We start from the raw sequence: 57,671 nt of genomic DNA, 5'->3' as shown, positions 1-57,671 counted from the left end.
CATGGATTTTCCAGGAAATCCGCCACTATTTGGAAAACGGCACCACAATGCCTGAGCTTCCAATTGAGGAAGTGAAAGACATTATGCTTGGCCATGTTCAAGCACTCCACGAATTTTACGGGGAGTATCTAGGTCCACGCATCGCGCGCAAGCACGTGGGTTGGTACCTTAAAGAGCATGAGCAAGCAAGTGAGTTTCGCCGTACCTTCAACGCGATAGAAGCAGCCCCGCTGCAACTTGAAGCGTTGAACGGTTATTTTGATAACGTTGCATCATAATTAAGAGAAGAGCTAGACCGAATATGTTCGAACAAAATCTGACTTCAGAAGCTTTAACAGTAACTACCGTAACTTCGCAAGACCAGATCACGCAAAAGCCACTACGTGACTCTGTTAAAGCATCTCTTAAAAACTACTTGGCTCAACTAAACGGCCAAGAAGTAACAGAGCTATACGAATTAGTTCTAGCTGAAGTTGAACAGCCACTACTAGATACCATCATGCAGTACACTCGCGGTAACCAAACTCGCGCAGCAACTATGATGGGTATCAACCGCGGTACTCTTCGTAAGAAGCTAAAGAAATATGGCATGAACTAAGGCGAACGCTTTAGACTCATGAAGAGAGAGGGGGATGCAGAAACTGCATCCCCCTCTCTCTTTTGTATATAAAAAACAACCGATTCTTGAAAGCTAGAAACATTTTGTTATCCTTGCGCCCTCTTCCTGACCACTAAAACTGCGAGGAATTACTTGCCGTTTTGCAACTCAAATATTCTTGGTTCCATATGAAACATTCCAAATTATGGGCTGCCCTATCCGTGGTAGCACTACTGAGCGCTTGCTCAAGTGATTCTGACAATAACGACGACGGTGGCACTTCACCTTCTGATTGGCAAATCGCACCAATTGCAACTGACTATGCCCTGACTACCTGCCCGACAACTGCACAGGAAATTGTCCTGCACTCACGCACGTCAGGGAGCACGGCAAACGCTAGCTTTACCGTACTGACTGGCCCAATTGGTTCAAGTGCCTATATCGAGGGTGAGAATCGCCTCTATGTTGATCTACCTGGTGACTACACGATTGAGGCAGTTAATATTGATACTCATGGCCCTGGCAATGGGAAATTTACCGTGACCGTTCACAGCTCATTGCAACGTCTGATCAATGAGGACGAAAACGAGATCATCGGCAAAACCTTCGCACTAAACTGTGACAACCAAGTGCCACATAATGAAGAGCCTTTGCGGATTAAGGGCACCACGCTAGCTGGCTCAGGTAGCATTGAGACCGATCGTGATCTTTACATCAACCGTCTGGTTCAATCTGAAGAGAGTTGGCTAGAGATGCACGCAAACCCTGCATTGGATATTGACCTAAGCCTAGAAAACTACGCAGCGCAGATCAGCGTTTGGGATTTTTACACAGTCTCGCTGCGTAATGCCGTTGATAGTCAGTTTGACAAAGCTCGGCTTAAGAATATTCGCCATCGACTCTCTGTTAACAACAGCCAGCTATCTATCTCCGAGATCAGCCCTATCAACCAGGTAGAGGTCACTAACTCGGACATTAACCACGACGGCTCTCTTACGGCAGAGCAGATTGAGGTGACACATTCGAATCTCTCGCACCAACTCCGTATCGAGCACACAGGGTTTGGAGACGCGCTAGTGCATGAGAACTATTGGGGTACAACTGACCTTGAGAAAATTGAGGCGCGCCTCGAGTCGAATGGGGTCATTCACTACCTACCAATCGCTGAACAAGCGCACGAGTGGGATTAATCCAAGCAAAATCGACAACAAGCCGTAAGCGTTGCAAAGCGCTTACGGCTTTATTACCTCAATAGATTCTGGCTCACAGCTAGAGCGAAAACTCTGCAACTCAGCACCGCCTTGTAGAATAAAGCCATGGTAGCGGGCCTTGATCAACTGATAATCAAGCTCTGGGGCATACCAGAAGGTAATGCGCTCCTCACCCGTTTGCTCTACGGGTATCGCCTCAAGCTCCCCCCACTTATCAAGCTTTAAGGTTTCTATCGCTTGCACTTGATACTGATATGGCTCAGGGCCATCGGTCGCCTGGCGAGTCAGAGTAAACTGCTCAAGCCCATCGATCAAGTGTTGGCGAATTTGCACTGATAAGGTATCAACATCACGCAACGGCTCCCCCTGACTCTCATAGGAGGTCTCTTTTCCATCCAGGTTGACTAGGCTCTCGCTGCCATCTTCAGAAAAGCCCACTTTCATGTCGCGGCTTTTAAAGCCCGACACCACTTGATGGAAAGAGGTCGTCAGCCAGCTATCGCTCTGCTCTGACCAAGTCAGGCGCGCTTGCTGGTCATACTCGGTGCCAATGCCCAAGATGCTCGCCTTACTTTGCGATGTCACCGTGGCGCTCATCCCTTGCCATGACTCGGTACGGCTCATGTAACCAGTGCGGATACCACTTAGGTAGATGTGATAATAGGCTACCTTCTCACACTGCCGCGGCACTGGCTGGCTGTTGGCTTGAGCCGCAATGCTCAAACTCATGACAACCCCACCCCATTTCATCGCCGCGCTGACACTCACAGATATGTTCTCCTAAAATACTTCGTTAACGTTAATGTAGAAAGTGGTCTCATTTTTGCCAAATCCGATATCCGCTCTTAGGTTAACCCTATCCTTAAAGCGAAAGCGAAGACCAGTGCCATATGAGGTTAGCATCTCATCAGCCAACTCATTGACTTCAGGTGCCAGCGTGCCCGCCGCGCCCCAAAATACCATCCCATAGCGCTGCACCACGGGTAGGCGGTACTCCGCTTGACTCATCAGCATGTGATTATCGCGATAACGTCCCTTAATATAGCCGCGCATAACACTAGAGCCGCCAATATCAGCCAGTGCGTACCAAGGCACATCACCATCAGTAAATTGGCCACGCACTTGCCAAGCCAGCACCCCTGGCGCTGGGTTAAGGTTAATGTAATTGGCCAGCTCTAAATCATAGCGGGTGTACGATTTGCTACTGTCAAAGTTCTGATAGAGCCCTGCATCCAATTGAAACAGCCAGCCTTGCGATGGGTTGAGTCGATAGTCGCGCGAGTCATACACGCTCGACAGCACTAAGCCTGCACTGGTACCGCTTGGCAGCCTATAGTCTTGGCTTGGATCCGCATTGCCACTGACGTTGTCTATATCCTCTGCCCGTGCGTAAGTGACATCTGCGCCCACACCTAAGAAGTAGTTGGCTCCAAACTCGCTAAGCCAAGTCGGCTTGAGCGTATACAGCACTTCTCGAAACTCGTGCTTATTGTCATCACGATTGCCCGCATCGATGCCTTGACCGTAAAACACCGATGCTTCTCGGTGCAGCTCAAGGTCCACCATCAAACGCTGCTTACCTTGATTAAACTGCGTCATGTTCTCCACCCAGATCCCATACGATTGGTTGGACGAGAAATACAAGTTGGTAACCAAAGATGATGGCTGAGCAGCCTTATCACTGCTGTCAGTATGATAGAGTCCAACCAATAGCACACCAGCAGAAAACTTCTGCTCGGGGGTATAATACAGTGTTGGCAAATAACTCAAGTCAATCGCCTTATCCTGATCGTAATCAGCATCCGCCCCAAACAGGTCAAACACCTCGTCAACGAAGTTATCCTGCATAAATTCTGGAGTTTCAAACAGTGGCTTCACAGGTGCAGCATAAGATGACAAGCTGGTAAATAACACCAGCGAGCACAAGCAATTAGGGGTAAATGGCAGATTCATCGTCGTCCTTGAAATGATCAATATGGGGAGATAGGTGTCTATTATACAGGCTCATCGCTAAACCAACAGTGACAGCTAAGGCGATGATAATCATTAGCAATAAAGGCTCTATCTCGCCGTTTTACTTGTCGCTAAAGTAGTAAAATTTCAAAATAACTTTCCACTCCCCGATATCAAGCGATAAAAGCGCGACATTATTTGACTAATCACGCTATTTTTCGCTAGATTGTCAGCCTAAAGATAAACATTGGATGTAATTTTTTTACAAGGCAGGACGATTATGAACGAGAAGTACTCCGCGCTAACAAGCAATGTCAGCATGTTGGGGCGATTACTCGGCAACACCATCCGCGACGCGCACGGTGACGCGATACTCGAGAAAGTGGAAACCATTCGTAAGCTTTCTAAGTCTGCTCGTGGTGGCAGCCAAGCGGATCGCGAAAAGCTGATCGATGAGATCAAAAGCCTACCAAATGATCAGCTAACGCCGGTGGCTCGCGCGTTCAATCAGTTCCTTAACCTAACCAATATGGCAGAGCAATATCACACGATTTCACGTCACTGTGATGCCCATGTGTGTGAGCCTGACTCTATCAACACTCTGTTCGCCAAGCTTGCGCAAAACAATGTTAGCAAGCTAGATACCGCTCAAGCCATTCGTGACTTGAATATCGAGCTAGTGTTAACCGCGCACCCAACTGAGATCACTCGTCGCACCATGATCAACAAATTGGTCAAGATCAACGAGTGTCTCTCCGAGCTCGAGCACAGCGATCTCTCAGAGAAAGAGCGTCATAAAACTGAGCGTCGCCTAGAGCAACTGATTGCTCAAAGCTGGCACTCCGATGTGATCCGCAAGCAGCGTCCAACGCCACTTGATGAAGCCAAGTGGGGCTATGCCGTGGTTGAAAACTCGCTATGGGAGGCGGTGCCTGAATTTTTGCGTGAGTTTGATGAGCGCCTTAAAGGCCACCTCGGTGAAGGCTTGCCACTGGATGCGCGCCCCGTTCACTTCTCATCATGGATGGGTGGCGATCGCGATGGTAACCCGTTTGTGACCCACACAGTTACGCGTGAGGTCATGTTGCTATCGCGTTGGAAGGCCGCTGATCTATACCTTAGTGACATCAATGAGCTGGTCACTGAGCTATCAATGACCAAGTGTAATGAGGAAGTACGCGCACTCGCGGGCGAAGAGTCGCACGAACCGTATCGCTGTATTCTCAAGCGTCTGCGCCAACTGCTTGAAGAGACCAAAGAGATCTTGGATGCCAAGATCAACGGCCAAAAACTCGCGGTCAAAGCACCGCTGCAGCATATCGACCAACTTTGGAAGCCGCTGCTCGCGTGTTACCAATCACTGCACGAGTGTGGCATGAGCATCATTGCCGATGGCTCACTGCTAGATACCCTGCGCCGCGTCAAGGCATTTGGCGTACACCTTGTTCGCCTGGACATTCGTCAAGAGAGCACTCGCCACTCTGACGTATTGTCAGAACTAACGCGCTACTTAGGTATCGGTGATTACGACCAATGGAGTGAGCAAGATAAAGTCGCCTTCCTGACTTCTGAGCTGAATTCTAAGCGTCCGCTCTTCCCACTTGACTGGCAACCATCCGAGCCTGTTCAAGAGGTGATCGATACTTGTCGTATTCTCGCAGCGCAGCCACGTGAGGCCTTTGGTGCCTACGTCATCTCAATGGCGCGCACCGCCTCAGATGTGCTGGCTGTGCATCTTATCTTGCAAGAGTCTGGCTGCCCTTACCGCATGGACGTCTGTCCACTGTTTGAAACCCTAGATGACCTGAATAACGCAGAAGCTGTTATCAAGCAACTGATGGGCATCGACCTCTACCGCGGCTTTATCCAAAATCACCAAATGGTGATGATTGGCTATTCAGACTCAGCCAAAGACGCCGGCGCGATGTCAGCAGGCTGGGCACAATACCGAGCCATGGAAGCCCTAGTCAAAGTCGGTGAAGAAGAAGGTATTGACCTGACTCTGTTCCATGGTCGTGGAGGTACCATCGGTCGTGGCGGCGCACCAGCGCACGCAGCCCTACTTTCACAGCCACCAAGCAGCCTGAAAGGCGGCCTGCGCGTCACCGAGCAAGGTGAGATGATCCGCTTTAAGCTTGGTCTGCCTGAGGTGGCGATCAACAGCTTCAATATGTACGCCAGCGCAATCCTCGAAGCGAACCTGCTACCACCGCCAGAGCCAAAACAAGATTGGCGCGATCTGATGGATGTGCTATCTGAGGTGTCGTGTGAGTCTTACCGTAACGTCGTGCGTGGCGAGCCAGATTTCGTGCCTTACTTCCGTCAAGCAACCCCTGAGCTTGAGCTGGGCAAACTGCCACTGGGCTCGCGTCCTGCCAAGCGTAACCCGAAAGGTGGAGTGGAGAGCCTGCGTGCGATTCCATGGATCTTCTCATGGAGTCAAAATCGCTTAGTATTGCCTGCTTGGCTAGGTGCCGGTGAGGCAATTCAGTACTCAATCGATAAGGGCCACCTCGAGCTTTTGGAAGAGATGTGTCGTGAGTGGCCATTCTTCTCAACACGCCTAGGAATGCTCGAGATGGTCTACTCCAAGTGTAATATCGAGATCTCACGTTACTATGACCAACGGTTAGCCCAGCCTGAGCTGCTGCCACTGGGCGATCGCCTGCGTGCACAGCTCCAGAGCGACATCCAAGCAGTATTGAACGTTGAAAATAATGAGAACCTGATGCAAAGCGATCCGTGGGGACAAGAGTCCATTCGTCTGCGCAACATCTATGTAGAGCCATTGAACATGCTACAGGCAGAGCTGCTCTACCGAACCCGTCAATCAGAGCAAAGCGATCCTGAGCTCGAAGAGGCTTTGATGGTGACTATCGCTGGTATTGCAGCAGGCATGCGTAACACTGGATAAAAACAAAGTGTGAGCTAAGTCTCAGTGCAAAAATGAGAATCCCCAACAAAAGTGATCAAACGCAACTTTGTTGGGGATTTATTTTTCCTTCCTAATCATTCACTTAATGACAAAAGTGTCAATCTTGTTCCATTTTGCTTTTGTCTACCTCCACAACTACACTTCGTTTTAGGTATACTATACGGCTTATCAAGAAGCTGCTGCGGACAAAGCGGCTCAATCCTAGGTGAATTCCGGCTTATTTTAAGGTGACAGTACCCGCTGTGTTTAGCGGGCGTGAGTAAGAGCTACTCTCAAGCAAGCACCACTAGAGTGCGCTTGGCTCTCAACTCAGTTGATTGTTTCGTCATTGTATTTTGGATAAAAACATGTCACTACCCCACGTAATACTTACAGTACTTAGCACCCGCGATGCGACGGGATACGATATTACTAAAGAGTTTTCTTCAAGCATTGGTTACTTCTGGAAGGCAAGTCATCAGCAGGTCTACCGTGAGCTAAATAAGATGGCGCAAAGCGGTCAGGTAACCTGTGTGTTAGAGCCACAGGAAGGAAAGCCGGATCGTAAAATCTACTCGATCACCGATGCAGGTCGAACGGCGCTTGGGGAGTGGTTTGTCAAGCCGACCTCTGACGTCACGGTTCGCGATGAGTTTTCTGCTCGTTTAATGGTATGTGCGGTAGAGGACAGTGAGTCGTTTAAAGCGCAAGTTGATAACTTGATAGAGGAAGCGCATAAATTTGTCGCACACTATCAAGAGATTGAGCATGCCTACTATGGCGACCCAAAAGTACTCGACAAACAACGCCGCTTAGAGCGCCTTACCCTGCGCCGCAATACCCTGCTTCGCCAAGCGTGGATCACTTGGGCACAAGAGGTAAGAGCTGAGCTAGACGAGATCTAATCATCGTATCTCGTTACCTACGAGCAGGCTTACCGCCTGCTCCGCCCCCTTCTTGCAAATTATTAACTCCTCCTTCTTCTAGCCCGAAATATTCGACCTCGATCACACTTGGTTGACTGTCAAATTTGTTAATTACATGTAATTTCACATTCACCTCAAGTTAACATAAGATTATCCTATGTCACCGAATTGCATCCCATATAATGGGTTTCGTGATATTTAATCAGGAAAGTGATCTTAGAATTTGACAAGGAGTGACAAATGATATTTCCATCAAAGTGCCCCAAGTGCAATAAAAGACTAAACTTGAACCGTGTCCGAAGGAATTGGCTAGAGCGAAACTTTACCTACAAACATTGCCATAAGTTGCAGTGCCCCGTTTGCAAGGAGATTTCTAAGGTCTCGTACATCAAGTAACTCACAACCACTCGAATTGCCTAGTTAGAAATACTTAAACAGAATGATTCACCATTAAAATATATTTTTACAAAATAGCCTAAAACTTGGGCTTTATTACAGCTCGATTGCATTGCACAATATGGCATATAAAGCGTGACATTAGTCCAAATAAAAACAAGTCAGTTAGGCTAGGTGTAAATATGTTGTATCAAGAAACTTGTCCTCATTGTAATCAAAAGGGAAACCTACTCCGCGTCCGTCGTAATTGGTTGGAGCGCACAATTACCTATAAAAACCACCGCAAACTCAAATGCCCGGAGTGTAAAGAGCTGATCAAATCAGCGTATTTTAAGTAAGTAACCGGCTTCATCATCCGACGAGGATTAAAGGCCTCGTGCCTTGAAGGGCTGTCCCGCACGCATTGAATCAAAAAAGCCCACACTCTGACAAAGAGGTGGGCTTTTTTACATCATGGTGTGAGAAGCGGGCTAGATCCCATCTCCCCCCATAAATCCGTGACTTTTACCATTGAACTGCTGATCCATCTCGAGGGAAGGCTTCGATGTCTTGGGTCGTCCGACTATCTTTGCAGGTACCCCAGCTACTGTGGTATGGGGCGGAACCGCTTGCAACACCACCGAACATGAGCCGATTTTTGCCCCTTCACCGACCTCAATATTACCTAAAATCTTCGCACCAGCGCCAATCATCACCCCTTCACGAATTTTAGGGTGACGGTCTCCGCCCTCTTTACCCGTCCCTCCTAGGGTGACATCTTGCAAGATCGAAACATCATTCTCGACCACCGCCGTTTCACCAATCACAATGCCTGTGGCGTGATCGAGCATAATGCCTTTGCCAATGCGCGCAGCCGGATGGATATCCACTTGGCAGGCAACCGATATTTGATTTTGTAGATAGGTGGCAAGGGCAACACGACCCTGCTTCCACAGCCAATTGGCAACGCGATAGCCTTGCAGGGCGTGGTAGCCTTTTAGATACAGAAGTGGCATGGAGTACATTGATACCGCCGGGTCACGATTAACCGTCGCGCAAATATCGCAGGCGGCAGACTCGCTGATACTCGGATCAGCGGCTAACGCTTCTTCCACCACCTCGCGTACCGCCATTGCTGGCATTGAGGCGGTTTTTAACTTGTTGGCCAAGATATAGCTCAGCGCCGCCGCCAAGCTCTCATGCTTAATGATCGTTGCATGATAAAAGCTGGCCAACATAGGCTCTTGCTCCGCTAACTCGCGTGCCTCATTGACGATACACTGCCAGACTTTCTGTTTTTCACAGCACTTCATTACCACTTCCTAGTCTAAATCTCTGTTACGCTTCAGCCTTTTTATCACGCGCGAGCAAATCTTGGGCTGCCTGACGTGCATCTTTTCCTTGGTAAAGCACTTGGTAAATTTGATCCACGATCGGCATCTCAACCCCCATACGGTTGGCGAGCAGCCACACTTCCTTGGTGTTGCGATATCCCTCAACCACTTGGCCAATCTCCTCCTGAGCAAGATCAACATCTTTGCCTTGGCCTAATGCTAGACCAAAGCGGCGGTTACGCGACTGATTATCGGTACAGGTTAGAACCAAGTCACCAAGACCGGCCATGCCCATAAAGGTCTCAGGCTGGGCACCCAGTGAAGCCCCAAGGCGGCTCATTTCGGCCAGGCCACGGGTGATCAATGCAGTGCGGGCATTGGCACCAAAGCCGATACCATCTGACATACCTGCACCTATCGCAATCACGTTTTTCACCGCACCACCAAGCTGCATGCCAATAAAGTCAGAGTTGGCGTAAACACGGAAGGTTTTACTGCAGTGGATTTTCTCCTGTAGATCGGCGACAAAGTCACTATCTGGAGAGGCTACCGAGATCGCGGTCGGCATCCCCATTGCAAGTTCCTTGGCGAACGTAGGGCCAGAGAGCACCGCCAGCGAATAGTGATCGCCCAATTTATCGTGCGCGACCTCTTTGAGCAGGCGGCCGGTTTCAGGTTCAAGCCCTTTGGTCGCCCAACAAATGCGCGCATCATCACGCAGATACGGCTTCATACTGTCAAGCACGATACCAAACACGTGGCTTGGCACCACAACCAGCACATCTCGACTCGCAGTCAGTGCACGCTCAAGATCCGCCTCAACAATCAGGCTTGATGGAAACTCAATCCCAGGCAAGAACTCTTGGTTAGCGCGATCCGCTTCAAGCTGCGCCATATGCTCAGGCTCATGCCCCCAAATCACCACATTGTCGCCGTTGCGCGCAAGGGAGATGGCCAGTGATGTACCGTACGAGCCGGCACCAATCACCGTCATGCTAATGGGTTTGCCATAAGGAAGCGCTTGAGTCATAGAATCAACCTTTGAATTTATCTCTTGTTAGTCTAGCGCAATCTCGTATTGCCCCAGATGAAATTGAGAGGGAGAGTTAAGTCGCTATTATTAAATAATTAATAGCCTAGTGTGAAACAAAAAATGCACAAGATCTCGCAAGACCTTGTGCATTTTCAATCTTTACCGTTAAAGCAGACGATTACGCGTCAGCTTGTTGGCCTTCTTGCTGAGCTTGCTGCTGTAGGTAGTTCATGAACAGTGCGTCAAAGTTCACTGGCGCTAGGTTCAGTTGTGGGAACGTACCTTTAACCACTAGGCCTGAGATAGTCTCACGCGCGTATGGGAATAGGATGTTCGGGCAGAATGCGCCTAGGCAGTGTGCCAGTTGACCGGCTTCCATCTTCGCTGCAGTGAAGATACCACCTTGCTGGATTTCACATAGGAAAGCTGTCTCTTCAGCATTCTTAACCGTTACTGTGATGCGCAGAACCACTTCGTATACGCCCTCACCTAGTTCGCGGCTTTGCGTGTCTAGGTCCAGTTTCACGTCTGGGTTCCACTCTTTTTGGAACATTACTGGTGAGTTAGGCGCTTCAAAAGAAAGATCTTTTAGGAAGATACGTTGAATTGTGAAGTTTTGCTCTGGCGCTTGTGGTTGTGCTGCTTCAGCCATTTTGATTTCCTTTAAATTTTAATTACTACGCTCGGCTACTGACGAGGTCTTCAATCTGAGCCTAACCGAGCGCGTGAAGAATAACGAGGTCATGTTGCGGTTTCGTGTCGACTCTCACAACTATTGCGTCGAGTTGACTTTGATTTCGCCACCTGAGTTCTGGTCAGTGATTACTTCTTGCCACGAACCAAAGGTAGGTTCGCTTCATTCCAAGCAATTAGACCGTTTTTCAACAGGTACACTTTCTCAAAGCCCGCTTTTGCCAGTTCATTTGCACTGTCTGCAGCAGTTTGACCTGTCTTACATACTACGATAATTGGGTTAGTTTTCTTGTTTTCAAGACTGCCCAGGTTACCCGCCTTGATCTCAGACGGTAAAATGTGAACTGAATCGGTAATATGGCCCTTTTTGTACTCATCCTTAGAGCGAATATCGACCACGATGCCTTCTTCTTTGTTCATCATATGGGTAACGTTCGCTGCGGTTACCTCTTTATAGGCGGCTGTCGCTGATTTGAAGATGTTCATGATCAGTGCGATGAACAAACCCACCCACACCAAAGACATTATTGTGTTCTGTTGGAAAAAATCTAAATACTCTTGCATGTCCGCTGCTCATTTCCTGATAAAGCCGAGTCGACTTTCGTATCGAAAGCCAACTAAAAATTAAGTGGCAAGTATAACCACTCACCTAGATGGCGACCAGAGGCATTTCAAGGTTTGCCGCCATCAAAGACCTCGAAGTGAGATCTCGCCGCCAATATGTCGCTCTAGACCGTGCTCGGTTTCGATCAATACGGCCCCCTGCTCATCGATCCCCTTTTCGATTCCCTTAATTTCTCGCTCACCGATGATCAATTTTATCGGGCGCTCGAGAAAATTATCGACGCGATTCCAACGCTCAACAAACCCTTGCATGCCGAAAAGCTCATAATCGCTCAATGCCTTGTGCCAGGCTTGAATAAACGCACAGCCCAAGCGATTACGATCCACTGAGCCATCCTCGAGCAAAAGTGGGTGGTCCGAGGTTTGTTCAAGGATCTGGGTAAGCGAAACCCAAGGCTGGTCAATCCCTTCGATCACCTCCGGCATCGCTAAGTTGATCCCAGAGCCGATCACCAAGTGCGCCGCGCCGCCGGCCTGACCCGAAAGCTCGACCAAGATGCCCGCCAGCTTTTTATCTTGATAATAGAGATCATTGGGCCATTTGAGCTTCACGCCCTCAACATTAAGCGATTCCAATGCCTCGACCAAGGCCACGCCCACGACAAGGCTGAGCCCCATCGCTGCCGCCATACCCGCTTCCAGGCGCCAATACATCGACAGGTAAAGATTGGCACCAAAAGGCGATACCCACTGACGCCCACGTCGCCCCCTGCCCTGCGACTGATATTCGGCAACACAGGCTGTACCTGGCTGTAGGTCATCAATCCGCTCTAGAAGATACTGATTGGTCGAGTCAATGACGGGGTAAAGTAATACTGGCGCTGTAGACCCTGCCTGCAGCCGCTCTTGATTCAGTAGTGTCATCGGCTGGGCAAGCTGATATCCGCGCCCTTGCAAGGAGAAGAGCTCAACTCCCCACTCTTGAATACCTTTGACGTGTTTGCTGACGGCTGCACGGCTGATCCCAAGCTGGCGACCAATCTCCTCTCCAGAGTGAAAGCCCCCTTGGGCAAGCAAGGCTAAGATATCAAGCTTAGTTTTCGGCACACGCGCACTCATGAGACACGCTCGCAGATCTGCTCAAGACGCGTCTCTTGTGTCGCGCCCATAAAGCGCACTTCGTGCTCTAAGGCAATGGCGTAGGTCTGCCACACGCAGTCACGCACTTTTGCCGCAAGCTCAACCACATCTTGGGCACTGGCATCACCAACATTAACAATCACTAGCGCTTGGTTAGGATGCACTTGGGCGCCGCCGACCTGATGTCCTTTAAGGCTACACTGGTCGATCAGCCACCCCGCAGCAACCTTGACCTGCCCTTGACCTGCTGGGTAGGCAACCATCTCCGGGTGCTGTTTTTTCAGGGTATTGAAATGCGCCTCTGGGATCACCGGGTTTTTAAAGAAGCTGCCAGCATTGCCATTGACACTCGGATCGGGCAGTTTCTCCATTCGCACCTGGCAAACGCGCTCAAAAATCGCCTTGGGCGTGGGCGATTGAAGCTGCTGCAAAGGTCCGTACCCCACATTGGGCTGCCACTCTTTGGCCAGCACTAAACCGACGCCGGTCACAATCGCTTTTTGATACAGCTGGTGCTTAAAGATGGAGTCGCGGTAGCCAAACTGACACTCATCAAGAGTCAATCGCTTGACCTCAAAACTGTCGAGACACAGTATCTCCACATACTCACAAATATCTTTAAATTCGACCCCATAAGCCCCGATATTCTGAATTGGCGCTGAGCCAGCGCAGCCTGGGATCAGGGCAAGATTTTCTAGGCCGGCATAACCATTGTCCACGCACCAAGCCACCAGCTGTGGCCAATCCTCACCACCGGCAATATGCAGATGATACGCCTGAGAGGTCTCCACGACTTGCTTACCCAAAAGCTGATTGATGATCACCACCCCTTGGTAAGGCTCGGTAAACAGCATATTACTGCCCTTACCAAGCAGTAGTTTTGGTAAATCTTGCCACTGAGGTGACTGATAGACAGCAATAAGCTCCTCAAGCGAGGTCACCGTCACTAGGTACTGACAGGTTTGCTCAATACCAAACGTGTGGTAAGGCGCGAGACTGGTGTTGGTTTGTATCTGCATAAGTGCGATTTGCCACTGGGTTGTTGGGTCGATTAAACTGCGGTTATCTTACACCAATTCCCAGCCCTCTTGTTTATTACAATGTTAGATATTGAGCCACTCGACCCAATTAAGCTGCCTCTGATCACGCGTCTCTATAAGCAGCACTACCCATCGGGTAAAGCCAAGCGCGATGAGCTAATTATCGCCGGGTACCTCAAGGGCACCTTAAGCGCCGTGGTTCGTTTTCGCTCGGTTGAATCTTATCGCCTATTGACCGGGATGTTGGTGATACCCGCCGCACAAGGCAAAGGGCATGGTCACCAGTTGCTCGATTACTGTCAGCATCAAGTACTCCAGACCGGTGATTACTGCTTTGCCTATCAGCATTTACACTCATTTTATGCCCAGCATGGGTTTGTTGAGGAGCCCGCTCTACCCGGAGCCCTGGATAACCTCTACCGCCGCTACACCGCGAGTGGAAAAAAGCTCGTCGCGATGCGCTATTTAGCGGAATAATACGTAGGGTTTCATGACGCGCACCGAATGCATTACATCTTTGAAAACACCCAGTTACATTTGATGCCGCCTTCTGTGCGCTATTTCTATACTTATGAAATAGAAATTTGCTAGTATTCCATGTTCGCAATTTTGCATACGAATAGGTAACACTGACACCATGATGGTCACCCGCAATCTACTATCACAACTTCCAACCCTCGCTTTAGAGCCAGAGCACCTCGATGTTTTGCCCTCGGCTAAAGCGTTTAAGACCAAATTGCTTGAGGCAATTGCGGGTGCTACCCAGCGAATCTATCTGGTCGCCCTGTACTTGGAAGATGATGACGCTGGGCGTGAAATCATGGATGCTCTGTACGCCGCTAAGCAGCGTAATCCTGAGTTAGACATTAAGGTGTGCGTCGACTGGCACCGAGCTCAGCGTGGTTTGATTGGCGCTGCTGCCTCTGAAGGCAACGCAGAGATGTACAAGCAGTATGTCAGCCAGCACCCGCACAAGGTGCCAGTGTATGGCATTCCAGTGCGCGGTCGTGAAGTCTTTGGCGTACTGCACCTCAAGGGCTATATCATTGATGACGAGGTGATCTACAGTGGCGCCAGCCTCAACAACATCTACCTTCATCAAGCAGAGCGCTACCGCTACGATCGCTACCATGTGATCAAGCACAGCACCCTTGCCGATAGCATGGTGGAGTTCGTGCAGAAGGTGATGATTGATCACCCGGCTGTTAACGACCTGACTTGCCCGTCTAAGCCGCAGACCAAGCAAATCAAATCGATCATTCGTCAGTTCCGCTCAACTCTGGCACGCGCTGAGTATCGCTTTAAGCCGCAAACCGTGAGTGACCAGCAAGTCGCAATCACGCCAATCGTCGGTCTTGGTAATAAGCGCAATAAGCTCAACAAGACCATTGTCCAGTTGATCGCGGCGGCAAAGAAAGAGGTGTTTATCTGCACCCCTTACTTTAACTTCCCGCGTAGTGTGGCCAAGGAGATCCGTCGTGCTCTCAAGCGTGGTGTTCACGTCACGATTGTCGTGGGCGATAAGACAGCCAACGACTTCTATATCTCGCCAGAGGAAGAGTTCAAAACCATTGGTGGCGTGCCTTACCTTTATGAAATGAATCTGCGCCGCTTTGCCAAGGCGCATGAGTCGCATATCGCCAGTCGCAAATTGTCGATTCGCCTGTGGAAGCATGACAGCAATAGCTACCACCTGAAAGGCATGACCATCGATGAGCGCTACATGCTGATCACGGGCAACAACATCAACCCCCGCGCTTGGAAGCTGGATCTTGAGAACGCCATCTTGATCCAAGACCAACATCATCATCTGCGTGATAAGTTCCAGCAAGAGCAGGAGCAGATCCTTGAGCATACTCAACTGATCTGTACCTACAAGCAAATTGAGAAAGCTGACCAATACCCAGTCCCGGCACAGCGTTTGATCCGCAAAATCAAACGAGTTAGAGCTGACGGGCTACTCAAACAACTTCTCTAATCAATCACAGCCCGCCCAGTGCGGGCTGTTTTTTCTCGCCTGTTTATCATCAACATTCACCACAACTTAACTTGTTCAAATAGCCGCTTGACCCATTAATCAAGCAAATAGCCAGTTTTTTCTAATTATTTTTGCGATGCCAAACGATTGCGCGAGCTTTTTTATCAATTGTTGGTTAGAATACGCGCCATCAAATTTACCCTGACTCAATTTTGAGCAGCCGGTAAAGGTGTTTACCAAAACTGGCCAATCTTGTCTTCGCGCCCTGGGCGTAAAAACAAACAAGTTCATTTTTGGCAAATATCTTTAATGTCAGCTGTTAGTGGCCTGTCGCCACCGATAGCTACAAGTTTAACTCCGTGAATTTGAGGAAGATGGAAGCATGACTAACGCTCGTCCTATTCGCCGCGCTCTGATCAGCGTATCAGACAAAACTGGTATCGTTGAGTTTGCTCAAGCTCTTGCTGAGCGTGGTGTCGATATCCTTTCTACCGGCGGTACTGCACGCCTACTGGCTGAAAAAGGTATCTCTGTAACTGAAGTTTCTGACTACACTGGCTTCCCAGAAATGATGGATGGCCGCGTGAAGACGCTACACCCGAAAGTTCATGGTGGTGTTCTAGGTCGTCGTGGCCAAGATGATGACGTGATGGCAACACACGGTATCAACCCAATCGATATGGTAGTCGTCAACCTTTACCCATTTGCTGCAACGGTAGCAAAAGAAGGCTGCACGCTAGAAGATGCGGTTGAGAACATCGATATCGGTGGTCCAACGATGGTTCGCTCTGCTGCGAAAAACCACAAAGACGTGACTATCGTGGTTAACGCACACGATTACGATCGCGTAATCGCTGAAATGGACGCGAACGAGAAGTCTCTAACTCTAGAAACTCGCTTCGACCTTGCGATTGCCGCATTCGAGCACACTGCCTCTTACGATGGCATGATCGCTAACTACTTCGGCACTATGGTTCCATCGTACGGTGAGAACAAAGAAGGCGACGAGGAATCGAAGTTCCCGCGTACCTTCAACCAGCAGTTCGTGAAAAAGCAAGACATGCGCTACGGTGAGAACAGCCACCAAGATGCGGCGTTCTACGTAGAAGCGAACCCAGAAGAAGCATCAGTGGCAACGGCACGCCAAATCCAAGGTAAAGCGCTGTCTTACAACAACATCGCTGATACTGATGCCGCACTAGAGTGCGTGAAAGAGTTTGACGAGCCAGCATGTGTGATCGTTAAGCACGCTAACCCATGCGGCGTAGCACTGGGCGGCGACATTCTTGAAGCGTACAACCGCGCTTACCAAACCGACCCAACGTCAGCGTTCGGCGGCATCATCGCGTTCAACAAACAGCTGGATGCAGAAACGGCCAAAGCCATCGTTGAGCGTCAATTCGTTGAGGTGATCATCGCACCATCTGTATCTGCAGAGGCTGTTGAAGTGGTAGCAGCGAAGAAGAACGTGCGCCTACTTGAGTGCGGCGAGTGGACAACCAAGACAACCGGTTTTGACGTGAAACGCGTTAACGGTGGTCTGCTGGTTCAAGACCGCGACCAAGGTATGGTTGATGCGTCTGACCTGAAAGTAGTTTCTAAGCGCCAGCCAACAGAAGAAGAGCTAAAAGATGCTCTATTCTGCTGGAAAGTTGCCAAGTACGTGAAATCGAACGCGATCGTTTACTCGAAAGGTGATATGACTATCGGCGTGGGTGCAGGCCAAATGAGCCGCGTTTACTCAGCGAAAATTGCTGGTATCAAAGCGGCGGATGAAGGCCTACAAGTTGAAGGCTGTGTAATGGCCTCTGATGCCTTCTTCCCATTCCGCGACGGCATCGATGCGGCTGCAGAAGCAGGCATCAAGTGTGTTATCCAGCCAGGTGGCTCAATGCGCGATGAAGAAGTGATTCAAGCTGCGGATGAGCACGGCATGGCGATGATCTTCACTGGTATGCGTCACTTCCGTCACTAATACGATTGAAGCAACTGGGGCCTGAGGGCTCCAGTTGAGTTTTCACCCCGATTTTTAAGCCCAACCAGAGAAGCCCTCTGGTTTTGCTCTCAAAGGAAAGAATATGAACGTACTTGTTATTGGCGCTGGCGGCCGCGAACACGCACTAGGCTGGAAAGCGGCTCAAAACCCAAATGTTGAAACCGTCTTCGTTGCTCCAGGTAACGCGGGTACGGCTCTTGAGCCAAAACTAGAAAACGTAAACATCGGTGTCGAAGATATCGACGCTCTTGTTGCCTTTGCTAAAGAAAAAGCGATTGAGCTAACTATCGTTGGCCCAGAAGCGCCACTAGTTATCGGTGTTGTGGATGCGTTCCGCGCCGCAGACCTACCTATCTTTGGCCCTACGGAAGCTGCGGCTCAGCTAGAAGGCTCAAAGGCATTCACTAAAGACTTCCTAGCGCGTCATGCTATCCCAACCGGTGCTTACGCCAACTTCACTGAGATTGAGCCTGCACTGGCTTACGTACGTGAGCAAGGCGCACCGATCGTGGTTAAGGCCGATGGCCTAGCGGCGGGTAAAGGCGTTATCGTAGCGATGACGCTAGAAGAAGCAGAAGACGCCATCAAAGACATGCTAGCGGGCAATGCGTTTGGCGAGGCGGGCAGCCGTGTAGTTATCGAGGAGTTCCTTGATGGCGAAGAGGCTAGCTTTATCGTCATGGTCGATGGCGAAAACGTACTACCAATGGCGACCAGCCAAGACCACAAGCGTGTGGGTGACCAAGATACCGGTCCAAACACGGGTGGTATGGGTGCCTACTCTCCTGCGCCTGTGGTTACTCCTGAGATCCACAATCGCATCATGGATGAGGTTATCTACCCAACGGTACGTGGTATGGCTGCAGAAGGTCACCCATACACAGGTTTCCTTTACGCGGGCCTAATGATCGATAAAGACGGCACACCAAAAGTGATCGAATACAACTGCCGCTTCGGTGACCCTGAGACCCAGCCAATCATGATGCGCATGGAGTCAGACCTGGTTGAGCTATGTCTGGCAGCTATTGACCAGAAGCTAGACCAAGTTGAGTCGAAGTGGGATCCTCGCGCGTCAATCGGCGTAGTACTGGCAGCAGGTAGCTACCCTGCGTCTTACAACAAGGGTGATGTTATCTCTGGCTTGCCAACGACAGATGTTGAAGGTCAGAAGGTCTTTCACGCAGGCACAGCGGCAAAAGACGGCAATGTTGTCACTAACGGTGGCCGCGTTTTGTGTGCGACGGCTCTGGGCAACAGCGTGTCTGAAGCACAAGCGCGTGCTTACGAGCTAACTAAGCAGATCAGCTGGGATGGCATGTTCCATCGCAACGATATCGGCTACCGCGCAATCGCGCGTGAGCAGCAAAAATAATCGACAAGCGATAGATACAACCACGCGATAGATACAACAAGGGAGCTCAATGAGCTCCCTTTTTTTGTGCAGACATCTTGTTGCTAATCTTCAATCAGCTCCGGCCGCTCGATACAATCGCGGCCATCGTCATCCAGCAGCAGTAACTGCTCGACCTCGATACGCGTTGAGCGGGCACGCCCCACTAAAGCGACGTAACTGTCGACGCTGGCCAAGCGATTCATCAACACCTTGGGCATCGGGTAGTTAAACTTCACCTCTGGGAAAGAAGAACCAGAGCAGGAGTTAAACTCCTGACCGTCCCAGTAGCCTTGGAACAAGTCAAAGCCACGTTGGTCTTGATCGCGAGTCACCGCCACAACCCCAGCCGCATCACTTTTCAAATTCGCCAACAGCTGCGAGCTCACTGGGCGCACATTACCGTCTATACGATAGCGCTGGTAGATAGCATTGCCATCTTTATTAAAGCGCACGTGCAAACGAAAAGGCACCAACTCATTGTCGTTCAGTTGCGTCCCTTGTCGAACCAACTCACGCACCACACCGTCTTCCCAGCGATACTCCGTCTGATAGTAACCGTAGTCCCCCATCATCACGTGATCGGAGGCAGAAACCGCTTCTCCGAGGCGATCACTGGACCAATACAGGCTCGTCGCGTCGCCAACAATCTGACCTCCGGTCAAATCGCGGATTTGTTCTATAGCAGGGTTCGGGCCCGATGACGCACATCCAGCCAGAGTCAAAATAGCAAGCGAGGTAAATAGGTGGTTTCTTTTCATGGGTCACAGATAGAAAAACGAGGCGGTATAAACAATTATACTGCCTCGTTTGCAAGATTATTTGATCAGTAAGGGGTTACTGATTACTTAACTGAATCTTTTAGAGCTTTACCTGCTACGAATGCTGGTACGTTAGCTGCTGCGATTTGGATTTCATCGCCAGTCTTTGGGTTGCGGCCAGTACGAGCTGCACGGTGGTTTACTTTGAATGTACCAAAACCAATTAGTTGAACTTGGTCGCCCTCTTTCAGAGCTTCAGTCACACCGCCTAGAGTCGCTTCTAGAGCTGCTTTAGCTTGCGCTTTAGATAGATCAGCTTTTTCTGCGATGAAGTCGATTAATTGGGTCTTGTTCATTAGGTTTCCCTTCTTATAGGTTTGTTTATCTAAAACAACTCTAAATCATTCAGCCCCCATCTGGCAAAGGTTTGTGGCGCCTAAAGGGTGCTTATGCCGGGTTTTTAAGCATAAACTGCGCAATAACTCACAATTTACCTAACTACTTGGTGGCACTGGGAATCTAATTTGCTGTCCAAAGCCCACATTCTGCCTATTTTGTCTGCATTTACTACGCTTAGTATTGCTACGTATTTGTAAGTGGCAATGTTGAACAACTTTTACTTGATTGGGTGAACCATGTTTCTGCTCGCTATTTACATCACGGTTGCGATTGGCGTTTCCTTTGTCTGTTCAGTACTCGAGGCGGTGCTACTCAGTATCACGCCCAGTTATATTGCTCAACTTGGCAAGGATGGGCACCCCGCTGCAGAGCGCCTTGCCAAACTCAAGGCTGATATCGACCGGCCACTGGCATCGATACTGACCCTTAATACCATAGCGCACACCATAGGCGCAGCCGGCGCAGGGGCGCAGGCCGCGGCGGTGTTTGGCAGCCAGTGGCTGGGGGTATTTTCTGCTGTCTTAACTCTGGGTATATTGCTCTTGTCTGAGATTGTACCCAAAACACTCGGGGCCACCTACTGGCGCCAGCTCGCCCCCATGGCGGCCACCCTGCTCAAGTGGATGGTGTGGGCATTGACGCCCTTCGTGTGGTTCTCCGAGCAGATCACCAAGCGCCTGGCCCACGGACACCAAGCGCCTAAAATGCGTGACGAGTTATCAGCAATGGCGATCCTGGCCAAAGAAAGTGGCGAGTTTAATGAGGGGGAGTCGAAGCTGCTAAGTAATCTACTCGACATCCAAGACGTGCCCGTCACTCAAGTCATGACACCAAGAACGGTTTTGTTTCGTGTCGATGCTGAACTGACAATCAATGAATTTCTCACCGAGCACGTCGAAAGTCCCTTTTCTCGACCACTGATCTACAGCCAAAGTAAGGGCAATATTATCGGCTTCGTCCATCGATTAGAGCTGTTTAAGCTGCAACAAAATGGTCAAGGCAGTAAACAGTTGGGGGCGGTGATGCGCCCGATCCATGTGGTGTTGAATAACCTTCCCCTTCCCACGGCCTTTGAGCAACTGATTGCCAAACGACTGCAACTGGCACTCGTCGTGGATGAGTATGGCTCAGTACAGGGCATTATTACCCTCGAGGATATCTTTGAGTACTTACTTGGCGAAGAGATTGTCGATGAGGTCGATAAAACCACCGATATGCAGCAGCTCGCGTTTGAGCGCTGGGAGAAGTGGAAACGAGAGCATGGGGTGATTGAGAGTAAAGACTAGATACAGGAGCGGGCACATCACGATAAGATGTGCCCGCTCCTGTTTAGGTGTCTCTTTATGTAGGCGCCTTTTTAGGTACCTAGCGCTTATAGCGCCGCACCTATGTTACTAACGCCTTCCTCTTTAAGCTCACTGCGCAGATCTTTGATCAGCTCAGCGTCGTGTCGGTCGGCGTCTTTCAGCGGACGGAAGATTGCCCACTGTACGTCCCACTCGCCGCATACGGCTTCGTTCTCTTTCTGGTTATCATCGGTGATCTCGATATCCAACTGCACTTCCTCTAGCTGAGCAACCGTCTTGACCGACTGCTGACTCACCTTGTGCATGTTTTCTAGCAAGTAGTCTCGATCAAGCAACCCATGCAATAGGGTCGATAGGCTCACACAAGCATCAATCGCAGGCAGAACACCGTAGAAATCGTAATCTTCTGAAGAGGGAATGATCTCCTCTAGCTTCTCTAATTGACGCTCGAAGTTCACCTTAGCGGTTTTTACCGTCAAGGTTTCCCACACACTGTCAAGAATGTCACGGTAGATACGCGGCTCGGCATAGTCGGTCGCTTGGCAAAACAGGGCGTAGTTTGGGTACATGCGCTCACACAAACACGCCATAAAAGTAATCTGCTTCCAAGGCTCGAGTTTTTCCAAGCGAAGCTGTAGGGGATTTCGTAACATAATGCTCTAAACAGTAGATATAAGGACTGGGAAAAGTGTAATCCTATCCCTGACTAAGCTCAAGGTAGAACCGAGTGTAATCTCAATAACAACAACTATCTATCCCCGACACATCTTGCCACACGCGCATCTTGGGAGGAGTTGGGTATAATGGACTCAACGGACATAACCTCTCACACAGCGTGTTTAAGAAAAGGAAGTCACCTCTGTTATGCAAGATACCCATCATCAGCTATTTATTCTTACCGACCAAGACGATGCCTATCACTCCCTGATCGAGGCGAAACACCTGCCAGGTCTTTGCATCACAACCGAGCCAGATAAAGCCAATATTGTTCTGGCTGCTCCGCCAATGGCGCGCGAGAGACTTGGTGACCTGCCTAACCTGGAGTGGCTTCAGTCAATTTACGCGGGTGTTGATGCGCTTTGCGCTCCTCCCTTAAGCGACAAAATCTATCAGTTGACCAACGTAAAAGACATTTTTGGCCCGCAGATCACCGAATACGTCCTTGGCTACAGCATTAGCTTCTATCGTCACTTTCGACTCTATCAGGCACAACAAGAGTCACAACTATGGAGCCCGCATCTCTACCAAGGCCTGCAGGGGAAAACCTTGGTCACCCTCGGCACGGGCTCAATTGCTAGTTACCTCGCCCAGGTAGCGAAGGCTTTTGGCCTTGAGGTTATGGGGGTGAATCGCAGTGGGATCCCGCCCAAAGACTCGCCTTTTAGCCAAGTATTTCATGTTGGTGAGTTAAAGGCGGCGCTCGGACAAGCCGACATTGTGGTCAACACCTTGCCTGCCACGCCGGAAACGCGCGGTATCTTGAATCGTGGCAGCTTAGGCCAATGCCATAACGCCCTGCTGTTTAATGTCGGGCGCGGCTCGGCCTTGGTTGAGTCAGACCTTATCTGGGCACTGGACAATCAACACCTTGCCCATGCTTATTTGGATGTGTTTGAACAAGAGCCCATGACAGACGCTGCGCTGTGGTCACACCCCAAAATCACCGTCACGCCCCATATCGCCGCCTTGAGTTTTCCCGAGCAGGTGGTGGAAATTTTCAGTGAAAACTATCGACGCTGGTGCGATGGCTTTGCTCTCAAGTTTATCGTTGATCAGCAAAAGGGTTACTGATGACCCAAAGCTCTGCTATCACCTTACAGCGGGTCCTTACCCAAGCGAGAGCCTGCACAGCATGTGACTCTGAGCTACCTTGTGGTGCACGACCGATCATTCAGGCTAGCCCAGAGGCTGAGCTGTTGATCATCGGTCAGGCCCCAGGAATCAAGGTGCACCAGACCGGGATCCCATGGAATGACCCATCTGGTGATCGCCTGCGCACCTGGCTTGAATTAAGCAAAGATACATTTTACAACCCGAGAAAGGTCGCGATTGTCCCAATGGGTTTTTGCTACCCAGGTAAGGGGCGCAGTGGCGATCTGCCACCGCGTAAGGAGTGTGCTCCGCTGTGGCATCAAGCCTTGCTTAGTCAACTGCCCAATATCAAACTAACCTTGCTGATCGGGCAGTACGCGCAAAACCATTACCTGAGTGATAAGCCAGCCACTCTAACCGAGACGGTGCGCGACGCTACTCGCTGGCTCGAACGTCAGCAATTTCCACTGCCCCACCCCTCTCCACGCAATCAAATTTGGCTCAAACGTAACCCGTGGTTTGAGGAGCGGACGCTGCCTTTACTGCGAGGCCAACTGAAAGTTCTAAATCTGTGAAAACAATGGGAACTCTTGGCGCTTAAACTGGACTAACTGATGAATACTTCCTCAGTTTTATCAGTACTTTCCTTACATAACCCGTGAAAGCTTTCATTATCTTGAAAACTTTTCATATCCATCAGTGCATATTGCGCAAAAAAATGTCTATCTAGCGTGATAAACCCCTGCAATTGTCATGAAAGGAAACCGCTTTCATGACAATTAATAATACAATAATCAGCACAAAACACCTTACTACACCGAGCGTTAGCCGTTCTGGCGACGGTTTTTTGTTATTTCATGACGCATTTCGCTCAAACCACTTGTGACCCCACAAGATATTTTCAAGCCTTTCATTCCTTAATATAACAATCAACGAGGTGCCACACCCCATCTCGACAACAAAAAATAACTATCTACAGGGAAACAATAAGATGAAAAAGTTTAAGGTTTTACCACTTACTGTCGCGGTGGCCTCTACACTTGCTGCCACCTCCGCTTTTGCTGCTACAGATGCTGATATTGCTGCGCTAGAGGCACGTATCGCCGAGTTGGAAACACGCGCTACAACTAATTATGTTGACGACCAACAACAAGCCGTGCTGTCTTCAGAAACAGAAGCGCCACTGGGCATTATTTTCTCTGGTTACGCCCGTTACGGTGCCCACTATCAAGCGGGCGATGAGCGCTACGTACAGGTTGGCTCAACGGGTGCCTCACTAGGTCGTCTTGGTAACGAAGCGAACGGTGGCGAAGTTCAGTTCGCTAAAGTATTCGAGCAAGACAACGGCGCCCTGTGGGATGTGGTCTTCATGGTCGAGGACTGGGGCTCAGATCAGTGGAGCTCGCCAGGCGGTGTGAACCTTAAGAAAATGTACGCTGGTGTGACCAACGTTTTTGACAGCCAGCCGAATCTATACCTTTGGGGTGGCCGTGATTTCCACCAGCGTCCACAACAAGGCCTAAACGACTACTTCTGGATGTCGCACGATGGTCAAGGTGCTGGTTTCAATAACCTAGACCTTGGCGCGGCCAACCTTGACATGGGTTTTGTCGGTCAGGTTGATGGTGGCGAAGCTGGTGCACTGGGTAATGATAACGGCAAATACGCGGTGACGGCTAAGCTGCACGGCATCAATGCGGGTATCGGTAATCTAGACCTGTACGCTAACTACGGCTTCACCTCAGATCAAATTGACAGCGATGATACAGCTTGGTTGGTAGGTGCCACACTAGGACTAGGCAGCTCAAATCGCTTGGTACTTCGCTACGGCGATGGCGCAGATGCCTCGGCGTTTGACCTAATGGAAGACGCACAGATCTTTTACGGTAGCTTCGAGGGTGGCTTCGCCTTCACAGATCAGTTTGTGGTTGACTACCTAGCTTCCTACAAGAAAGTCTCTGGTGATAGCTTCCTTTCTGAAGGTGAAACTGAAGATACTAGCCCAGACGCTGATGACGGAGATATGATCGGAACTGGCTCGTTTATCAATGCAGAACGCGATGAGTACGCAGTGATTGTTCGCCCACAAATGAAGTGGAACGACGTACACTCAACCTGGCTAGAAGCGGGTTACGCGATTGAAGATTACAAGAATGGCGACGAAGTGAAAGGCTGGAAGGTCACACTCTCGCAAAACGTTTCCTTCGGTGGTGGTCCTGGTGACCGTCCAATGCTGCGCTTCTACGCTACCGTAGGTGACGTAGACCGCGATACACAAAAATTTGATGACAACGGTATAGCAGTCTCAGATGCACGCACTGTGGACACCGTGTCTGTCGGCGCAATGTTCGAGGCTTGGTGGTAATCCCAGCCAATAGTTAACCAGCCTATTTTTATTGTCCATATTATCGCTCTGCCACTGTCGGGCTCGGCAGAGCGATTTTCCCCAAGTTCATTATTAACTCTGTTTAGGGCACTTTTGTTTCGGTGCTCTCTTTTTTTAAGATCTGCAGAGGGCGTCAGATGATTTCTTCCATCTCATCAAGAATCTATCTCGGTTTTGCTTTGCTGATCACCCTGATGTTGATCTCAAGCGGTTATGCCGTAGTGACCAACCAGCAAGCCGCACACCGCATGTCGATGATCACCCACCAATCCACCCCATTAATTACCCAGTCGGCTCAGCTTACGATTGATTTTCTCGATATCAATCGCAGCCTATCGCCCTATCTCAATGCCCGTTACTTAGACGAGTTGGCGGCGCCTAAGCTGGCTATAGAAGAGCAGATCCAGGCCTACTTTACCCAACTGCAAAGCTTACAAGAACTCGCTGTGCAGCAACCAAAGCTACAAGCACCACTTAGCCAAGTGGAAGACTTTAGCCATCAAGTGATAGAAAATATTGATGCTCTGCTCAGCACCTATCACGACTATTTGGACACCAGTGACCTAAGCCTCTATCAACAGGTGGAATTTCAAAGCCTGGTCGCTCAACTCAACACCAACTTGACCCAAGCACTTGTCCGTGCTCACTCAGATAGCACGGCGTCCATTGAGGCGGCGATTAACCAACTGAACCTTGCTACCAGCGAGGCACGCGAGTCATTTACCCTGTATGACAGCACCGAGTTGCGCGGCGTACATAGACGCTTAGCCAATCGTCAAGAGCGGCTCGATCACGCCCTCACTCAGCTTGAAAACCGTGCGCCAGCTATATTTCAGTCCAGCGCGCTGGCGATCACACGACTGCATGAGCAGATTTATGCCCCCGAGGGTGCGGTGGAGCGGCACGCCAACGCCGTCGATTTACTTGAACAGCAACAGACACTGCGAGCACAGCTCGAGGAAAAAATTGATCAACAGCTTAGCCACATTGAGCAACTTTCTGATTACGCGACTCAGGCCGCGCACACGCTTGATATCGCATCACAGCAACAATCTCAGTCAACACTGACATTATTGATTATCACTTCCGCAGTATCGATTTTACTCGCTGGCGTGATCGGCAATCATATTGCCCGCACGATTCGCTTGGCCGCCCGCCAGATTAATCAGGCGCTCGACCATGTGGCAGGCAAGGATTTATCCCATCGCGTGACCTATACCCGCAATGATGAATTCGGTCAGCTTGGGCGTAAGATCAATCAGGTCACCGAACACCTATCGCACGTGATAGAGCAGATGGCTCTCTCCTCGGCGACCCTCGATAAGGCCTCTATCGATAACCAATCCACCAGTACTGATCTGCGTGAGGCGATGGGCCATCAAGCCACCCAAACTACCCTAGTCGCCACCGCAATGGAGCAGATTGAATGCTCGGTGGCGGAAATTGCTCAGTCGGCAGAAGAGACCCTCAACACAGTGACGCAAGCGGTAGCACAATCCCAAACCGGACAAAGCATGGTCAACACCAGCGGCGCTTTGTTGACTGAGTTGGCCGATGAGCTCACGCAAGCGACGCACAATATTCAAGCCCTTGAGCGAGAGAGCGGCAGTATCGAGTCCATCTTAGAGGTGATCTCGGGGATCTCTGATCAAACTAACCTATTGGCACTCAATGCGGCGATAGAGGCGGCACGCGCTGGTGAGCAGGGGCGCGGCTTCTCGGTCGTGGCCGACGAGGTGCGCGTGTTGGCGGCAAAAACCACCGACTCGACCCGTGAGATCCAACTCAAAATAGACCAATTGCAGTCCAGCGCACAATCAGCGGTGAGCCAAATCCATACCTGTGCCAGTCGTATGGAGCACTGTGTCACTCAAACCCAGAATATGACCGCGCAACTGCTCGAGCAGCATCAGCGGCTCGATAGCATTGAATCACGCAGCCATCAAATTGCCTCTGCCACCGCAGAGCACCAGAGCGTGGCTGCTGAGGTGACCAGCAGTATCAATCAAATTCATCAGCTCGCCGGAGAAAACGATCAGCGTTCGCAGCGTTTAGCGGCTAATAGTCGCCAGTTAGAGCAGATGGCAGAGAGTCAGCTGAGTTTGGCGCGTGAGTTTCAGCTCAAAACCAACATTGATGAGGAAAATTTCGCCAATAAAAATGTCGATTCGTGACCATGAAAGCCCTTTCATGAAATGGTTTCATGGCATCACACAAAATTCAATCTGACCTCAAGAATTGAATAATTGGCAAATATAGGTCTGATTTGGTGTGAGTTTACTCACGTCTGAGGCCAAGCAAATCGCAGATACTAGCTCCTGAAAGCGGTTTCGTAACAGAGGTGAGTAAAGTGGCAACGATAAAGGACGTATCTGAACAAGCAGGCGTTTCACAAGCGACAGTATCGCGTGTGATCAACGGCACCAGCCGCGTCAGCCACGATAAGAAGCTCAAGGTTGAAAAAGCAATCAAGGATTTGGGCTACCGCCCTAACTCGATTGCTCAAGCGCTCGCATCGAGTCGCAGCGGCAGTATTGGCGTTATCGTACCCGAGCTAGGTGGCCCATTTTACTCAAGCATTCTGCACAACATTGAAGAGAAGCTACGCCAGTTTGGTTATCACGTGATTGTCACTGCCGGTGGCAATACAGAGAAAGAGCAACGTGAATCGGTGGAGTTTTTGTTAAGTCGCCGAGTCGACGCACTGATCATGCATTGTCAGCAGCTGACCGATGACTACTTAATCAACCTTGAAGATCAAGGTGTGGTGTTTGTCTTGGTTAATCGCTTTATCCCGGAGCTAAAACACAGCTGCATCAACATTGATAACGAGTACGGGGCAAAGCTGGCGACTGAGTACCTGCTGAGCATGGGACACCAAAAAATCGCTTGTATTACCGGACCTTTGGATAAGTCCGATGCACGCGGTCGATTACAAGGCTACCGCACCGCGCTAGAGGATGCAGGGGTCGACTACGATGAGTCACTCGTCATCGAGTCAGGATTTACTGAAGAGACCGGCATGAGCGCCACACGCAAGCTGTTCCGCCGTGGTTGTGATTTTTCGGCGCTGTTTGCCTGCAATGACCATATGGCCGTTGCTGCCTCTGAAGTCATGACGGGGATGGGGTATCGGATTCCCCAAGATATTTCTGTGGTGGGCTTTGATGACGTGTTGTTTGCACGTTATGTCACGCCATCGCTGACCACGGTCAATTTTCCAATTGAACAGATGAGCATCGAAGCTGTGCAGCTCACTATTCAAAAGTTACATAAAAACAAGCAGGACGTGAACTTTCGACTCGCACCCAAATTGGTGATTCGAGATTCCGTAACCCTCTTACCAACGACTCTATAATAATTAAGGATTGATCATGAAACTAAAGACTTTATCGCTGTCTGTCGCACTTGGCCTTGGACTGGCTACTGCTGTAAACGCTGACGACCATATTCGTTTCGACGGTTTCCCAGATTTCGATAGCAGCCTCAAGGTTCTTCTCCCAGACTTTGAGAAAGAGAGCGGCATCAAGGTGGATTACCTAATGAATAACCACGGTGACCACCACACCAAGCTAACCACCAACCTAGCGACTGGCTCTGGTGCGGGCGATGTGATTGTCGTTGACGTTGAAAAGATCGGTCCTTTTGTTTCATCTGGCGGCCTAGTCAACCTTTCTGAAACCTACGGTGCTGATAAGTTTGCCGACAGCTTTGCTCCTTATGCTTGGGCACAAGGCAAAGGCGGTGACGGCGCAGTTTATGGTATCCCAGTCGACCTAGGTCCAGGTGTGATGTACTACCGTACCGACGTATTTGAAAAAGCCGGCATCGACATCGAAGAAGCGATCAAAGATTGGGATTCTTACATCGCTGCGGGTGAAAAGTTGAAAGAGAAAAACGTTCAGCTGATCGCATCAGCGGCAGACGTCGCGCAAGCCATCATCTTCACCACCGTACCAGAGGGTGAAGGTCTGTACTTCGATGACAAAGGCAACCCAGTTGTAACCTCTGAGCGCTTTGTTCACGCGTTTGAAGTGGCGAAACAGATCCGCGATAAGGGCCTTGATGGACGTATCCTGGCTTGGTCTAACGAGTGGTACGAAGGCTTCCGTAACGGCACATTTGCAACCCAACTTTCAGGCGCATGGCTACTTGGTCACCTTAACAACTGGATTGCACCAGACACAGCAGGCAGCTGGGGTGTTGAACACCTACCAAACGGCATCTATGGCAGCTGGGGTGGTTCATTCCTATCGATTCCAACGCAATCTAAGAACCCAGACCAAGCTTGGGAGCTGATTGAGTACATGACCACTAAGCGTGATATCCAGCTGAAGCACTTTGAAACTATTGCGGCTTTCCCAGCGAACGTGACCACTTACGATGACCCAATGTTTGCTGAAGAGATTGACTTCCTAGGTGGCCAGCAAGCACGCCTACTGTTTGCTGATGTGGCACAAAACATCAAGCCGGTTGCACCAGCTAAAGGCGACCACGTGGCTCGCTCAATCATTCTTGAGAATGCCCTGATGGAAGTACTGGACGAAGGTAAAGACATCAAAACTGCACTAGCGGATGCTGAGCGTCTAATCAAACGTCGTACACGCAATCTATAAGCATCATTGTTAATTTTCAGAGGCGCAGCTCGCTGCGCCTCTCTTTGGGTAAGAGGTCGTCACAATGAATCAAGCTGCTAGCAAGGTTTTAGACTCTGAGGGTGAGCGCAACAGCCTTTTTTCTTGGCTGAATGTGAAAGCGCTTACACCCTACGGGTTCCTACTGCCGTTTTTAGTCATTTTTTCAGTATTTGGAATCTTTCCACTACTATTTTCAATCTTTCTATCATTCCACGAATGGAACCCTGTTGAGGGCCTTAGCGCAATGGAGTACGTGGGCTTTGAGAACTATCATCTCGCCCTTACCGACCCGTGGCTATGGCGCTCACTGAAAAACACATTCTGGCTCGCCATCACCTCTGGTGTTGCGCAGCACTTAGTCGCACTACCTGTGGCCTACATCTTGGTGTCACTGGGCGATCGCCTGCGCCACTGGCTAACATCGGCTTACTTCCTGCCGTTCATTACCTCGACGGTGGCCGCATCGCTGATCTTCTTCAACATGTACTCACCAAACTCGGGCATCATCAACCAATCTCTGATGGCGCTAGCAGATAGCACCCTGTTTGGCTGGGCATTTGGCTGGGTTAACGACTACCAACCAATCCGTTGGCTAGAAGACTCAACCATGATCAAGCCATCGATCGCCTTTATGGTGTTCTGGAAATACACCGGTTTTAACATCGTCCTTTACACCACAGGCTTGATGACCATTCCTAAAGAAATCTTAGAAGCAGCGCGTATGGATGGTGCGAACGCGGTCCGTCGCTTCTTTAGTATCTCACTGCCAATGATCCGTCCATTTGTGTTCTTTGCTATCACCATGACCATCATCGGCAACCTGCAGTTGTTCGAAGAACCGTTCGTCCTAACTCGCGGTACGGGTGGTACTGGCCAGGCAGGTCTAACCATCTCTATGTACCTATATAAAGTGGGCTGGGAATGGCTAGAGATGGGCACTGCATCGGCTATCTCATGGCTGCTGTTCACCCTAATTGCCGCCTGTACTTCAATCCAATTCTTCTTCTTTGGCAAGAAAGGTCTAGGGGAGCAATAAGATGTCTATTCAAGCACTGAAACCTAGCGATCGCACAATTGAGATCGTAACTAAAATTCTTCTGGTGGCACTGGCGATACTGCTGATCATCTCGGCGATCATCACGGTATTCCCGTTCTTCTGGTCAGCCCTGCTGTCGACTCGTGATCGTAGTGAGATCTTCGGCACTGGCATCAGTCTCGCGATGGGCGATAGCCTGTCGTACAACTACCAGCGCCTATTGGAAATCATGCCGTTTTGGCAGGCGATGTTTAACTCCATCTACGTCGCTTTCCTTGGCACAACTGTCTCACTGCTGTTCTGTAGCATGGGTGGCTATGCCTTTGCCGTATTCAAGTTCAAGGGCAAGAACGTCTTGTTCGGCATGCTTGTGGGCTCGATGATGATCCCGCCAGTACTGAGTCTGATCCCTTACTTTATGATTGTTAAGTTCCTGGGCCTACTCGACAACCACCTTGCTGTGTGGCTGCCGTTCACCACCACGCCATTTGGTATCTTCCTAATGCGCCAACACGTGGTGGCTTCGATTCCAAAGGAGCTACTTGAAGCGGCCAAACTTGATGGTGCGGGCGAGTTCAGAACCTACTGGAGCGTGGTACTGCCACTGATGAAACCTGCGCTGGCCACTCTGGCTATCGTCCAGTTCGTGTTCTTCTGGAACATGTTTATGCAGCCGCTTGTGGTATTGACCTCACCTGAAAACTACGTGATCACTCAGGCGCTGCGCAGTGTGCAGGGCATTCCAAACACGCCTTGGGGCGCAGTTATGCTCGGCACCACTATCTCAATTTTACCACTTGTCACTGCTTATCTGTTTGCGTCTCGCCAGATGATCAGCGGCCTAACGTCCGGTGCGGTTAAGGGTTAATAAGAACATCATGAACAAATATCAACTACCACAAGATTCAAAGCTACGTACCCCTGAGTTTGTCTTCGGTGTCGCGACCTCTTCCTATCAGATTGAAGGGGGTGTGAAGGAAGGCGGTCGCACGCCATCGATTTGGGATACCTTTTGCCAACAACCCGGCAAGGTCAATAACGGCGACAATGGCGATGTAGCCTGTGACCACTACCACCTGTGGAAACAAGACATCGAGATGATCCAAGGCCTGGGCGTAGATGCTTACCGCCTATCGATTGCTTGGCCACGTATCTTGCCACGCAACGGTGAGGTAAACCCTGAGGGTCTGGCGTTTTATGAGCAGATCATCGACGAGTGTCATGCTCGCGGACTCAAAGTGTTTGTCACTCTATACCACTGGGATCTACCCCAATATCTTGAGGATGAGGGCGGCTGGCTTAATCGCGACACGGCCTACAAATTCGCTGAATATGCCGATGTCGTTAGTCGCCACTTTGGCAACAAGATTGAGGTGTACACCACACTCAATGAACCCTTCGTGGCGGCTTTCCTAGGCTACCGCTGGGGTGAGCATGCGCCAGGCATCAAGGGCGAGAAAGAGGGCTTTTTGGCCTCGCATCACCTGATGTTGGCACACGGTTTGGCGATGCCAATCCTGCGCCGCAACGCGCCAAAAGCCAAACACGGCGTGGTGTTCAATGCCTCCCCTTGTTACCCACAGACACCAGCAGACCAAGCGGCCGCAGATTACTGCGATGCTGAGAACTACCACTGGTTTATCGACCCAGTGCTAAAAGGTCAGTACCCAGACGCCGTATGGCAAAAGCGCAATGATGTCATGCCTGAGGTGAAAGACGGTGACCTTGAGATCATCAGCGCCCCAGTCGATTACATTGGTATTAACTACTATACCCGCGGCGTGGCACGTTTCGATGAGAATGGCGAGATTGAAAAGGTCAATCCTGCCGATGTCGAGCGCACCTTTATTGGCTGGGAAATCTACCCGCAGGGCCTGCGCAACCTACTTGTCCGTCTAGACCAGCGCTACGACAACCTGCCTCCAATTTACATCACAGAGAATGGCGCAGCTGGCAATGACCGCGTGGTGCAAAACCAAGTCAAAGACGAGCAGCGCTTGCGCTACTTCCAAGGGCACCTAGAAGCGGTTGATGAGGCCATCAAAGCTGGCGTACGCGTCGATGGCTATTTCGCTTGGAGCCTAATGGACAACTTCGAGTGGGCCTTTGGTTACTGCCAACGCTTTGGCATCGTCCACGTCGATTACAAAACACAACAAAGAACACTAAAACAGAGCGCAATCGCTTACCGCAACATGCTGATGGAGCGCGCTGAGGAGCACAACAATGGCTAAAGTAGAATTCCGTAATATCAAAAAATCTTTCGGCGATGTCCACGTAGTAAAAGAGTTCGATTTCACGGTTCAAGACGGTGAGTTTGTCGTTTTCCTTGGTCCTTCAGGCTGTGGTAAGTCCACGACCCTACGCATGCTAGCGGGTCTTGAGAGCATTACTTCGGGTGAAATCTACGTCGGTGGCAAGCTGATGAACAAGGTTGACGCCAAAGACCGCGACCTTGCGATGGTGTTCCAGAGCTACGCGCTGTATCCACACATGACGGTATACGAAAACATCGCATTTGCCCTCAAACTCAAAGGCATGCCAAAAGAGCAGATCGATACCGAGGTGCGTAAAGCGGCGAAAATGCTTGAGCTTGAGCCACTGCTTAACCGTAAGCCGAAAGAGCTTTCGGGCGGTCAGCGTCAACGTGTAGCGATGGGCCGCGCGATGGTACGTACGCCAAAAGTCTTCCTCTTCGATGAGCCGCTGTCTAACCTTGATGCCAAACTGCGTGGCGTGATGCGTGAAGAGATCAAGCAGCTCCACCGCAAGCTGAAAACCACCACCATCTACGTAACCCACGACCAAATTGAGGCAATGACGTTGGCGGATCGCATCGTGATCCTTAAAGATGGCTATGTCGCTCAGGTTGGCACACCAACTGAGGTGTTCCAGCGCCCAGCGAATAAGTTTGTCGCTCAGTTTATTGGTAACCCATCAATGAATATGCTCAATGCCGAGCTTAATCAGAAAGAGGGGCAATGGCAGGTTGAGGTTGGCGATCTTCATATCCCACTGCCAGCACGTTTTGAGGCGCAAGCAAAACACAATACTGGGCTGTTCTTTGGTGTGCGCCCAACCGATATCCACCTGCGTGCAGAGCAAGTCGATCACGACCGCGTGCTGCCAATTCCAGTCAAGATTAAAGACAAAGAGCTGCTTGGTGCCAGCATCCTGCTCAAGACCGAGATCGCGGGCCAGCCACTGATGATCGAAACGCAAGCGGCGGAGGTCGACAGCGATGAGATCACCTTGTACCTCGACCTGGATGCGATTCACCTATTCGACTCTGAAAGTGAGCAGTCACTAGCAAGCTAACCACCAGCCAGTAATTGATTGATTGATTAGGCTCCTCTAAGCGGAGGGGCCGAGGATTGTAATGATGAAATTTGGATATTTCGACGACAGCAACAAAGAATACGTAGCAACTACACCATGCACGCCAATCAAATGGTGTAACTATGTGGGCACCCTGAATTTTGGTGGTCTGGTTGACAGTAATGGCGGCGTTTTGTTGTGTAAGGGCGACCCTGCGCTAAACCGCATTACTAAGTACATCGCTCAGCTACCAAACTCTGATTTTAAGGGCTCGACAGTTTACCTTAAGGTCAAAGACAGCAGCGGCAAAGAAGAGGTATTTTCACCCTTCTTTACCCCAACCCTAAAACCGCTAGACAAGTTTGAAAACCACACCGGTCTATCGTACACCCGCATCGTCTCTGAAGCATTTGGCGTACGCTGTGAGGTGACCTTCTTTGTACCGAGTGATGAAGAGGTGCTGCTTGAGGATATCAAGATCACCAACATCAGTGGCGGTGAGCTGCATGTCGATGTAGTGCCTGTGTTTGAGTTTACCCATTTCGACGCTCTTAAGCAGTTGTTGAATGCGGACTGGGTGCCGCAAACCATGACACTGAAAGCGCACCAGCATGGCGAGCACACCGTTCTTGAGCAGTACGCATTTATGAAGCGTGACTATGCGGTAAACCTAGTGACCGCTGACCGCCCAGCAACCTCGTTTGAGGGTGATCGTGCTAAGTTCTTGGGTGAATTTGGTTATGGCAGTTGGGCCGCGCCACAAGCGTTAGCCCAAGATGAGCTCAATAACAGCGAGTGCCTGCGTGGCGATAACATCGCAGCCCTGAATCTACGCCTTGGCTGGCTCGCGCCAGAGCAAACCGAGCGCACAGTAGTACAGCTGACTCAGCAAGACAGTGTCGAAGCGGCTAAACCACTACTAGAGAAGTACCGTGACCATGACGCAGTTGACCAAGCCTTCGCTAACCTTGGCAGTTTTTGGGACAACTACCTAGCAACCGTGCAGGTAGAGACGCCAGATCCAGCCATGAACTCGATGCTCAACGTTCACAACCCGCGCCAGTGCCACACCACCAAAAACTGGTCACGCTACCTATCCCTGTACCAGCTCGGATTCGGTGCGCGCGGCATTGGTTTCCGTGACTCATCACAAGATACCCTTGGCGTGATCACCCACATGCCAGAAGAAGCACGTGAGTTTATTGAGCGTCTGCTGTCAGTGCAAAACACCAACGGCTCAGCGATGCACCAGTTCTTCCCATCGACAATGGAAGCCAATGCCGGTGACTCACGCGAAGAGGAAGACCGCCCAGATTACTATGGTGATGATCACCTGTGGATTATCTTTGCCGTCACCCAATACGTGAAAGAGACGGGTAACGCTGACTTCTTAGATAAGGTCATTCCTTACTACCAAAAAGATGCCGCGGGGAATCCAATTGAGCAAGGCAGCGTGTGGGACCACCTATGCCGCTCGATCGACTTTACTCAAAACAACAAGGGTGCGCATGGCCTACCACTGCTCGGCTTTGCTGACTGGAACGACACCGTCAACCTGCCAACGGGCGCGGAGTCGATGATGGTGGCGAGCATGTTTGGTAAAGCACTCAACGATATGCTGGATCTGTGCAAGTTGCGTGGTGATGAGGCTCTCGCTGAGCAATTTACCAACTACTACACCGAGATGCAGCAGACCATGAACGAGTGTGGCTGGGACGGCGAATGGTATGTGCGCTACTTCGATGAGCAAGGTCAGCCTATCGGCTCGCACACCAACGAGCAGGGCCAGATCTACACCAATGGTCAAAGCTGGCCGGTGATCTCTGGTTTTGCAACCCCTGAGCGCGCGACGCAAGCGCTAGACTCAGTGTACAACAAGCTTAATACCGCTAACGGTATCAAGCTCTCGACTCCGGGTTACAACGGTTTTGATCCACAGCTGGGCGGCGTGTCTACCTACCCTCCGGGCGCAAAAGAGAATGGCGGCATTTTCCTTCACTCAAACCCTTGGGTCATGATCGCCGAGACCATCATGGGCAATGGCGATCGCGCTTATGAGTACTATCGTCAAATCAACCCAGCCTCGAAGAACGACAGCCTAGATAACTTTGAATCAGAACCATACTGCTATCCGCAAAATATCTTGGGCGATGAGCACCAACAGTTCGGTCTTGGTCGCAATGCTTGGTTGTCGGGTACCTCATCGTGGACGTATGTCGCGGGTACACAATGGATCTTGGGGGTTCGCCCAGATATCGATGGCCTGATTGTTGACCCATGTATTCCAACCGAGTGGCCGGAATTTAAGGTGCGTCGACAGTTCCGCGGAGCGGTCTACCATATCCACGTACGTAACCCGAACAAGGTCAGCAAGGGTGTGATGGAGATGCGCGTCAATGGTGACCTAATTGAAGGCAACAAGGCACCTGTGTTTACCTCAGGTGAGCATCAGATTGAGGTCGTACTAGGTTAATCAATCGCCCTCCCCACTTCGGGGAGGGCCATAGAGTTAGCCGTGATAGAAGGCCTGACAGTACCACTCAAGGGTTTGTGTTTCACCGGGCTTAAGTACCAGCAAACCAAACCCGTTGTTAAACGCATTGGCGGGACAAGTCATAGGCTCGACCGCGATACTCGACTCACTTGCCGGTGTATAGAGCTGGATAAATGGATAGTGGGCAGCCTGAGCAAAATGCAAATAGGCTTGGCCATCCAGACGCGAGAGCGTCAACTTGGCATCGGATGAGGAGTCAAACTCGAAGCAATGATTCAGCTCATACCCCTCGATTGAGGTCGCTTGAGTGAATTGATCAAAGGGGGATTTATCACCGGTCGGTAGGTCTTGCTCATGCAACCACTCATGACAAGGTGACATGTTGAGTAGCAACTCACTGCGCTCGACCCCGAGATCAAAGTAAGGGTGCCACGCATCGCCAAAGGGCATGTCGGAGGTGCCTGTATTGGTGATACACGTGCGGCAAGTCAGCTTGCCCGCAGTATCAATAACAAACTCAACCTCCAGCGTGAATGGAAACGGGTAGCCCGGATTATCCAACTGACTGGAGACAAAACTTAAGGTCACGCTCGCTTGCTCAACATTTGCGTCTGTGGCCTTGATATGAAAAGGCTGGTTGTAGAGCAGACCATGTACGGCATGCTCTGACCAAGGGAAATTAGCCGCAAGCTGATAAGACTGACCAGCAAACTGATAACGACCAGAAGCGAGGCGATTGGGAAACGGAAATAACTTAGCACTGCGAGAGAAATACGGGTGCATATCGAGCAAATCTTGATGGTCTCGATACCCGGCGATAAAAGAAAATGGGCTATTAGAAACAACAAAGCGATTAATTATCGCACCAAAGCTCGCAATAATATCCAGTTCAATTCCGAACTGGGCATTGGCTATGTTTATTACTTCCATTCCCTCATGGTTGTTAATATTTATTTTAAACATGACTGTTACTCCTCTTTTTAAAGATAGTAACAATAAAAAAAAGAATTTGGCAATCTGGATAGTAATATGAAAAATACAATTCCTTACACAAGCTATTTCGGTGATGCAAAAAGTCTCACCTCAAAAGGAGATGCGGTCGAGTTTATTCAGCCTTGGTACACCCCAATCTCGACAACCCCTGAAAATACCGGCATGGCTATCGGTGGCATCGGCAGTACCTTCACGCTCACCCCCAATGGTGACACGCCTAACTTTAGCTTTATTCCCGGTATTTTTGTTGATATTTCTGATGAACATATTCACTTAAATGACTTTTATGCCTCTGTGGCAAGCCCGATCTCTATCGAACAAATAAAAATCAAGTCTGAGACAGAGCTGCGAGCATATCTAAATTACTACCCTGCGTTATTTTCTGGAATTGAAATACATAACAACACATCAATAGACTTATTATCAGAACTAAAATCCAGTCTATTAAAGGGTATTTTTTATCAAGAAAACCAATCTCGCTTTGCGCGCTGGAATATCGAGTTTAGCTCACGAACCCTCGCCGCTATTGCCGCTGATCCCGTCGGGCTCGATACTCAAGTATTAGTTGCCATGGATTTCTTCAGTGGATTGCTGATTAATGCGTCTGCTTCGGCGATGCAACTGACGGCCAATGGTGACAGTCAAATCCCATCGGTTCCTGCACAAGAGATCGTCTATCGCGCCCTGTACCCAATGGCTGAGTTTCAATACCACAGCTTTGAGCAGGTGAGCATCAAGCGTAAGGTGGTCTCACCAACGGTCAAAGATGACGCTAAGCTATGTAGCCTACCGACACACTGGAACCACTTTGAGCTGACTAACCGCAGCGCTGAGCCAAAAACCGTGACCCTTGTCCAGCCTTTGCTTAACCTGATTGGTTCAACTTATCGCAAAGGCCGTGAGGGCATCCAAGATTCGTTTTGTACCCTTACGCAAAACCCAATCCAGCAACACCACCAGCAACTAAACCTAGAGCAAGGTGAGGAACAATATTGCGGTGTGTTGATGACCAGCCAGTCTCCTTACGGGGCAGACATAGAAGGTGAGGTCAATTTTGGCGTCGTAACCAATCCTGAGCTTATCAAGCAGGGTAAGGTGTGTATTACCACTAAGCCATCGATGTACGCCACTCATATCGAGCGTGAGGTGACCAATGCTCTTCTGACCGGACGCACCAACCAGAGCTTTGACAAAGGTATCTATTCTGGTCGTGAAGCCTTAGCAGGACTGGCTGTGATCAGTGTCGAGCTAGCGCCGCATGAAACGCTAGAGCTTAGGTTTGTTCAAACTATGGATCATGCCAAGATCCACCTGGGGGACTGGCAAAGCAGTAAAGCCTACAGCCGCTTTTTCAGCGGATCACAGCGATCCACGCAGATCACTCAAGCATTGTTGGGTCAATTTGAATCGATCGAGGCTCGCATTGTTGAGCAGCAAACCCAGTTTCTCACTCAAGCGGAGCAGCAATACCGTGACGCCGACAAAGTGCAGCGCTATGCCACCATGGCGATGAATACCCTCTCTTTCCTTGCGGAGTCAACCGTATGGGATAAAGAGAATAAGTTCTTGGTCAAAGAGTGTGTGGATTACCCATTCTTTAACTCTCTCGACGTGTACTTCTATGGCTCGTTTGCCCTGCTCTATCTGCTGCCTGAATTAGATGGCTGTGTAATGGAAGAATTTGCACGTGCTATCTTGGCTGAGGATCCGACCCAGCGCCGCTACTGGGAATACGAAGACAAGCCCTATGCTGAGCTCATCGACCAGAAATACCAGGGCACTCGCGCAGTGCGTGGTGCTGTGATCCATGATCTTGGTAGCCCATTTGACATTCAGCCGGATGCGTATAGCTGGCACAACGTCAAAGAGTGGAAAGATCTGGCGCCAAAATACATCTTGATGGTGCTGCGTCATTTTAAAAAGACCGGTAATCGCCAGGTTGTCGAGAACTGCTGGCCGGCAATCAAGGCAAGCATTGAGTATCTTGAAAACCTCATCGAGCCTGGTGATGTTCTGCCGCTGACTCGCGGTACCGATGATACCTTCGACAACCTCTCTTCTCATGGCATCTCGATCTACTGTGCTAGCTTGTGGTCAGCGGGGTTGCGCGCAGCGTCTGTTATTGCTGAGCTGATGAATGAACCTGAGCTTAGTATGGAGTGGGCGCAGAAATCACACGCTGCCCTTGAAGAACTTGAAGTCAGCCTATGGGATGAACAGCAGGGTTACTACCACTTCTTTGTCACGCCGGTCCAAGCCAAACACTTGACAGGGGAAGGACTTGATGGCTTGCGTCGTCTAGGCATCGAAGCCACTGGCGATCAAATCATCGATAAATCTCTGATCAATCGCTATCTCAACCAGAGAGATAACTTGAACATCAGTAAATGCGAAGAGCGCCTGACCAAGAAACGCAGCTTGAAAGAGGTGGCCGCTGAAGCCTTTACTAGTGAATTCGAGGCCATCGTCGAGCTCGACTCTGACAACAGCTTTGGCGATGCCCTGCTCGCTGATAGCTATCTACAGTTGATTGGTGAGCCTAGCCTACTGCCACAAGACAGAGTCCAGCGCGCACTGGCCTTTATTGAGCGCACCAACTTCAAAATCAACAGCCCCAAGATCGGTGTGGCGAACATGACCTTAGCCAACGGTCTTCCTCATCATGCTTTCCAAGCGCAAGATGTATGGATTGGCGTGCAGTTCAGCGTGGCAACCGCACTGCAACTAGCAGGAATGCGCGACCAAGCAGAGCAACTGATCGACACAACCTATCGCGCGCTCTACCAGTTAGCTCGGATCCCATTTGCCGCCCCAGAGGGTTTTAATGCCTCAGGCGTCGTTAGCACAGAGCTCTTGGTACAGACACTTGATCTAAGCTTCGAGCAGGCTGAGCTATGGATCTCTGCGCTTAAAGAGGACGATTATCTGCTCAGTGATGGCAGGGTCAATCCACATATGAGCCAAAACTTGCCTGATTTCCAAAGTCAGTTTGGCCCTAAGGTCGAGGACACGCTTTCATCCATGCTATTTCAAACCCTCAAGGCAACTGGGCTGAAATACACCGCGGGGCGTTATTTCCGTCCTGGGATGATCTTTGCCTATGGCTATCAAACCGTGTAAGCCACTTACTGAGGCAACGCTTAATTAGCCAACTGGGTCTCATTTTGTACCCCCCAAGCTTGCTTGGGGGTTTTGCGTCCGACACCCTAGAGGTAACGGTCTCCCCCATCTAACTAGAAGACCGAAAACCAGGAGTGAACATAGTGAAAAAGAAAAAAGCTCCGACGGTCTATGACGTCGCCAAACTGGCGGGCGTCTCCCCAAGCACCGTCTCTCGTTACTTAAACCGGACCACTTACGTCAGTGATGAGAAGAGTGAAAAACTCGAGCAAGCGATTAAATCGCTTGGCTACAAACCAAGCCAACCCAGCACCTCTCACCGTCATCGTCGCTCGATGACGATCGGAGTGCTGATCCAACATCCGGACAGTCCCTTCACCAGTCGTATCCTCAACGATATGGAGAAGACACTGATCGCCAAAGGCTACTCGCTAGTCATTGCCACTGGGCACTGGCAAAAAAACCTGGAGAATCACGCCCTCGACTACCTGGCTAAAAGTCATGTCGATGGGGTGATCATTGTCACCGGTGACATCAAAACCGAGCTTATCTGCCAGTTTGCCGAGAATATTCCGGTGGTCGCTGTCGGTTACGACATCAATGCGCGCAATGTCCACAGCATCACCATCGACAATGAGCTCGGTGGCTACATGGCAACGCTGCACCTGCTTCAGCAAGGCCATGTCAATATCGCCCACATTAAGGGGCACAGCTCACAACCCGACTCAGCCGCCCGCTATCACGGTTATCAGCGCGCGCTGGAAGAGGCAGGGATAAAAACCATGCCAAAGTTAGTCAAGCAAGGCGACTTTAGCTGCGAGTTAGGCTATCAAAAAACCGTTGAGCTTATTGAGTCTAAGGCGCACTTTAGCGCACTGTTTGCCGCAAATGATCAAACGGCCTATGGTGCAATAAAGGCGCTGCACGACAATGGCTATCGAGTCCCAGATGATGTTTCTGTGATTGGTTTTGATGATCTCCCTACCTCTCAGTATTTTACCCCAGCTCTGACAACCTTGCGTCAGCCGGTAGAGGAAGTTGGCGTGGTGTGTGCGCACTCCATTCTAAACCTTCTCAATGGTGATGATGCCGAGGCTCGCCTTCCCCCGATTGAGCTGATCGTGCGTCAAAGCACCAAATCAATCTATCGCCCAACAGCGAACCCGACAGCACTGCGCTCCACAGCTCCAACTGACTGAGCACTGCAAAACAAAAAGGGTCAGCAGATAGCTGACCCTTGAGAGTATCGATTCTTGAAATGGGTTATAGCAAAACCAAATACAGCATAAACAACACTGACAGTGCGTAGATCACTGGGTGGACTTGTTTGCCTTTTCCAGCCACCACCATAGAGAAGGCGTAGCTGATAAAGCCCATTGCCATACCGTTTGCTGGCGAGAAGCTCAGAACAGTAAACATAATGGTAAAGAATGCTGCGATGCGTGACTCTTTTTGTTCCCAGCTGATCTGACCTAAACGACCAATCATGTAGATACCCACGACCACCATCGCCGGTGCAACCATTGCTGCAGAGAAGATAGAGAAGATTGGGTAAAGGAACAGAGACACGAGGAATAGACCCGCTACCGTCACCGCGGCTAGACCCGTTTTCGCCCCTTGAGCAGATGCGATACCTGACTCAGAGAATGCCGTAATTGAGGTTGTGCCTAGCACCGAACCGATAACCGTACCACCAGCGTCCGCCACTAACGCAGAGCGTGCATTCGGCACTTTGCCATCTTTATCTATGATGCCCGCATCACGACCCACACCGACAATAGTGCTGAGACCATCAAAGAAGTCGACAATCAGGAAGATCACCACGATAAACAGCAGGTCAAACAGCTTTTCTGCGGTGAACCCTGAGAAATCGAAGATCGCACCAAAGCTTCCCGCCATGCTTGGCGGCACTGTGACTAGAGTCTCTGGCATTGGCGCGTTTGAGGTGCCCATAAAGGCATCAGCAATAACCGTCAGTACAATTGCTGAAATAAACGAGATAAAGGTCGCTAGCTTGATGTCACGGATCATACAGCCCAACGCCACAAAGATACTAATGTAAGCGATGATCACTTGTGGGTCAGAGATGTTGCCCATGCTAACCAAGATAATTGGATTAGAGACGATAATACCTGCATTCTTAAGGCCCAAGAACGCGATGAAAAGACCTAGGGAAACGGTAATTGCAAGCTTAAGATCCTCGGGAATCGACTCAATCATCGCTTTGCGGATCTGCGTCATCGAGAGGATCAGATACAGCACGCCCGAGAGGAAGATACCGAACAAGGCCTCATGCCAAACCAGTGCCACAGAGCCACTGAACAGCATGCCTTTAAAGAAACCGTTCATACTCATGCCCGGTGCCAACATCACAGGGTAGTTACCGAACAAGCCCATAATCAGGGTAGCCAGCGCTGCCGCCAGTGCGGTTGCTGTAAACACGGCACCACGGTCCATACCAGGGATGTCGCCTAAAATGGCCGGATTAACCGCCAGAATGTAGCTCATTGCCAAGAAGGTAATAAAACCGGCGTAGATCTCGGTACCTATGGTTGTCTTACGCTCAGACAGCTTGAATCTGGCATCGAGAAATGAAGATGGAGTGGGCTTTGCAGCAGCTTCGAGACTCACAATAAAACCTATATTATTAAGTTGATGTGGTATCGCGCCCTATATGCCGCCGTGCTGTGCCAGTCGTAGTCACCAGGGTAGGCCTAGTGGTAGAGACGTCAGATCCAACTCATCTGACATATACAACGCGATAGAATTTAGTCGCGAATTTTATCGAGATAGAGTAAAAATTCAACAACTTTTGCAGTTTGATGACAACAAAAAAACACGATAAAAATCAAGTCACTGAAAATTAAGCAAACGTTTGCCGGGCGTTGCTCGTGCTATAACGAACTGGCTGTAAGCCATCGGATCTTCACTTGTGATTCTGCGCCAACCTATGCTACCCTTCGCGTCCATTTTTTAGCCTACGGCTTCAGTCAGTTATCAGGCTGTATGCTATCTTTATCTCAGTAATTTCGGTTGCTGAACACCTTGACTAATCAGAGCGAGAAGACGTCCATGGCCAAAGGTACTCTTTATATTGTTTCTGCACCGAGCGGCGCAGGTAAATCGAGCCTAATTTCAGCGATGCTTGAAACCAACCCAACTTATGCGATGAAGGTATCGGTTTCTCACACGACTCGCGGCATGCGTCCTGGTGAAGAAGATGGCGTGCACTACCACTTCGTACAAAAAGAGCACTTCGAAGAGCTTATCGAGCAGAGTGTGTTCCTAGAATATGCTGAAGTGTTCGGTAACTACTACGGTACATCACGCATCTGGATTGAAGAAAACCTGGATAAAGGCATTGATGTCTTTCTTGATATCGACTGGCAAGGTGCGCGTCAAATCCGCGAACAGATGCCACAAGCGAAAAGCATCTTTATTCTGCCACCATCGAATGGTGAGTTAGAACGCCGTCTCAACACCCGTGGTCAAGACAGTGATGCCGTGATCGCTAAGCGTATGGCTGAAGCGAAATCAGAAATCTCACACTACAATGAATATGATTACGTCATTGTGAACGACGATTTTGATACCGCGTTAATGGACTTTAAAGCCATCATTCGTGCTGAACGCTTGAAGCACGATAAGCAAGCTGCAAAATACAAAGGCATGCTTGACGCGCTATTGGCCGACTAAGTCCATATTTCCTCTAGCAAGATCCTTTTGATGCTTGTATAATTTCTCGTCACACTAAATTTTAGTTAACTATTTTGGAGTTCTCATGGCACGCGTAACTGTTCAAGACGCTGTTGAAAAAGTTGGTAACCGTTTCGACTTAGTTCTTATTGCGGCTCGCCGCGCTCGTCAAATGCAAACTGGTGGTAAAGATGCACTAGTGCCAGAAGAGAATGATAAGACAACGGTTATCGCTCTACGCGAAATCGAAGAGGGTCTTATCACGAAAGAAGTTCTGGATGCACGTGAGCGTCAAGAGCAACAAGAACAAGAAGCAGCAGAACTAGCCGCCGTAAGCAGCATTGCTCACAGCCGTTAATCTGCACTACTGAACCCCTCTTTCAGTAAGAAAAACCAGTCGGGCCCATAATTTGTATCTTTTTGATAGCCTCAAAGACGTTGCCCAAGAATACCTAACAGAGCCTCAAATTGAGGCTCTGCGTCAATCTTATGTGGTAGCGCGTGATGCCCATGAAGGGCAAACCCGCTCAAGCGGTGAACCGTACATCATTCACCCCGTTGCCGTCGCTCGTATCTTGGCCGAAATGCGCCTCGATATCGAGACCTTGCAAGCAGCCCTGCTGCACGACGTTATCGAAGACTGTGATGTCACCAAGGAAGAACTTGAGGCACAATTTGGTAACGCCGTTGCTGAATTGGTTGATGGTGTTTCCAAACTCGATAAGCTCAAATTCCGCGACCGAAAAGAAGCTCAGGCAGAGAACTTTCGTAAGATGGTGCTTGCCATGGTGCAAGACATCCGCGTTATTCTGATCAAGCTGGCTGACCGTACGCACAATATGCGCACGCTAGGTGCTCTGCGCCCAGATAAAAAACGCCGCATCGCGCGTGAAACGCTCGAGATCTACTCTCCTCTGGCCCACCGCCTCGGTATCCACAACATCAAAACTGAGCTTGAAGAGCTGGGTTTTGAAGCGCTTTACCCAAACCGTTATCGGGTACTCAAAGCCGTGGTCAAGACCGCGCGTGGCAACCGCAAAGAGATGATCCAGCGTATCCACAGCGAGATCGAGGGCCGACTGAGTGAATTTGGCGTAACCGCTCATGTCTTTGGTCGAGAAAAAAACCTTTTCTCCATCTACAACAAGATGAAAACCAAAGAGCAGCGCTTTCATACGATTATGGACATCTACGCGTTTCGTGTGGTTGTCACTTCCGCCGACGATTGCTATCGAGTCCTCGGTCAGGTCCATAGCCTGTACAAGCCGCGCCCAAGTAGAATGAAAGACTATATCGCGGTGCCAAAGGCCAATGGCTATCAGTCGCTACATACCTCGATGGTAGGCCCTCATGGGGTGCCTGTTGAGGTACAGATCCGCACCGAAGATATGGATCAGATGGCGGATAAAGGTGTGGCAGCACACTGGTCGTACAAAGACAAAGGCGATCGCTCCGGTACCACGGCTCAAGTCAAAGCCCAGCGCTGGATGCAAAGCCTCCTTGAGCTGCAGCAAAGCGCCGGTAACTCGTTTGAGTTTATTGAAAACGTAAAATCGGATCTGTTCCCAGATGAGATCTACGTCTTCACACCAAAAGGACGCATTGTTGAGCTACCTCTTGGCGCCACTGCCGTCGACTTTGCCTACGCCGTGCATACCGATGTCGGTAACTCCTGTGTGGGTGCGCGCGTTGACCGTCATCCATACCCACTAAGTAAGGCACTGAAAAACGGTCAAACCGTCGAGATCATCAGCGCCCCAGGTGCCAGACCCAACGCTGCTTGGCTCAACTATGTCGTGACTTCACGTGCGCGCACCAAGATCCGTCAGGTTCTTAAAACCATGCGCCGCGAAGAGTCAGTTAGTCTTGGTCGTCGCTTGCTCAATCACGCACTAGGTCGCCACTCCATTGACTCTATCTATCCAGATAATGTTCAAGAAGTGCTTACTGACCTGCGCCTAGAAACCGTGGATGATCTGCTGGCTGCGATTGGTCTTGGTGAGCTAATGAGTATCGTCATTGCCCGTCGCCTACTCGGTGATACCGATGAACTGACGACCACCAGCTCTCTGCCTTCAGATACCAATAAGAAGCTGCCGATACGTGGTGCAGAAGGGATCCTACTGACGTTTGCTAACTGCTGTCACCCAATCCCAGACGATCACATTATCGCACACGTCTCACCTGGACGAGGCTTAGTTGTCCATCGCGAGACCTGTCCAAACGTTCGCGGCTATCAGCGTGAGCCAGATAAGTATATGGCCGTTGATTGGTCTGAAGATTATGACCAAGAGTTTATCTCTGAGCTGCAAATCGATATGCAAAATCGTCAAGGTGCTTTGGCTGAGCTCACTAACGTAATCTCTAAGACAGGTTCAAACATCCACGGTCTCTCAACCGAAGAGCGTGATGGTCGACTCTACACCGTTACTGTTCTGCTCACGACCAAAGATCGCGTGCATCTCGCCAGTATTATGAAACGAATTCGCGTTATGCCTGACGCGCTGAAAGTTCGTCGAAGAAAACACTAACTAAATCAGAGCAGCGGTCACGCTGCTCTGTTGTTTCTCCCCTCGCAACTAATCTGCAAGTATTATGAATCCTGAACGCTATCAAAAAATCCAGCAAGTCTTTAAGCAACGTCAGACCGATCTCACGGTGTGCCTTGAAGAAGTCCATAAGCCCAACAACGTGTCTGCCGTGATCCGTACTGCAGATGCAACTGGCCTGCACAAGGTTCATGCGGTTTGGCCTGATGAGAAAATGCGTACCCTGACTCACACCTCGGCAGGGGCTCGTAACTGGGTAGAAGTTGAGACGCACAACAGCACGGCAGAGGCGATTAAGAGCCTCAAAGAGCAAGGGATGCAGGTATTGGTCACCAACCTGTCTGAGACCGCGGTGGACTTTCGTGAGATTGACTACACCAAGCCAACCGCCATTATTCTCGGTGGTGAGAAATTTGGCGCCTCTGAGCAAGCAAAGCAGCTCGCCGACCAGGATATCATCATTCCTATGGTAGGTATGGTTCAGTCGCTGAATGTTTCTGTCGCCAGCGCGGTCATACTCTATGAAGCGCAGCGTCAACGTGAAGCGGCTGGCATGTATGACAATGAGCACAGCTCAGTACCTGAAGAAACCATTCATCGCACCTTGTTTGAACGCGGCCACCCAGTATTGGCCAAAGTGGCCAAGCGTAAGGGCTTAGCTTACCCACCACTGGATGAAGAAGGCCAGATTGTTGCCGACAAGGCCTGGTGGGCCGAGATGCAAAAAGGCAATTAGATCCAGCCACGTTCGGCAAACGAGGTCACCTCACCATCACCGATAACGAAGTGATCCAGAATACGAATATCAACCAGCAAGAGTGCCTCAACCAAGCGCCTGGTTAAACGCCGGTCTGCTTGACTAGGCTCAGCCACTCCCGATGGATGGTTATGCGCCAAAATCAAAGCAGCGGCATTGTGGTGGAGCGCCCGTTTCACCACCTCTCTAGGATAAACGCTCGCCGCATCAATGGTGCCCTCAAACATCACCTCATCGCAGAGCACTCGGTGCTGATTATCAAGAAACAGCACCACAAACGCTTCTCGCGTTCGGTCGCGCAACAACCCCGACAAATACAGCTTGGTTTGCACTGGGCTGGTTAACGCCTCGCCGCGTTGCAGAGTCTCTGCCAGGTAGCGCTGGGTCATCTCTAGCACCGCCTGCAACTGAACATATTTTGCTTGCCCAAGCCCTTTGTGTTGGCAAAAACTCGGCTCGCTAGCAGCAAATAAGGCCCTTAGAGACCCAAAGTCTTTGAGCACTCTATCGGCGAGCTCGAGCACACCAACACCCGAGGTGCCAGTGCGCAGGAAAATAGCCAGCAGCTCGGCATCGGTAAGCGCGCTAGGCCCATGGGAAAGGAGTTTTTCCCTTGGCATCGACTCTTTAGGTAGAATAGGCAGATCCCCAAGCGCGGTTATCAGTGAGTAAGAGTCTAGTGACTCGGCTGCCAACCGATAAACAATTAAGCGCATTTTATAACTCAGCTCACACAGCCCAGTTTAATCCATTGTTTATTGAGTTAGAGCAAATCCGACTCGCTTCGCTTAACGAACTGCTGACGGAAGCTAGGCACTGCAATGACAAAAGTGCTATCTTAGCGCCCAGAAATTTAAAGGAATTACTCATTATGTCGACACTAGCTGGTAAAAATATCCTGCTTGGCATTAGTGGTGGTATCGCCGCTTATAAATGTGCTGAGCTCACCCGACGCCTCAGCGAGCGAGGCGCCCAAGTTCAAGTTGTGATGACCAACGCGGCCAAAGAGTTTATCACGCCACTGACGCTACAAGCCGTATCAGGCCGACCTGTCTCTGACAGCCTATTTGACCCTGCTGCGGAAGCATCGATGGGACACATTGAGCTGGCCAAGTGGGCTGATCTGGTCCTGCTTGCTCCAGCAACCGCTGATTTGATCGCACGGATGTCGGCAGGCATGGGTAATGACTTACTCACCACACTAGTACTCGCCACAGAAGCGCCTGTTGCGATTGCTCCAGCGATGAATCAACAAATGTATGGCAATGTTGCGACTCAAGAAAACATCGCGACTATGGCCCGACGTGGCGCCATGATTTGGGGACCTGCTGCCGGTGAGCAAGCGTGTGGTGATGTTGGCATGGGCCGTATGCTTGACCCTATGGAGCTTGTCGCTCACTGTGAAGACTTCTTTGCCCCAAAGCTACTTGAGGGTAAATCCGTTACTATCACAGCAGGACCAACCCGTGAAGCAATTGACCCTGTGCGTTATATCTCTAACCACAGCTCAGGTAAGATGGGCTTTGCCTTGGCAAAAGCGGCACGACAGCTTGGCGCTGATGTCACCCTGATCTCAGGTCCTGTCTCCCTGTCTACTCCGGCAGGTGTGCGCCGTATAAATGTTGAAAGCGCTCAGCAAATGTATGATGCGTCACTAGCGCAAGCACCTGAATCTGATATCTTTATTGGCTGTGCAGCGGTTGCAGACTACCGCCCTCAAACCGTTGCCGATAATAAACTAAAGAAAGTCGATGGTCAGGACGATATAGCTATTAGCATGGTGAAAAACCCAGACATCATTGCGAGTGTCGCTCACCTAGAAAACTACCGACCATTTACGGTGGGCTTTGCAGCTGAGACACAAGACGTAGAGTCCTACGCGCAAAGCAAGCTAGAGCGAAAAAACCTCGATATGATTTGTGCCAACGATGTCTCTATCGCAGGCCAGGGCTTTAATAGTGACGACAACGCGATAACCGTATTCTCAAACGAGGGTAAGCAGTCACTAACACTTGCGTCAAAAGAGCGTATTGCGAGCGAGATTTTGACTCTTATCGCTAAAAAACTATAAACCTCATTAAGCAGTAAAAGGAATACTTGCATGGCTGGGACCAAAAAAAGTAACCGTAAAGAAGAAATACTCCAAGCCTTGGCACAAATGCTCGAGTCGGCCGATGGCGCGTCTCGAATCACAACCGCCAAGTTAGCCAAGCAGGTTGGCGTATCGGAAGCGGCGCTTTATCGCCACTTTCCAAGCAAGGCGCGTATGTTTGAGGGCCTGATTGAGTTTATCGAGGAGTCTCTGATGTCGCGCATCAACCGCATCCTTGATGAAGAGAAAGATACCCTGATGCGTATCCGTATGGTAATGCAGCTGATCCTGGTTTTCTCTGAGCGCAATCCTGGCTTAACTCGAATTCTATCCGGCCATGCACTAATGTTTGAAAACGAGCGACTGCGCGATCGTATCAATCAGCTGTTTGAGCGTATCGAGACTTCGTTGCGTCAGATACTGCGTGAGAGAAAGCTGCGAGAGAACAAGTCATTCCCAGTTGATGAGAAGATTTTGGCCGCCCAACTGCTTGGCCAAGTCGAGGGCAGCCTCAATCGCTTCGTGCGCTCAGACTTCAAATATCAGCCAACTGAAAACTTCGAAGAGTATTGGTCGCTGCTTTGCGCCCAAATTAAATAAATCGTATGGAAAAAAGCAAATATCCTGCCCCACAATTTAGCCTTAAGCTTTTGCATCCCAAGAACTGGGGAGTTTGGCTTGGCTTTGGTTCGCTGGCGATTCTGGTGAATATTCTGCCCTACCCTTTGCTGCTAAAGTTAGGTCGCACGGTGGGGCGTATTGGTATGCGTTTTGCTGAAGGGCGCGTCGCTGTTGCTAACCGCAATCTTGAGCTTGCCTTTCCCGATATGCCGCAAACAGAACGCGATGAGCTGGTTCGAGATAACTTCGCCAATACCGGCCTTGCTTTGATTGAAACGGGTGTAACGTGGTTCTGGCCAACTTGGCGTTTTAAGCGCTTGCTGGTAGAGAAAGATATCTCCGTAGTGCGCGATCACGCCCAGAATGGTAGAGGCGTCCTGTTGTGCTGTGTGCATGCTCTTAACCTTGAGATCACTGCTAGGGCATTTGCGGTGCTTGGCGTGCCGGGCTTTGGAGCTTTCCGCCCGCACGACAACCCGGCGTACAACTTTATTCAGTACTGGGGGCGCACGCACAATGGCAATAAGCTCATTGACCGAAAAGACCTTAAGTTTATGATCAGAGTCCTTCGTCAAGGTGGGCGACTCTTCTACTTGCCAGATCATGACTACGGGCGCAACAAATCAGAGTTTGTGCCATTCTTTGCCGTTGAGGATGCCTGCACGACTACTGGCACTAGCATTCTGGCTTATACCAGCCATTGCGCGATTGTCCCTGGCTCAGGCTTTCGTAATGCCTACGGTCAATATGAACTGATTGCCGATCAGTCTATTGAGCAAGATTATCCGCGAAAAGATATGAAGGCGGCAGCAGCCTATATGAACAAGTACGTAGAAATGCTCATCATGCGCGCGCCTTCACAATGGATGTGGCTACACAAGCGCTTTAAAACGATGCCCGATGCCAATACGCGCAAAGGCATTCGTTATCAGTAAGCGACTCAAATAAAAAAGGTATCCAATCGGATACCTTTTTTTTGTTAGCTATTTGAATTCAGCTTAGATGCCGTACTCAGCGCGATAAGCTTTTACAGCCTCAAGGTGCTCTGTATTGTCACCCTTCTCTTCAAGGAAAGTGATCAAATCTGTCAGGCTTACAATCGAGATAACTGCACAACCAAAGTCACGCTCAACCTCTTGGATAGCCGACAACTCGCCCTTACCTTTCTCTTGGCGGTCGATAGCCACAAGTACACCCGCCAGGTCAGCACCATTAGCCTTGATAATCTCCATCGACTCACGGATTGCAGTACCGGCTGTGATCACATCATCAACCAGCATAATGCGACCTTCAAGTGCACTACCGACTAGGTTACCGCCTTCGCCGTGATCTTTGGCTTCTTTACGGTTAAAGCAGTAAGGAGTGTCAGTATCGTGATGGTCTGCTAGTGCAACTGCCGTCGTTGTAGCGATTGGGATGCCTTTGTACGCAGGGCCGAATAGTACATCATAATCAATACCTGAATCCGCCAGTGCCGCTGCGTAGAAGCGACCTAGACGAGCAAGGTCACGACCAGTGTTAAACAAGCCAGCGTTGAAGAAATATGGGCTCTTACGGCCAGATTTCAGCGTAAACTCGCCAAACTTCAAAACTTCTTTCTCTAGTGCAAATTCAATAAACTCACGCTGGTATGCTTTCATTGGTTTCTCTCTAAATAGATCGTTGTTAGTCCGAGGGAGACTAACCGGGTTACAAATCTCTCAAACTGCAGTAAAGACGGCGTTTGAGATAAAAAAATAGCCCCCAGACGGGAGCTATAAGAATTAGTCAGCAAGTGCCGCTTTTTGAGCCGCAACAATCTCAGTAATACCTTTCTTTGCAGAGGCTAATAGGTCCATTAGCTCTTCGTGGCTAAACGGTTCGCCTTCTGCTGTACCCTGGATCTCAATCATCTTGCCTGCTTCAGTCATCACCACATTCATATCGGTATCTGCAGCAGAGTCCTCGACGTACTCTAGGTCACAAAGAACATTTTCACCCAAAATACCAACAGATACTGCGGCAACATGCCCTTTCATCGGGTTAGCTTTAAGCTTGCCACTATCGACTAGGTGTTGGAATGCATCCGCCATTGCGACGCTAGCGCCAGAGATAGATGCCGTACGCGTACCGCCATCGGCTTGAATCACATCACAGTCAACAGTGACCATGATTTCGCCCATTGCTTTTAGATCAACGACCGCTCGCAAGCTGCGCGCGATCAGGCGTTGGATCTCCATCGTGCGACCACCTTGCTTACCACTTGCGGCTTCTCGACGTGTGCGAGAATGGGTAGCGCGAGGTAGCATGCCATATTCAGCAGTAACCCAACCTTTGCCCTGACCTTTTAGCCAACGAGGCACATTTTCCTCAACGGTCGCATTACAAAGTACTTTCGTGTTACCAAATTCAACTAAAACTGAGCCTTCCGCGTAAGCGGTGTAGTTGCGGGTAATCTTAATAGGACGAACTTGATCTTTAGCACGATCGTTTGGACGCATGGACTATTACCTTATCGAGTGAGGTGTGGGTTTGATTGGTGCGGATTATAGCGGAATCACAGCCAATTCGCTAACAGATTGCGGAATATGCAATTGACCTAACACTGTGGTCAACGCTTCTAATCAGGATGTGCTAGTATTGCGCTGTTAATTTTCAAAAGATTAAATAGGAAAATTCGATGATCTTCAGTATGACAGCCTACGCTCGTAAAGAGGTAAAAGGCGATTGGGGTAGCGCGATTTGGGAAATTCGCAGTGTGAATCAACGCTACCTAGAAACCTACTTCCGCATGCCTGAGCAATTCCGCGGCCTTGAGCCGGTATTGCGTGAGCGATTCCGTAAACGTTTGGCGCGCGGTAAAGTGGAATGCGCATTACGTTTTGAGGCAAACCCAGCGGCGAAGGGTGAGCTAACTATCAACGAAACTCTAGCAAAACAGGTCGTTGACGCTGCTAATCAAATTATGGGGATTACCGGTGAATCAACCCGCCTTAACCCATTCCAAGTCATGCAGTGGCCGGGTGTCATGGAAACGCCAGAGCAAGATATGGATGCAATCAATACCAGCCTGCTTAGCGCCTTTGACGAGGCATTAAGTGAGTTCATTGAAGCGCGTGGTCGCGAGGGTGAAAACATGAAGGCACTGATTGATCAGCGCCTAGAGGCAATCACTGCAGAAGTGACCAAAGTCCGCGCACGTATGCCTGAGATTCTAGACTGGCAGCGCGAACGTCTACTCAACAAGTTTGAAGACGCTAAGGTTGAGCTAGAGCCAAGCCGAGTAGAACAAGAGCTTATCTTGTTGGCACAAAAGTCAGACGTTGCAGAAGAATTAGATCGCCTTGATTCACACGTCAAAGAAGCCACAAATATCCTAAAGAAAGGTGGCGCTGTAGGTCGTCGTCTCGACTTTATGATGCAGGAATTCAACCGTGAATCGAACACCCTAGCCTCTAAGTCTATCAGCACTGATATCACGGCATCAGGTGTAGAGCTGAAAGTCCTTATCGAGCAGATGCGAGAGCAGATCCAGAATATTGAATAGTGATCAGGACTCTTAAAGAAACGAATTAATAGACACCAAACCCCTGAAATAAAAAGGGGTTTGGTACTTGTGCTACTCTGCAAATGAAGCTTAGTGTAACAAACTAAATGCATTACTAAACATTGGTGTCAGTATTTTATTACCAAATTCACTCATATGATCACCATCATAATAAATTGGAAGCCCATCTTTTTCTCCGATACATATACCACTTTTACATAGGTATTCATAAGGATCAGCAACCACAGCCCCGCAATCGCTGGCTGCATCAGATATAACTTCTCGAATTTTTGAATTTCTCTCAAAGTATAAATCTTCACTTATAGAAACACTTGTTTCTCGACCAAACATCAAGTTTCTCGACATAGTATCCGGCACATTAACCCTCATTTCAGGAACTGGCTGGGTAATAATGACAGGAGATGCTTCTGTCAGAGTACATAACGTATCAACTAATGCAGCATGAAAATCAACCAAAAGTTCTTCTTCGTTCATAGATATATTTTCACCAAAGTACATAACTGGCCCATTATCATTATTACGAATACGCTTAGGGTTGGACTGACCATATATATAAGAAGGCCAACGAGCAATCAAAACCAAAGGGGTCCCTTTGTACTTATTAAGGTCTTCTAGCCTTAGGTGATTTTCATGGTAGCACCCCTGTATATCACCTTCACGTCTGTCTTTATAATTAAAGATGAAAGGACAAGAAGCTCTGTTTAACGCTATAATTCCTTCTTGATTAAGATCGAGCATAGAGGATATAGATGTTGTCAGCGCGTCAGCATGACTATCTCCAATAATGACAGCCTTAAGATTTTCTGTGTTACCGATATAACAATGGTCTAGACGTGCTTCTCCTCCCTCTCTGCGCTTAATACAGCCATAAGGGTTTCTATTCCTTTTCTCTAAGTTAACAGCTAACACCTCTTCAGCATAATGAAAGTGGAAGCCCTTTGTTTCTTTACATAAAAAACCTACAAGACCTATGAAGAGAAGCATACAAAGAGGCTTAACCTTTAAGATATCACTCCATTTTTCATAAATAGTGAATTTATAACTTTCAATAAGTGTAAAGCTAATAAACCCCATAACAATGGATAGAGGAAGTCCATATAGGAACCAATTAGAAATATCTAAATAATAACCTAGAACAACGATAGGCCAATGCCACAAATAAATTGAGTATGACCACCTACCTATATGCTGAAAAATAACATTATTAGTAATAGCACTAGTTTGCTGGTTAGCTAGTATCACTAAGTACCCCCCTAAAACAGGCAACAAAGCAAAGTGACCTGGCCAAGGAGTATCGCTTGATACAAAGGCAAAAGAGGAAAAAATCAATGATAGCCCAACAAGCTCTATCAATTTTTTCTTTCTACGAGAAATGTTCAAAGGGTAAAGAAACGCTACTCCACCAACCATCATTTCCCATGCCCTTGCTGGTAACAAAAAATAAGATGAAGTAGGCCATTTAATTGTTGCTACAACATTGAACAAAAACCCTAAAACAGTCAACACTACAATAATTTTCTTTAAGTTGTCTAAGGAGAAAAATTTTTTTAGTACAACAATTATTAACGGGTATAAAATATAAAACTGCCATTCAGCAGACAGAGACCATGTGTGCAGAAGCCACTTTTCATATGATGATGAATCAAAGTACCCTGCTTCTCCAAAATAAGTATGATTAGAAATAAAAAGGAGGCTGCTATAAACATGCTTACCTAGTGTTCGATAGTCTAATGGCGCTAGGTAATACCACCCAAAAATAATCAGAACTAAACATAAGAAAACAAGAGCTGGAAATATTCTATTTGCGCGAGCGACATAGAACTTAAATATATTAAATTTACCAGCCTCTAAGGCTCTAAAAGTTATCCCTGTCATCAAGAAACCGGAAATAACAAAAAAAACATCAACACCCGCAAATCCCCCGGGAACCCATTTAGGGTCAAAATGGAAAAGAACGACAGCAATGACAGCTATCGCTCTTATGCCATTTATATCATATCTAAAATTCATTATTAGCACTCAAATTTAAATCTGTGCACATTTTAACTTTAGGTCAAGATAACGCAAAGCATTAAATCACATGAAAAAGTTCGCTTCTGATTCTCTTACTTCTTCACTAAGAGGGAAACTAGTATATTATTCACAACAATAAGCCTAAAGCTATCGACTGTGTAGTCTAAGTAGGTAAAGTGAATTAGTTAATGGCTAAGAAAGATTTACAGCCAGGTCAAACTCTAGCTTGTCACAGAGCAGCATTGCACAAGAAAACACTAGAATATAAAAAAGGTATGAATGCCAGTCACAAAATCTGACTGGCATGATAATTTGACTAGCCAGCATCAATAAACTACCTATCGACAGACATCCCAATAGAGTTCAAGCGGTCTTTAAACTCTTCTAGGCTTTCGCCTTTGTAAGTCGGGTTCCCCATAAAATAACGTGGTTTTTCCGGCAGCATCGCGTTTTTAAGCTCTTTCTCCTGCTCCGGGTTATCATGGTAAACCGTCACACGATGTGGAATTTCTTGCTTAATCTCAGGCATTTCTGACTCCTTGTTTAACAACGTACCAAATAAACCTAGTAGATAAAGACAAAGTTTCCATCGGTAGACGTTTTTGAGCACAAAGGATCAAGGCAAGATCACAAAACAATGAAAGCAAAGAGGTGAAAGTCAAAAACAGAGAAATGAATCAAAGAAAAAGTAGATATTAGGGTTTGAGAAGAAGGGCCATAAAGCAATGGCAGACTAGGGTTTATTCCATACAGAGTCATATCAAAAGAAAAACTACTCGCTCCTCGAAGCGTTAGCGTCCCCGAAGTACAACGTACCCGCCCCCTCGATTCTCGCCTCTCGCAACGCAGTGATCTCGACTCTTAGACGCAAAAAAGCCCAAGTCTTTCGACTTGGGCTTAATATAAGTGGCGGAGTGGACGGGACTCGAACCCGCGACCCCCGGCGTGACAGGCCGGTATTCTAACCAACTGAACTACCACTCCGCAG

The 57,671-nt window shown here is 49.4% G+C and carries 49 protein-coding genes, 1 tRNA gene and 1 riboswitch (1 of these 51 running past the window's edge); of the genes, 31 read left to right on the top strand and 19 right to left on the bottom strand.

The window, feature by feature from the left end; translation table 11 throughout:
• The 3 genes from dusB to ACSTTG_RS18330 form a co-directional block, all read left to right on the top strand.
• Positions 1-278: the 3' portion of a tRNA dihydrouridine synthase DusB gene (gene dusB / locus ACSTTG_RS18340; RefSeq protein WP_438460575.1), read on the top strand. It extends 691 nt beyond the left edge of the window; the window shows 278 of its 969 coding nt (coding positions 692-969); the start codon falls outside the window, past its left edge; its stop codon occupies positions 276-278.
• A gap of 23 nt (positions 279-301) precedes the next feature.
• Positions 302-598 (top strand): DNA-binding transcriptional regulator Fis, encoded by a 297-nt coding sequence (gene fis / locus ACSTTG_RS18335; RefSeq protein WP_000462885.1) that lies wholly within the window; start codon positions 302-304, stop codon positions 596-598.
• A 188-nt stretch (positions 599-786) separates the two neighbouring features.
• On the top strand, positions 787-1,788 hold the full coding sequence (locus tag ACSTTG_RS18330) for a hypothetical protein (protein WP_438460576.1): 1,002 nt from the start codon (positions 787-789) through the stop codon (positions 1,786-1,788).
• 42 nt (positions 1,789-1,830) lie between these two features.
• Here ACSTTG_RS18330 and ACSTTG_RS18325 read toward each other — a convergent pair whose 3' ends face one another.
• Positions 1,831-2,577 carry a hypothetical protein gene (locus ACSTTG_RS18325; protein ID WP_438475787.1) on the bottom strand — a complete coding sequence of 249 codons (747 nt, stop codon included), beginning with the start codon at positions 2,575-2,577 and terminating at the stop codon, positions 1,831-1,833.
• 12 nt (positions 2,578-2,589) lie between these two features.
• Positions 2,590-3,762, bottom strand: a complete 1,173-nt coding sequence (locus ACSTTG_RS18320; RefSeq protein WP_438475786.1) for a BamA/TamA family outer membrane protein — start codon at positions 3,760-3,762, stop codon at positions 2,590-2,592.
• Positions 3,763-4,042: 280 nt separating this feature from the next.
• Between ACSTTG_RS18320 and ppc the strand changes: the two genes are divergently transcribed.
• Positions 4,043-6,676, top strand: a complete 2,634-nt coding sequence (ppc, locus tag ACSTTG_RS18315) for a phosphoenolpyruvate carboxylase (protein ID WP_438475785.1) — start codon at positions 4,043-4,045, stop codon at positions 6,674-6,676.
• Between the two features lie 368 nt (positions 6,677-7,044).
• Positions 7,045-7,581, top strand: coding sequence for a PadR family transcriptional regulator (locus ACSTTG_RS18310; protein ID WP_438475784.1), 537 nt, complete (start codon positions 7,045-7,047; stop codon positions 7,579-7,581).
• Between the two features lie 887 nt (positions 7,582-8,468).
• On the opposite strand, the gene cysE is transcribed toward ACSTTG_RS18310, so the two are convergent.
• The 6 genes from cysE to murB all read right to left on the bottom strand — a co-directional run bounded on the left by cysE (position 8,469) and on the right by murB (position 13,760).
• Complete coding sequence (gene cysE, locus ACSTTG_RS18305) at positions 8,469-9,290, bottom strand: serine O-acetyltransferase (protein WP_438460581.1); 822 nt, start codon at positions 9,288-9,290, stop codon at positions 8,469-8,471.
• 25 nt (positions 9,291-9,315) lie between these two features.
• Entirely contained in the window at positions 9,316-10,341 is a 1,026-nt protein-coding gene (gene gpsA, locus ACSTTG_RS18300) for an NAD(P)H-dependent glycerol-3-phosphate dehydrogenase (RefSeq protein ID WP_438475783.1), read from the bottom strand.
• A 181-nt stretch (positions 10,342-10,522) separates the two neighbouring features.
• Complete coding sequence (secB, locus tag ACSTTG_RS18295) at positions 10,523-10,996, bottom strand: protein-export chaperone SecB (protein ID WP_438460583.1); 474 nt, start codon at positions 10,994-10,996, stop codon at positions 10,523-10,525.
• Between the two features lie 170 nt (positions 10,997-11,166).
• A complete protein-coding gene (locus tag ACSTTG_RS18290; RefSeq protein WP_438460584.1) occupies positions 11,167-11,601 on the bottom strand; it encodes a rhodanese-like domain-containing protein in 435 nt (144 codons plus the stop codon).
• A 123-nt stretch (positions 11,602-11,724) separates the two neighbouring features.
• Positions 11,725-12,720 (bottom strand): bifunctional biotin--[acetyl-CoA-carboxylase] ligase/biotin operon repressor BirA, encoded by a 996-nt coding sequence (gene birA, locus ACSTTG_RS18285; RefSeq protein WP_438475782.1) that lies wholly within the window; start codon positions 12,718-12,720, stop codon positions 11,725-11,727.
• Positions 12,717-13,760 (bottom strand): UDP-N-acetylmuramate dehydrogenase, encoded by a 1,044-nt coding sequence (gene murB, locus ACSTTG_RS18280; protein ID WP_438460586.1) that lies wholly within the window; start codon positions 13,758-13,760, stop codon positions 12,717-12,719. The genes birA and murB overlap by 4 nt, the downstream gene beginning before the upstream one ends.
• A gap of 81 nt (positions 13,761-13,841) precedes the next feature.
• Here murB and ACSTTG_RS18275 point away from each other — a divergent pair, with 81 nt between their 5' ends.
• The 4 genes from ACSTTG_RS18275 (at position 13,842) to purD (ending at position 19,127) form a co-directional block, all read left to right on the top strand.
• Positions 13,842-14,258, top strand: a complete 417-nt coding sequence (locus tag ACSTTG_RS18275; RefSeq protein ID WP_438475781.1) for a GNAT family N-acetyltransferase — start codon at positions 13,842-13,844, stop codon at positions 14,256-14,258.
• Positions 14,259-14,418: 160 nt separating this feature from the next.
• Positions 14,419-15,759: a CDP-diacylglycerol--serine O-phosphatidyltransferase gene (gene pssA, locus ACSTTG_RS18270; protein WP_438460588.1), complete on the top strand. Its 1,341-nt coding sequence runs from the start codon at positions 14,419-14,421 to the stop codon at positions 15,757-15,759.
• A gap of 382 nt (positions 15,760-16,141) precedes the next feature.
• On the top strand, positions 16,142-17,734 hold the full coding sequence (gene purH, locus ACSTTG_RS18265) for a bifunctional phosphoribosylaminoimidazolecarboxamide formyltransferase/IMP cyclohydrolase (RefSeq protein WP_438460589.1): 1,593 nt from the start codon (positions 16,142-16,144) through the stop codon (positions 17,732-17,734).
• 103 nt (positions 17,735-17,837) lie between these two features.
• Positions 17,838-19,127, top strand: a complete 1,290-nt coding sequence (gene purD / locus ACSTTG_RS18260; protein ID WP_438475780.1) for a phosphoribosylamine--glycine ligase — start codon at positions 17,838-17,840, stop codon at positions 19,125-19,127.
• Between the two features lie 83 nt (positions 19,128-19,210).
• On the opposite strand, the gene ACSTTG_RS18255 is transcribed toward purD, so the two are convergent.
• Entirely contained in the window at positions 19,211-19,906 is a 696-nt protein-coding gene (locus tag ACSTTG_RS18255) for a DUF1481 domain-containing protein (protein ID WP_438460591.1), read from the bottom strand.
• Positions 19,907-19,989: 83 nt separating this feature from the next.
• A complete protein-coding gene (gene hupA / locus ACSTTG_RS18250; RefSeq protein ID WP_438460592.1) occupies positions 19,990-20,262 on the bottom strand; it encodes a nucleoid-associated protein HU-alpha in 273 nt (90 codons plus the stop codon).
• A gap of 279 nt (positions 20,263-20,541) precedes the next feature.
• On the opposite strand from hupA, the gene ACSTTG_RS18245 reads away from it, so the two are divergent.
• Positions 20,542-21,591, top strand: a complete 1,050-nt coding sequence (locus ACSTTG_RS18245; protein ID WP_438460593.1) for a CNNM domain-containing protein — start codon at positions 20,542-20,544, stop codon at positions 21,589-21,591.
• 86 nt (positions 21,592-21,677) lie between these two features.
• On the opposite strand, the gene ACSTTG_RS18240 is transcribed toward ACSTTG_RS18245, so the two are convergent.
• Positions 21,678-22,265: a YjaG family protein gene (locus ACSTTG_RS18240; protein WP_438475779.1), complete on the bottom strand. Its 588-nt coding sequence runs from the start codon at positions 22,263-22,265 to the stop codon at positions 21,678-21,680.
• Positions 22,266-22,476: 211 nt separating this feature from the next.
• Between ACSTTG_RS18240 and ACSTTG_RS18235 the strand changes: the two genes are divergently transcribed.
• The 11 genes from ACSTTG_RS18235 (at position 22,477) to ACSTTG_RS18185 (ending at position 37,274) form a co-directional block, all read left to right on the top strand.
• A complete protein-coding gene (locus ACSTTG_RS18235) occupies positions 22,477-23,403 on the top strand; it encodes a D-2-hydroxyacid dehydrogenase (protein ID WP_438475778.1) in 927 nt (308 codons plus the stop codon).
• Positions 23,403-23,999 carry a uracil-DNA glycosylase family protein gene (locus ACSTTG_RS18230; RefSeq protein ID WP_438460596.1) on the top strand — a complete coding sequence of 199 codons (597 nt, stop codon included), beginning with the start codon at positions 23,403-23,405 and terminating at the stop codon, positions 23,997-23,999. The genes ACSTTG_RS18235 and ACSTTG_RS18230 overlap by 1 nt, the downstream gene beginning before the upstream one ends.
• Positions 24,000-24,415: 416 nt before the next feature.
• Complete coding sequence (locus tag ACSTTG_RS18225) at positions 24,416-25,789, top strand: carbohydrate porin (protein WP_438475777.1); 1,374 nt, start codon at positions 24,416-24,418, stop codon at positions 25,787-25,789.
• A gap of 158 nt (positions 25,790-25,947) precedes the next feature.
• On the top strand, positions 25,948-27,984 hold the full coding sequence (locus tag ACSTTG_RS18220; RefSeq protein ID WP_438475776.1) for a methyl-accepting chemotaxis protein: 2,037 nt from the start codon (positions 25,948-25,950) through the stop codon (positions 27,982-27,984).
• Positions 27,985-28,160: 176 nt separating this feature from the next.
• Positions 28,161-29,168, top strand: coding sequence for a LacI family DNA-binding transcriptional regulator (locus ACSTTG_RS18215; protein WP_438460599.1), 1,008 nt, complete (start codon positions 28,161-28,163; stop codon positions 29,166-29,168).
• A gap of 16 nt (positions 29,169-29,184) precedes the next feature.
• Positions 29,185-30,426: an extracellular solute-binding protein gene (locus tag ACSTTG_RS18210; protein ID WP_438475775.1), complete on the top strand. Its 1,242-nt coding sequence runs from the start codon at positions 29,185-29,187 to the stop codon at positions 30,424-30,426.
• Between the two features lie 64 nt (positions 30,427-30,490).
• The gene (locus ACSTTG_RS18205) at positions 30,491-31,483 is read left to right on the top strand and encodes a carbohydrate ABC transporter permease (protein WP_438475774.1); all 993 of its coding nucleotides are present in this window, start codon (positions 30,491-30,493) and stop codon (positions 31,481-31,483) included.
• Position 31,484: 1 nt separating this feature from the next.
• Positions 31,485-32,351 (top strand): carbohydrate ABC transporter permease, encoded by an 867-nt coding sequence (locus ACSTTG_RS18200; protein WP_438460602.1) that lies wholly within the window; start codon positions 31,485-31,487, stop codon positions 32,349-32,351.
• Between the two features lie 10 nt (positions 32,352-32,361).
• Positions 32,362-33,717 carry a GH1 family beta-glucosidase gene (locus tag ACSTTG_RS18195; protein ID WP_438475773.1) on the top strand — a complete coding sequence of 452 codons (1,356 nt, stop codon included), beginning with the start codon at positions 32,362-32,364 and terminating at the stop codon, positions 33,715-33,717.
• Positions 33,710-34,801 carry an ABC transporter ATP-binding protein gene (locus ACSTTG_RS18190; RefSeq protein ID WP_438475772.1) on the top strand — a complete coding sequence of 364 codons (1,092 nt, stop codon included), beginning with the start codon at positions 33,710-33,712 and terminating at the stop codon, positions 34,799-34,801. Before ACSTTG_RS18195 ends, ACSTTG_RS18190 begins: the two co-directional genes overlap by 8 nt.
• Positions 34,802-34,862: 61 nt before the next feature.
• Entirely contained in the window at positions 34,863-37,274 is a 2,412-nt protein-coding gene (locus ACSTTG_RS18185; protein ID WP_438475771.1) for a glycoside hydrolase family 94 protein, read from the top strand.
• Positions 37,275-37,310: 36 nt separating this feature from the next.
• Here the strand turns inward: ACSTTG_RS18185 and ACSTTG_RS18180 are convergent, their stop codons facing one another.
• Positions 37,311-38,258, bottom strand: a complete 948-nt coding sequence (locus ACSTTG_RS18180; protein WP_438460606.1) for an aldose 1-epimerase — start codon at positions 38,256-38,258, stop codon at positions 37,311-37,313.
• A 66-nt stretch (positions 38,259-38,324) separates the two neighbouring features.
• Here ACSTTG_RS18180 and ACSTTG_RS18175 point away from each other — a divergent pair, with 66 nt between their 5' ends.
• Together ACSTTG_RS18175 and ACSTTG_RS18170 are read left to right on the top strand one after the other, a co-directional pair.
• Complete coding sequence (locus ACSTTG_RS18175; RefSeq protein ID WP_438475770.1) at positions 38,325-41,408, top strand: GH116 family glycosyl hydrolase; 3,084 nt, start codon at positions 38,325-38,327, stop codon at positions 41,406-41,408.
• 140 nt (positions 41,409-41,548) lie between these two features.
• A complete protein-coding gene (locus tag ACSTTG_RS18170) occupies positions 41,549-42,607 on the top strand; it encodes a LacI family DNA-binding transcriptional regulator (RefSeq protein WP_438475816.1) in 1,059 nt (352 codons plus the stop codon).
• Positions 42,608-42,671: 64 nt separating this feature from the next.
• On the opposite strand, the gene ACSTTG_RS18165 is transcribed toward ACSTTG_RS18170, so the two are convergent.
• Positions 42,672-44,039 carry an NCS2 family permease gene (locus ACSTTG_RS18165; RefSeq protein WP_438460608.1) on the bottom strand — a complete coding sequence of 456 codons (1,368 nt, stop codon included), beginning with the start codon at positions 44,037-44,039 and terminating at the stop codon, positions 42,672-42,674.
• A gap of 46 nt (positions 44,040-44,085) precedes the next feature.
• Positions 44,086-44,185: riboswitch (purine riboswitch) on the bottom strand.
• A gap of 295 nt (positions 44,186-44,480) precedes the next feature.
• On the opposite strand from ACSTTG_RS18165, the gene gmk reads away from it, so the two are divergent.
• The 4 genes from gmk to trmH all read left to right on the top strand — a co-directional run bounded on the left by gmk (position 44,481) and on the right by trmH (position 48,389).
• Positions 44,481-45,104, top strand: coding sequence for a guanylate kinase (gene gmk, locus ACSTTG_RS18160; RefSeq protein ID WP_438460609.1), 624 nt, complete (start codon positions 44,481-44,483; stop codon positions 45,102-45,104).
• Positions 45,105-45,189: 85 nt separating this feature from the next.
• Complete coding sequence (gene rpoZ, locus ACSTTG_RS18155) at positions 45,190-45,462, top strand: DNA-directed RNA polymerase subunit omega (protein ID WP_164647124.1); 273 nt, start codon at positions 45,190-45,192, stop codon at positions 45,460-45,462.
• Positions 45,463-45,514: 52 nt separating this feature from the next.
• Positions 45,515-47,635, top strand: coding sequence for a bifunctional GTP diphosphokinase/guanosine-3',5'-bis pyrophosphate 3'-pyrophosphohydrolase (gene spoT, locus ACSTTG_RS18150; protein WP_438460610.1), 2,121 nt, complete (start codon positions 45,515-45,517; stop codon positions 47,633-47,635).
• A 64-nt stretch (positions 47,636-47,699) separates the two neighbouring features.
• Positions 47,700-48,389: a tRNA (guanosine(18)-2'-O)-methyltransferase TrmH gene (trmH, locus tag ACSTTG_RS18145; RefSeq protein WP_438460611.1), complete on the top strand. Its 690-nt coding sequence runs from the start codon at positions 47,700-47,702 to the stop codon at positions 48,387-48,389.
• Here trmH and radC read toward each other — a convergent pair.
• Entirely contained in the window at positions 48,386-49,054 is a 669-nt protein-coding gene (radC, locus tag ACSTTG_RS18140) for a RadC family protein (protein ID WP_438475815.1), read from the bottom strand. The genes trmH and radC overlap by 4 nt on opposite strands.
• A gap of 227 nt (positions 49,055-49,281) precedes the next feature.
• Between radC and coaBC the strand changes: the two genes are divergently transcribed.
• Genes coaBC through lpxL form a run of 3 tightly spaced genes read left to right on the top strand, consistent with a single transcriptional unit; the run spans position 49,282 to position 52,058 of the window.
• A complete protein-coding gene (gene coaBC, locus ACSTTG_RS18135; protein ID WP_438475769.1) occupies positions 49,282-50,481 on the top strand; it encodes a bifunctional phosphopantothenoylcysteine decarboxylase/phosphopantothenate--cysteine ligase CoaBC in 1,200 nt (399 codons plus the stop codon).
• Positions 50,482-50,511: 30 nt separating this feature from the next.
• The gene (gene slmA / locus ACSTTG_RS18130; protein WP_438460613.1) at positions 50,512-51,102 is read left to right on the top strand and encodes a nucleoid occlusion factor SlmA; all 591 of its coding nucleotides are present in this window, start codon (positions 50,512-50,514) and stop codon (positions 51,100-51,102) included.
• Positions 51,103-51,107: 5 nt separating this feature from the next.
• Entirely contained in the window at positions 51,108-52,058 is a 951-nt protein-coding gene (gene lpxL, locus ACSTTG_RS18125) for an LpxL/LpxP family Kdo(2)-lipid IV(A) lauroyl/palmitoleoyl acyltransferase (RefSeq protein WP_438475768.1), read from the top strand.
• A 63-nt stretch (positions 52,059-52,121) separates the two neighbouring features.
• Here lpxL and pyrE read toward each other — a convergent pair whose 3' ends face one another.
• Both pyrE and rph read right to left on the bottom strand, forming a co-directional pair.
• Positions 52,122-52,763 (bottom strand): orotate phosphoribosyltransferase, encoded by a 642-nt coding sequence (gene pyrE / locus ACSTTG_RS18120; protein ID WP_438460615.1) that lies wholly within the window; start codon positions 52,761-52,763, stop codon positions 52,122-52,124.
• A gap of 123 nt (positions 52,764-52,886) precedes the next feature.
• Positions 52,887-53,603, bottom strand: a complete 717-nt coding sequence (rph, locus tag ACSTTG_RS18115) for a ribonuclease PH (RefSeq protein ID WP_438475767.1) — start codon at positions 53,601-53,603, stop codon at positions 52,887-52,889.
• Between the two features lie 179 nt (positions 53,604-53,782).
• On the opposite strand from rph, the gene ACSTTG_RS18110 reads away from it, so the two are divergent.
• Positions 53,783-54,649, top strand: coding sequence for a YicC/YloC family endoribonuclease (locus ACSTTG_RS18110; protein WP_438475766.1), 867 nt, complete (start codon positions 53,783-53,785; stop codon positions 54,647-54,649).
• 90 nt (positions 54,650-54,739) lie between these two features.
• On the opposite strand, the gene ACSTTG_RS18105 is transcribed toward ACSTTG_RS18110, so the two are convergent.
• The 3 genes from ACSTTG_RS18105 to ACSTTG_RS18095 form a co-directional block, all read right to left on the bottom strand.
• The gene (locus tag ACSTTG_RS18105; RefSeq protein ID WP_438475765.1) at positions 54,740-56,680 is read right to left on the bottom strand and encodes an acyltransferase family protein; all 1,941 of its coding nucleotides are present in this window, start codon (positions 56,678-56,680) and stop codon (positions 54,740-54,742) included.
• Positions 56,681-57,017: 337 nt separating this feature from the next.
• On the bottom strand, positions 57,018-57,212 hold the full coding sequence (locus ACSTTG_RS18100) for a hypothetical protein (protein WP_438475764.1): 195 nt from the start codon (positions 57,210-57,212) through the stop codon (positions 57,018-57,020).
• A 378-nt stretch (positions 57,213-57,590) separates the two neighbouring features.
• A tRNA-Asp gene (locus ACSTTG_RS18095) sits at positions 57,591-57,667 on the bottom strand.
• Positions 57,668-57,671 lie beyond the last annotated feature (4 nt).

The sequence above is a fragment of the Vibrio glycogenivorans genome (genome assembly GCF_051660965.1).
Lineage (GTDB): Bacteria > Pseudomonadota > Gammaproteobacteria > Enterobacterales > Vibrionaceae > Vibrio.
The sequence above is the reverse complement of the archived record's forward strand: the minus strand, read 5'-3'. Positions and strand labels throughout refer to the sequence as shown.

Bases quoted from the DNA above. Each gene is read 5' to 3' on its own strand.
- fis (WP_000462885.1), top strand. From the start codon at position 302: ATGTTCGAACAAAATCTGACTTCAGAAGCTTTAACAGTAACTACCGTA.
- ACSTTG_RS18330 (WP_438460576.1), top strand. From the start codon at position 787: ATGAAACATTCCAAATTATGGGCTGCCCTATCCGTGGTAGCACTACTG.
- ACSTTG_RS18320 (WP_438475786.1), bottom strand. From the start codon at position 3,762: ATGAATCTGCCATTTACCCCTAATTGCTTGTGCTCGCTGGTGTTATTT.
- ppc (WP_438475785.1), top strand. From the start codon at position 4,043: ATGAACGAGAAGTACTCCGCGCTAACAAGCAATGTCAGCATGTTGGGG.
- ACSTTG_RS18310 (WP_438475784.1), top strand. From the start codon at position 7,045: ATGTCACTACCCCACGTAATACTTACAGTACTTAGCACCCGCGATGCG.
- cysE (WP_438460581.1), bottom strand. From the start codon at position 9,290: ATGAAGTGCTGTGAAAAACAGAAAGTCTGGCAGTGTATCGTCAATGAG.
- gpsA (WP_438475783.1), bottom strand. From the start codon at position 10,341: ATGACTCAAGCGCTTCCTTATGGCAAACCCATTAGCATGACGGTGATT.
- secB (WP_438460583.1), bottom strand. From the start codon at position 10,996: ATGGCTGAAGCAGCACAACCACAAGCGCCAGAGCAAAACTTCACAATT.
- ACSTTG_RS18290 (WP_438460584.1), bottom strand. From the start codon at position 11,601: ATGCAAGAGTATTTAGATTTTTTCCAACAGAACACAATAATGTCTTTG.
- birA (WP_438475782.1), bottom strand. From the start codon at position 12,720: ATGAGTGCGCGTGTGCCGAAAACTAAGCTTGATATCTTAGCCTTGCTT.
- murB (WP_438460586.1), bottom strand. From the start codon at position 13,760: ATGCAGATACAAACCAACACCAGTCTCGCGCCTTACCACACGTTTGGT.
- ACSTTG_RS18275 (WP_438475781.1), top strand. From the start codon at position 13,842: ATGTTAGATATTGAGCCACTCGACCCAATTAAGCTGCCTCTGATCACG.
- pssA (WP_438460588.1), top strand. From the start codon at position 14,419: ATGATGGTCACCCGCAATCTACTATCACAACTTCCAACCCTCGCTTTA.
- purH (WP_438460589.1), top strand. From the start codon at position 16,142: ATGACTAACGCTCGTCCTATTCGCCGCGCTCTGATCAGCGTATCAGAC.
- purD (WP_438475780.1), top strand. From the start codon at position 17,838: ATGAACGTACTTGTTATTGGCGCTGGCGGCCGCGAACACGCACTAGGC.
- ACSTTG_RS18255 (WP_438460591.1), bottom strand. From the start codon at position 19,906: ATGAAAAGAAACCACCTATTTACCTCGCTTGCTATTTTGACTCTGGCT.
- hupA (WP_438460592.1), bottom strand. From the start codon at position 20,262: ATGAACAAGACCCAATTAATCGACTTCATCGCAGAAAAAGCTGATCTA.
- ACSTTG_RS18245 (WP_438460593.1), top strand. From the start codon at position 20,542: ATGTTTCTGCTCGCTATTTACATCACGGTTGCGATTGGCGTTTCCTTT.
- ACSTTG_RS18240 (WP_438475779.1), bottom strand. From the start codon at position 22,265: ATGTTACGAAATCCCCTACAGCTTCGCTTGGAAAAACTCGAGCCTTGG.
- ACSTTG_RS18235 (WP_438475778.1), top strand. From the start codon at position 22,477: ATGCAAGATACCCATCATCAGCTATTTATTCTTACCGACCAAGACGAT.
- ACSTTG_RS18230 (WP_438460596.1), top strand. From the start codon at position 23,403: ATGACCCAAAGCTCTGCTATCACCTTACAGCGGGTCCTTACCCAAGCG.
- ACSTTG_RS18225 (WP_438475777.1), top strand. From the start codon at position 24,416: ATGAAAAAGTTTAAGGTTTTACCACTTACTGTCGCGGTGGCCTCTACA.
- ACSTTG_RS18220 (WP_438475776.1), top strand. From the start codon at position 25,948: ATGATTTCTTCCATCTCATCAAGAATCTATCTCGGTTTTGCTTTGCTG.
- ACSTTG_RS18210 (WP_438475775.1), top strand. From the start codon at position 29,185: ATGAAACTAAAGACTTTATCGCTGTCTGTCGCACTTGGCCTTGGACTG.
- ACSTTG_RS18205 (WP_438475774.1), top strand. From the start codon at position 30,491: ATGAATCAAGCTGCTAGCAAGGTTTTAGACTCTGAGGGTGAGCGCAAC.
- ACSTTG_RS18200 (WP_438460602.1), top strand. From the start codon at position 31,485: ATGTCTATTCAAGCACTGAAACCTAGCGATCGCACAATTGAGATCGTA.
- ACSTTG_RS18195 (WP_438475773.1), top strand. From the start codon at position 32,362: ATGAACAAATATCAACTACCACAAGATTCAAAGCTACGTACCCCTGAG.
- ACSTTG_RS18190 (WP_438475772.1), top strand. From the start codon at position 33,710: ATGGCTAAAGTAGAATTCCGTAATATCAAAAAATCTTTCGGCGATGTC.
- ACSTTG_RS18185 (WP_438475771.1), top strand. From the start codon at position 34,863: ATGATGAAATTTGGATATTTCGACGACAGCAACAAAGAATACGTAGCA.
- ACSTTG_RS18180 (WP_438460606.1), bottom strand. From the start codon at position 38,258: ATGTTTAAAATAAATATTAACAACCATGAGGGAATGGAAGTAATAAAC.
- ACSTTG_RS18175 (WP_438475770.1), top strand. From the start codon at position 38,325: ATGAAAAATACAATTCCTTACACAAGCTATTTCGGTGATGCAAAAAGT.
- gmk (WP_438460609.1), top strand. From the start codon at position 44,481: ATGGCCAAAGGTACTCTTTATATTGTTTCTGCACCGAGCGGCGCAGGT.
- rpoZ (WP_164647124.1), top strand. From the start codon at position 45,190: ATGGCACGCGTAACTGTTCAAGACGCTGTTGAAAAAGTTGGTAACCGT.
- trmH (WP_438460611.1), top strand. From the start codon at position 47,700: ATGAATCCTGAACGCTATCAAAAAATCCAGCAAGTCTTTAAGCAACGT.
- coaBC (WP_438475769.1), top strand. From the start codon at position 49,282: ATGTCGACACTAGCTGGTAAAAATATCCTGCTTGGCATTAGTGGTGGT.
- slmA (WP_438460613.1), top strand. From the start codon at position 50,512: ATGGCTGGGACCAAAAAAAGTAACCGTAAAGAAGAAATACTCCAAGCC.
- lpxL (WP_438475768.1), top strand. From the start codon at position 51,108: ATGGAAAAAAGCAAATATCCTGCCCCACAATTTAGCCTTAAGCTTTTG.
- pyrE (WP_438460615.1), bottom strand. From the start codon at position 52,763: ATGAAAGCATACCAGCGTGAGTTTATTGAATTTGCACTAGAGAAAGAA.
- rph (WP_438475767.1), bottom strand. From the start codon at position 53,603: ATGCGTCCAAACGATCGTGCTAAAGATCAAGTTCGTCCTATTAAGATT.
- ACSTTG_RS18110 (WP_438475766.1), top strand. From the start codon at position 53,783: ATGATCTTCAGTATGACAGCCTACGCTCGTAAAGAGGTAAAAGGCGAT.
- ACSTTG_RS18105 (WP_438475765.1), bottom strand. From the start codon at position 56,680: ATGAATTTTAGATATGATATAAATGGCATAAGAGCGATAGCTGTCATT.
- ACSTTG_RS18100 (WP_438475764.1), bottom strand. From the start codon at position 57,212: ATGCCTGAGATTAAGCAAGAAATTCCACATCGTGTGACGGTTTACCAT.